This is a genomic window from Nitrospirota bacterium, from assembly GCA_040752355.1.
Lineage (GTDB): Bacteria > Nitrospirota > Thermodesulfovibrionia > Thermodesulfovibrionales > Dissulfurispiraceae > JBFMCP01.
The window spans coordinates 57,099-113,338 of sequence record JBFMHE010000005.1 but is presented as its reverse complement, the minus strand read 5'-3'; the positions used below and the strand labels follow the sequence as shown (position 1 = coordinate 113,338).

Annotated in this window: 55 protein-coding genes and 2 pseudogenes (1 of these 57 only partly in view); 18 read left to right on the top strand and 39 right to left on the bottom strand. The window is 58.5% G+C overall.

The genetic code is table 11. From position 1 onward, the window contains the following. Window positions 1-77 precede the first annotated feature (77 nt). Complete coding sequence (locus tag AB1805_05310; protein ID MEW5744844.1) at window positions 78-254, top strand: DUF1328 domain-containing protein; 177 nt, start codon at window positions 78-80, stop codon at window positions 252-254. A 74-nt stretch (window positions 255-328) separates the two neighbouring features. Here the strand turns inward: AB1805_05310 and AB1805_05305 are convergent, their stop codons facing one another. Further along, on the bottom strand, window positions 329-1,588 hold the full coding sequence (locus tag AB1805_05305; protein ID MEW5744843.1) for an outer membrane protein transport protein: 1,260 nt from the start codon (window positions 1,586-1,588) through the stop codon (window positions 329-331). Between the two features lie 249 nt (window positions 1,589-1,837). Here AB1805_05305 and fabF point away from each other — a divergent pair, with 249 nt between their 5' ends. From fabF to AB1805_05265, 8 genes and pseudogenes are all read left to right on the top strand, one after another. Then, window positions 1,838-3,082 (top strand): beta-ketoacyl-ACP synthase II, encoded by a 1,245-nt coding sequence (fabF, locus tag AB1805_05300; GenBank protein MEW5744842.1) that lies wholly within the window; start codon window positions 1,838-1,840, stop codon window positions 3,080-3,082. Window positions 3,083-3,101: 19 nt separating this feature from the next. Beyond that, window positions 3,102-3,353, top strand: coding sequence for an acyl carrier protein (locus AB1805_05295; protein ID MEW5744841.1), 252 nt, complete (start codon window positions 3,102-3,104; stop codon window positions 3,351-3,353). Between the two features lie 22 nt (window positions 3,354-3,375). Beyond that, window positions 3,376-4,413 carry a hypothetical protein gene (locus AB1805_05290; protein MEW5744840.1) on the top strand — a complete coding sequence of 346 codons (1,038 nt, stop codon included), beginning with the start codon at window positions 3,376-3,378 and terminating at the stop codon, window positions 4,411-4,413. After that, a pseudogene (locus AB1805_05285) lies at window positions 4,406-5,077 on the top strand (histidine kinase N-terminal 7TM domain-containing protein). Before AB1805_05290 ends, AB1805_05285 begins: the two are co-directional and overlap by 8 nt. A 3-nt stretch (window positions 5,078-5,080) precedes the next feature. Further along, the gene (locus AB1805_05280) at window positions 5,081-6,535 is read left to right on the top strand and encodes an ATP-binding protein (GenBank protein MEW5744839.1); all 1,455 of its coding nucleotides are present in this window, start codon (window positions 5,081-5,083) and stop codon (window positions 6,533-6,535) included. Beyond that, window positions 6,526-8,481 carry a GAF domain-containing protein gene (locus AB1805_05275; protein ID MEW5744838.1) on the top strand — a complete coding sequence of 652 codons (1,956 nt, stop codon included), beginning with the start codon at window positions 6,526-6,528 and terminating at the stop codon, window positions 8,479-8,481. Before AB1805_05280 ends, AB1805_05275 begins: the two co-directional genes overlap by 10 nt. 24 nt (window positions 8,482-8,505) lie before the next feature. After that, window positions 8,506-10,065, top strand: a complete 1,560-nt coding sequence (locus tag AB1805_05270; protein MEW5744837.1) for a response regulator — start codon at window positions 8,506-8,508, stop codon at window positions 10,063-10,065. Between the two features lie 16 nt (window positions 10,066-10,081). Beyond that, complete coding sequence (locus AB1805_05265; GenBank protein ID MEW5744836.1) at window positions 10,082-10,690, top strand: tetratricopeptide repeat protein; 609 nt, start codon at window positions 10,082-10,084, stop codon at window positions 10,688-10,690. A gap of 64 nt (window positions 10,691-10,754) precedes the next feature. On the opposite strand, the gene AB1805_05260 is transcribed toward AB1805_05265, so the two are convergent. The 3 genes from AB1805_05260 to AB1805_05250 all read right to left on the bottom strand — a co-directional run bounded on the left by AB1805_05260 (window position 10,755) and on the right by AB1805_05250 (window position 12,791). Then, entirely contained in the window at window positions 10,755-11,684 is a 930-nt protein-coding gene (locus AB1805_05260; protein MEW5744835.1) for a DUF3618 domain-containing protein, read from the bottom strand. Next, complete coding sequence (locus AB1805_05255) at window positions 11,663-12,052, bottom strand: phage holin family protein (GenBank protein MEW5744834.1); 390 nt, start codon at window positions 12,050-12,052, stop codon at window positions 11,663-11,665. The genes AB1805_05260 and AB1805_05255 overlap by 22 nt, the downstream gene beginning before the upstream one ends. Window positions 12,053-12,119: 67 nt before the next feature. Then, complete coding sequence (locus tag AB1805_05250) at window positions 12,120-12,791, bottom strand: YHS domain-containing protein (protein ID MEW5744833.1); 672 nt, start codon at window positions 12,789-12,791, stop codon at window positions 12,120-12,122. A 535-nt stretch (window positions 12,792-13,326) separates the two neighbouring features. Here AB1805_05250 and AB1805_05245 point away from each other — a divergent pair. Beyond that, window positions 13,327-14,763: a hypothetical protein gene (locus tag AB1805_05245; protein ID MEW5744832.1), complete on the top strand. Its 1,437-nt coding sequence runs from the start codon at window positions 13,327-13,329 to the stop codon at window positions 14,761-14,763. A 17-nt stretch (window positions 14,764-14,780) separates the two neighbouring features. Continuing rightward, a complete protein-coding gene (locus AB1805_05240) occupies window positions 14,781-15,020 on the top strand; it encodes a hypothetical protein (protein ID MEW5744831.1) in 240 nt (79 codons plus the stop codon). A gap of 138 nt (window positions 15,021-15,158) precedes the next feature. Here the strand turns inward: AB1805_05240 and AB1805_05235 are convergent, their stop codons facing one another. The 5 genes from AB1805_05235 to AB1805_05215 form a co-directional block, all read right to left on the bottom strand. Continuing rightward, window positions 15,159-15,584, bottom strand: a complete 426-nt coding sequence (locus AB1805_05235) for a hypothetical protein (protein ID MEW5744830.1) — start codon at window positions 15,582-15,584, stop codon at window positions 15,159-15,161. 54 nt (window positions 15,585-15,638) lie between these two features. Beyond that, window positions 15,639-16,346 carry a hypothetical protein gene (locus AB1805_05230; GenBank protein MEW5744829.1) on the bottom strand — a complete coding sequence of 236 codons (708 nt, stop codon included), beginning with the start codon at window positions 16,344-16,346 and terminating at the stop codon, window positions 15,639-15,641. 310 nt (window positions 16,347-16,656) lie between these two features. Beyond that, window positions 16,657-17,319 carry a hypothetical protein gene (locus AB1805_05225; protein ID MEW5744828.1) on the bottom strand — a complete coding sequence of 221 codons (663 nt, stop codon included), beginning with the start codon at window positions 17,317-17,319 and terminating at the stop codon, window positions 16,657-16,659. A gap of 172 nt (window positions 17,320-17,491) precedes the next feature. Then, window positions 17,492-18,208, bottom strand: coding sequence for a hypothetical protein (locus AB1805_05220; GenBank protein MEW5744827.1), 717 nt, complete (start codon window positions 18,206-18,208; stop codon window positions 17,492-17,494). A 301-nt stretch (window positions 18,209-18,509) separates the two neighbouring features. Continuing rightward, window positions 18,510-19,271 carry a glucose 1-dehydrogenase gene (locus AB1805_05215; GenBank protein MEW5744826.1) on the bottom strand — a complete coding sequence of 254 codons (762 nt, stop codon included), beginning with the start codon at window positions 19,269-19,271 and terminating at the stop codon, window positions 18,510-18,512. 70 nt (window positions 19,272-19,341) lie between these two features. Between AB1805_05215 and AB1805_05210 the strand changes: the two genes are divergently transcribed. Continuing rightward, complete coding sequence (locus AB1805_05210) at window positions 19,342-19,878, top strand: Slp family lipoprotein (GenBank protein ID MEW5744825.1); 537 nt, start codon at window positions 19,342-19,344, stop codon at window positions 19,876-19,878. 29 nt (window positions 19,879-19,907) lie between these two features. Here AB1805_05210 and AB1805_05205 read toward each other — a convergent pair whose 3' ends face one another. After that, window positions 19,908-20,906 (bottom strand): glycosyltransferase family 9 protein, encoded by a 999-nt coding sequence (locus tag AB1805_05205; protein MEW5744824.1) that lies wholly within the window; start codon window positions 20,904-20,906, stop codon window positions 19,908-19,910. Between the two features lie 111 nt (window positions 20,907-21,017). Here AB1805_05205 and lexA point away from each other — a divergent pair, with 111 nt between their 5' ends. Next, window positions 21,018-21,617, top strand: a complete 600-nt coding sequence (gene lexA, locus AB1805_05200; protein ID MEW5744823.1) for a transcriptional repressor LexA — start codon at window positions 21,018-21,020, stop codon at window positions 21,615-21,617. Between the two features lie 25 nt (window positions 21,618-21,642). Here lexA and AB1805_05195 read toward each other — a convergent pair whose 3' ends face one another. From AB1805_05195 to AB1805_05155, 9 genes are all read right to left on the bottom strand, one after another. Further along, entirely contained in the window at window positions 21,643-21,849 is a 207-nt protein-coding gene (locus AB1805_05195) for a hypothetical protein (protein ID MEW5744822.1), read from the bottom strand. Beyond that, window positions 21,846-22,094, bottom strand: coding sequence for a DUF2007 domain-containing protein (locus AB1805_05190; GenBank protein MEW5744821.1), 249 nt, complete (start codon window positions 22,092-22,094; stop codon window positions 21,846-21,848). The genes AB1805_05195 and AB1805_05190 overlap by 4 nt, the downstream gene beginning before the upstream one ends. Then, on the bottom strand, window positions 22,091-22,738 hold the full coding sequence (fsa, locus tag AB1805_05185) for a fructose-6-phosphate aldolase (protein ID MEW5744820.1): 648 nt from the start codon (window positions 22,736-22,738) through the stop codon (window positions 22,091-22,093). The genes AB1805_05190 and fsa overlap by 4 nt, the downstream gene beginning before the upstream one ends. Beyond that, window positions 22,735-23,514: a YkgJ family cysteine cluster protein gene (locus AB1805_05180; protein MEW5744819.1), complete on the bottom strand. Its 780-nt coding sequence runs from the start codon at window positions 23,512-23,514 to the stop codon at window positions 22,735-22,737. The genes fsa and AB1805_05180 overlap by 4 nt, the downstream gene beginning before the upstream one ends. Before the next feature lie 29 nt (window positions 23,515-23,543). After that, complete coding sequence (locus AB1805_05175; protein ID MEW5744818.1) at window positions 23,544-24,794, bottom strand: (Fe-S)-binding protein; 1,251 nt, start codon at window positions 24,792-24,794, stop codon at window positions 23,544-23,546. Between the two features lie 132 nt (window positions 24,795-24,926). Continuing rightward, the gene (gene larE, locus AB1805_05170) at window positions 24,927-25,715 is read right to left on the bottom strand and encodes an ATP-dependent sacrificial sulfur transferase LarE (protein MEW5744817.1); all 789 of its coding nucleotides are present in this window, start codon (window positions 25,713-25,715) and stop codon (window positions 24,927-24,929) included. 5 nt (window positions 25,716-25,720) lie between these two features. Continuing rightward, window positions 25,721-27,229 carry an Rne/Rng family ribonuclease gene (locus tag AB1805_05165; protein ID MEW5744816.1) on the bottom strand — a complete coding sequence of 503 codons (1,509 nt, stop codon included), beginning with the start codon at window positions 27,227-27,229 and terminating at the stop codon, window positions 25,721-25,723. 94 nt (window positions 27,230-27,323) lie between these two features. Next, complete coding sequence (locus AB1805_05160; GenBank protein MEW5744815.1) at window positions 27,324-29,831, bottom strand: TIGR03960 family B12-binding radical SAM protein; 2,508 nt, start codon at window positions 29,829-29,831, stop codon at window positions 27,324-27,326. Between the two features lie 111 nt (window positions 29,832-29,942). After that, entirely contained in the window at window positions 29,943-30,149 is a 207-nt protein-coding gene (locus AB1805_05155) for a hypothetical protein (GenBank protein ID MEW5744814.1), read from the bottom strand. A 272-nt stretch (window positions 30,150-30,421) separates the two neighbouring features. On the opposite strand from AB1805_05155, the gene AB1805_05150 reads away from it, so the two are divergent. Next, window positions 30,422-31,342 carry a TonB family protein gene (locus AB1805_05150; GenBank protein MEW5744813.1) on the top strand — a complete coding sequence of 307 codons (921 nt, stop codon included), beginning with the start codon at window positions 30,422-30,424 and terminating at the stop codon, window positions 31,340-31,342. Between the two features lie 165 nt (window positions 31,343-31,507). Beyond that, window positions 31,508-31,750 (top strand): DUF3553 domain-containing protein, encoded by a 243-nt coding sequence (locus AB1805_05145; GenBank protein MEW5744812.1) that lies wholly within the window; start codon window positions 31,508-31,510, stop codon window positions 31,748-31,750. 36 nt (window positions 31,751-31,786) lie between these two features. On the opposite strand, the gene pilQ is transcribed toward AB1805_05145, so the two are convergent. The 12 genes from pilQ to AB1805_05085 form a co-directional block, all read right to left on the bottom strand. Then, the gene (gene pilQ / locus AB1805_05140; GenBank protein MEW5744811.1) at window positions 31,787-33,991 is read right to left on the bottom strand and encodes a type IV pilus secretin PilQ; all 2,205 of its coding nucleotides are present in this window, start codon (window positions 33,989-33,991) and stop codon (window positions 31,787-31,789) included. Then, the gene (locus AB1805_05135; GenBank protein MEW5744810.1) at window positions 33,988-34,566 is read right to left on the bottom strand and encodes a pilus assembly protein PilP; all 579 of its coding nucleotides are present in this window, start codon (window positions 34,564-34,566) and stop codon (window positions 33,988-33,990) included. The genes pilQ and AB1805_05135 overlap by 4 nt, the downstream gene beginning before the upstream one ends. Next, window positions 34,563-35,195: a type 4a pilus biogenesis protein PilO gene (pilO, locus tag AB1805_05130; protein ID MEW5744809.1), complete on the bottom strand. Its 633-nt coding sequence runs from the start codon at window positions 35,193-35,195 to the stop codon at window positions 34,563-34,565. The genes AB1805_05135 and pilO overlap by 4 nt, the downstream gene beginning before the upstream one ends. 3 nt (window positions 35,196-35,198) lie before the next feature. Continuing rightward, window positions 35,199-35,741, bottom strand: a complete 543-nt coding sequence (locus tag AB1805_05125) for a PilN domain-containing protein (GenBank protein ID MEW5744808.1) — start codon at window positions 35,739-35,741, stop codon at window positions 35,199-35,201. Then, entirely contained in the window at window positions 35,738-36,796 is a 1,059-nt protein-coding gene (gene pilM, locus AB1805_05120) for a type IV pilus assembly protein PilM (protein ID MEW5744807.1), read from the bottom strand. Before pilM ends, AB1805_05125 begins: the two co-directional genes overlap by 4 nt. 295 nt (window positions 36,797-37,091) lie before the next feature. Continuing rightward, window positions 37,092-38,891, bottom strand: a complete 1,800-nt coding sequence (aspS, locus tag AB1805_05115) for an aspartate--tRNA ligase (GenBank protein ID MEW5744806.1) — start codon at window positions 38,889-38,891, stop codon at window positions 37,092-37,094. 66 nt (window positions 38,892-38,957) lie between these two features. After that, the gene (locus AB1805_05110; protein ID MEW5744805.1) at window positions 38,958-39,677 is read right to left on the bottom strand and encodes a pseudouridine synthase; all 720 of its coding nucleotides are present in this window, start codon (window positions 39,675-39,677) and stop codon (window positions 38,958-38,960) included. Between the two features lie 115 nt (window positions 39,678-39,792). After that, on the bottom strand, window positions 39,793-40,743 hold the full coding sequence (locus AB1805_05105) for a peptidylprolyl isomerase (GenBank protein MEW5744804.1): 951 nt from the start codon (window positions 40,741-40,743) through the stop codon (window positions 39,793-39,795). Window positions 40,744-40,890: 147 nt separating this feature from the next. Continuing rightward, entirely contained in the window at window positions 40,891-41,862 is a 972-nt protein-coding gene (locus AB1805_05100) for a hypothetical protein (protein ID MEW5744803.1), read from the bottom strand. Between the two features lie 105 nt (window positions 41,863-41,967). Then, entirely contained in the window at window positions 41,968-43,344 is a 1,377-nt protein-coding gene (argH, locus tag AB1805_05095; protein MEW5744802.1) for an argininosuccinate lyase, read from the bottom strand. Window positions 43,345-43,346: 2 nt separating this feature from the next. Next, the gene (fusA, locus tag AB1805_05090; protein MEW5744801.1) at window positions 43,347-45,443 is read right to left on the bottom strand and encodes an elongation factor G; all 2,097 of its coding nucleotides are present in this window, start codon (window positions 45,441-45,443) and stop codon (window positions 43,347-43,349) included. 82 nt (window positions 45,444-45,525) lie between these two features. Further along, the gene (locus tag AB1805_05085) at window positions 45,526-45,966 is read right to left on the bottom strand and encodes a SoxR reducing system RseC family protein (protein ID MEW5744800.1); all 441 of its coding nucleotides are present in this window, start codon (window positions 45,964-45,966) and stop codon (window positions 45,526-45,528) included. A gap of 491 nt (window positions 45,967-46,457) precedes the next feature. Here AB1805_05085 and AB1805_05080 point away from each other — a divergent pair, with 491 nt between their 5' ends. Both AB1805_05080 and AB1805_05075 read left to right on the top strand, forming a co-directional pair. Beyond that, complete coding sequence (locus AB1805_05080; GenBank protein ID MEW5744799.1) at window positions 46,458-47,588, top strand: aminotransferase class I/II-fold pyridoxal phosphate-dependent enzyme; 1,131 nt, start codon at window positions 46,458-46,460, stop codon at window positions 47,586-47,588. A gap of 263 nt (window positions 47,589-47,851) precedes the next feature. Next, a complete protein-coding gene (locus tag AB1805_05075) occupies window positions 47,852-48,745 on the top strand; it encodes a YihY/virulence factor BrkB family protein (GenBank protein MEW5744798.1) in 894 nt (297 codons plus the stop codon). 127 nt (window positions 48,746-48,872) lie between these two features. Here AB1805_05075 and AB1805_05070 read toward each other — a convergent pair. Next, a pseudogene (locus AB1805_05070) lies at window positions 48,873-49,190 on the bottom strand (integrase core domain-containing protein). Window positions 49,191-49,552: 362 nt separating this feature from the next. On the opposite strand from AB1805_05070, the gene AB1805_05065 reads away from it, so the two are divergent. Then, window positions 49,553-49,876, top strand: a complete 324-nt coding sequence (locus tag AB1805_05065; protein MEW5744797.1) for a toxin-antitoxin system HicB family antitoxin — start codon at window positions 49,553-49,555, stop codon at window positions 49,874-49,876. A gap of 93 nt (window positions 49,877-49,969) precedes the next feature. Here AB1805_05065 and cimA read toward each other — a convergent pair whose 3' ends face one another. The 7 genes from cimA to AB1805_05030 form a co-directional block, all read right to left on the bottom strand. Beyond that, window positions 49,970-51,538, bottom strand: a complete 1,569-nt coding sequence (gene cimA, locus AB1805_05060) for a citramalate synthase (protein MEW5744796.1) — start codon at window positions 51,536-51,538, stop codon at window positions 49,970-49,972. Then, a complete protein-coding gene (locus tag AB1805_05055; protein ID MEW5744795.1) occupies window positions 51,531-52,778 on the bottom strand; it encodes an aspartate kinase in 1,248 nt (415 codons plus the stop codon). The genes cimA and AB1805_05055 overlap by 8 nt, the downstream gene beginning before the upstream one ends. Next, on the bottom strand, window positions 52,778-53,998 hold the full coding sequence (locus tag AB1805_05050) for a cofactor-independent phosphoglycerate mutase (protein ID MEW5744794.1): 1,221 nt from the start codon (window positions 53,996-53,998) through the stop codon (window positions 52,778-52,780). The genes AB1805_05055 and AB1805_05050 overlap by 1 nt, the downstream gene beginning before the upstream one ends. A gap of 97 nt (window positions 53,999-54,095) precedes the next feature. Beyond that, window positions 54,096-54,332: an NIL domain-containing protein gene (locus AB1805_05045; GenBank protein MEW5744793.1), complete on the bottom strand. Its 237-nt coding sequence runs from the start codon at window positions 54,330-54,332 to the stop codon at window positions 54,096-54,098. 81 nt (window positions 54,333-54,413) lie between these two features. Beyond that, window positions 54,414-54,695 carry a MoaD/ThiS family protein gene (locus AB1805_05040; protein ID MEW5744792.1) on the bottom strand — a complete coding sequence of 94 codons (282 nt, stop codon included), beginning with the start codon at window positions 54,693-54,695 and terminating at the stop codon, window positions 54,414-54,416. Window positions 54,696-54,795: 100 nt separating this feature from the next. Then, a complete protein-coding gene (gene thrC, locus AB1805_05035; protein MEW5744791.1) occupies window positions 54,796-56,034 on the bottom strand; it encodes a threonine synthase in 1,239 nt (412 codons plus the stop codon). A 182-nt stretch (window positions 56,035-56,216) separates the two neighbouring features. Next, a protein-coding gene (locus AB1805_05030; protein MEW5744790.1) for a M67 family metallopeptidase crosses the window boundary here: on the bottom strand, window positions 56,217-56,240 show its final stretch. It continues 378 nt past the right edge of the window; the window shows 24 of its 402 coding nt (coding positions 379-402); its start codon lies beyond the right edge, outside the window — the gene reads right to left on this strand; the stop codon is at window positions 56,217-56,219.

Here is a 56,240-nt window from a genome sequence, read left to right as displayed (position 1 = left end):
ATGCTTTCGTGTTGCAAACAACTCTCGGGTGTGGGAGACTTTAGGTAAGGGAACGGTTTCCCTGAAAGGAGGCAACCATGCTCAAGTGGGCTATTATTTTCCTCATTATCGCAGTCGTTGCAGGACTGCTCGGCTTCTCGGGGATCGCGGGCGTCGCCTCGTCGATCGCGCAGTTCCTCTTCATACTCTTCCTCGTCCTGTTCGTCATCTTCCTGGTGCTCGGGTATACGGTCTTCAAGAAAGTCTCGCGATAACGCAGACGCCGTCCTCTTCCCGCAGAGCGAATACGTCCCGCCCGTGCTCCAGCCGTCTCAGCGCCTGCCGCTCCTCAGAACGCATAGGTGAGGCTCGCCGCGATCATGTGGATTTGGGTGTTATAGGTGCCGTTCGCCCTCTCCTCACCGACTAGGCCGAGCCCGGCGTCGATCTCGTTCGAGCGCTTGTCCCTGCTCTCGAGTATCATGAAGCTGTACGCCAAGTCCAGCTTCAGCTGCTTCCGGCGCAGCTCCGTGCCGACGCTGAAGAGATGCCAGTCGGCATCCGGCAGCGAGGGCTCGAAGGTCTCGTCGGGCACCGGGTTCTTGCTGTAGAGATAACCGGCGAGGAGCGCTGCCGAATCATCGAGCCGGTACTTTGCTCCCACGATCACGGCAGAGGTATCCTTCCACCTTTTCGGAGTGACATCGACCGGCGATCCATTGACCGGCTGGTCGAGATTGATTCGTAATTCCCTAAAGGACGACCACCCCTCCCAGCGATAGGTTACCTGGAGTGTAAGCGGATCGAAGCCCCGGTAGCTGATGCCCGCATGAAGCCGGTCAGGAAGCTTGAGATGAGCACTGCCGTTGGTATCGGGGAAGAACGGCCTGAAAGCCGGGGCGGGCAGGCTGAACTCAGCTCTTCCGTCGATATCGACCCGCACCTGGCTCCGGTACGAAGCGCCGAACGAGATATCTTTCGCCAGATCGATGAGAAGCCCCAGGTTGTAGCCAAGGCCGGTGCCGTCCCCCTTGAACTTTTTAGTCCCCTCGAGAGGTGCACCAAAGTTGATCTTACTCTCGAGCGTCGTATCGAGAATGACGAAATCAGCGCCTGCCGCGACAGCGATATTCGGGGTTATCCTGCAGGAGAGCACGGGATTGATATCAACGGTCCGGAGCTCTGCGCGCGTCGTAAGAAATCTCCCGGCCCAGTCGTCACCCCAGTCCGTCCCCAATCCGAAGGGAGTAAAGACTCCCAGTCCGGCGCTGAGCTTGTCGTTGAGCTTGTGCGTAATATAAAACGTCGAGGGATAAAAGACATCGTCTTTTGTCTTAAACGTCCGGCCAGAGGAGGCGCTCTCGAATTCCCTTGAAATGAACATCAATGTTGTCCCGGCCTGTATCTGCGTTCCATCGAACTTATTGATCAGTGCCGGATTGTAAAAAATCGTTGAAGGATCATCGCTGTGCGCAATCGTTACTGCTGCCTGACCTAGAGAAGAAGCTCCCTGTGTGTATATGGCAAACCCGGAGCCGTACGCCCGTTGATTTACAGCGAGAATAAAAACAGCCAATCCCCAAACAAAAAGCCGCCCGCACCTCTTCATCGTTATCTCCCCTGAAAGGTATTTCCCCCGCAACATGCCGTTATATAAGCATATATCGTGAGAATGCGTCAAAAATTGAACACCATGTCCTCTTCTTTTTTCCGAAACTCCTCCGCTCACCCCGTTCCTGGACAGCGTGGTATTTTATTCTATCTTTCAGCAGGTTCTATAAAGAATCCTTATCTCCCCTTTCATGCTCCGGTCGAGCAATCGATTGAAGTTTTAGATTAAATACTTTAAATTACATAAGTGAGAAGAAGAGTCGTCGTAACAGGTCTGGGGGTCGTAGCCCCTAACGGGATTGGCAAGGAGGAGTTCTGGCGGGCCAATATCGAGGGGAGGTCCGGGATAAGCCTTATCGAAGGGTTTGATGCGACGAAGCTGAACACACAGATCGCCGGCCAGATAAAGTCTTTTACCCCGTCGGACTACTTACCCTCTGATATTACCAAACGGACCGACCGCTTTGTACAACTAGGGACAGCCGCTGCTAAACTGGCAGTCGCCGACGCCGCCTTAGACCTAGCCGCGTACGACCGGGATAATGTCGGCATTTGCGTCGGTTCAGGATCAGGAGGAGTTTCGTTTCACGAGGAACAAATAATAGTGGGGATACAGAAAGGCCTTAACAAAATTCCCCCTTCGTGCCTTCCAAAGATCACGGCGAATGCCATTGCAAGCTACATTTCCATATTGTTCAATGTCACCGGACCCAATATAACTATTTCCAATGCATGCGCTTCGGGAACCAATGCCGTCGGACAGGCATTCAGAATAATACAAAACGGCGAGGCTGATATTGTCATTGCCGGGGGTGCAGAGGCGCCAATCACCCCTTTCTGCTTCAGTGCTTATAGCTCCCTGCACGTCCTCTCAAAGCGGAATGACGCGCCGACAGAGGCGAGCAGGCCCTTCGACAGAGAACGGGACGGCTTTGTAATCGGAGAGGGCGGCGGAATGCTGGTTTTAGAGGAATTGAATCTCGCAAGAGCACGGGGAGCTCGTATTTACGCGGAAGTGATCGGATACGCGTCCAATTCCGGAGCATACCATATGGTGATGCCTGAGCCCGAAGGAAAAGATGCGGCTAAAGTTATAGCGGCGGCGCTGAAAGACGCCGATATTAAGATCGAAGAAATAGATTACATCAATGCGCATGGCACATCCACCCAAGCAAATGATCGGTTAGAAACAAAAACAATTAAAGAGATTTTTAGAAAGAGGGCGTACAACATTCCAATAAGCTCAACAAAGTCAATGATAGGGCACTGCATCGGAGCAGCAGGGGCAATCGAAGCAGCTGTCTGCTCACTGGCACTAGAGAATAATCTTATCCCGCCGACAATCAATTACAGGCATGCTGACCCTGAATGCGACCTGGACTATGTACCGAATAAGGCCCGGAAAGCCAGGGTGAACGTCGCTCTGTCGAATTCGTTCGGCTTCGGAAATAATAATGCCTGCATCATTATGAAGAAGTACAGAGAGATTTAGAGATCAAGGAGAGATTATCATGGGCGCAGAAGCAGCAACAAACATCATTGCAAGAGAGATCATCAAGGCTCTATCTGAGGAGCTCGGTGTTCCGTTAACCAAAATTACGCAGGAAACCCTATTAATAGAAGACCTTGGAATAGATTCTTTCAGAGCGGTTGAGCTCATGTTTCTCATCAAGGAGGCGTTCGATATCGAGTACTCCCCAGAAGATTTCAGAAAAGCCAGAAAAGTAAAAGATATTGTTGCTTACGTTGCATCAAAGCAATGACACGCAGTTCGTAGGGAACTCAATGATAAGTAGCGAATTCATCACTTTAGCCGGAGATACGGCAAACTTTCTGCAGAATACAAAAAGCAAATGCAATGCTTTCGATATCTGTCATCCATCAGTCACCGAGCGAATACTATTCATCGAAGATGAAAGGCAGGCCATTTTCAATCAGCTGGACACCTATTTTTCCGCTGCCTGGCACGTCCTGCAAAAACTTGATAGGGAAAGCTACAGGGAGTATCAGCTTTTCTATCAAGAGAAACTAGTCGGTTTATTGGGTTCAGATATAGAGATCAATACGCATATTTATAAAAAGCCTTTGGGCTATGCCGGCGATTTCATCACAATGAACTATATCTATGATTATCATCATAACAATTATCTAGGAAGCACCTCCTATGAGATGCTAATTAATAATTATACCTGCACAATTCCCTTTTCTAGATCTAACATCAAAAGAAAAGATTACTTTAAAAACAAGATTCTGAAAACATTACGGGAAGAAGGAAACCCGAAGATACTGAGCGTAGGATGCGGTTCGGTACGCGAACTGCTGGAGCTACTGAAGGAAAATAAAATCACGAAGCCTCTTACCTTCACCTGCATCGATTTTGAGAAAAGGGCGCTCGACTATATCAGAAGTGAAATCGCACAGATAGACATTCCAAACAAACAGCACCTTTCTATCTCTCTTGTGGAGCAGGACATCTTCAGCCTGATTGATAACCAAAAGATGACGAGCAATCTGGGCGAGAATGATTTAATCTACGCTTCAGGGCTCTTCGATTATCTGCGCAGAAACACCGCAAAGAGCCTCCTCTCACTCCTCTATACGCTTCTAAAGAAAGAGGGCTCCCTGATCGTTTGCAATGCGAGTCTGAATAACAACAGCCATCGAGCATATATTGAAACACTAGGCGAATGGCACATGATCTACAGGACCGAAGAGGAAATGCTAGCATGGACGAAAGGATACGAGGGGGAGGCAGCCGTATTTTTTGAGAGACCCCAAGAATGCCCGAGTTATCTTTTCCTCAATCTGAAAAAGAATGGATAACTTTAATCATTTTACCGTCTCGGCTTATCTGACCGCCATTACTACATTTCTGCTTGGCTTTTTTGTAATTTCTCAAAAAAGATGGAAAATAAAGTCATACCGCATATTCACCTTCTACTCTTTGAGCATATCACTATGGAGTTTTTGCGTTGCCCAGTATACCCCAGATTTCGACGGCAATGAGCTGTTCTGGGGGCGCATGCTGCATGTAGGAGCGATACTTTTTGCTATACTCTTTGTGCACTTCATTTTGGTTTTTATCGAGAGAGAGCATGAAAGCAGAAAAGTATTGCTGGCAGGCTACACAGCTGCAAGTTTCTTCCTGCTTATTAGCTTATTTACTGATTTGCTGGTAAACGGAACAACACGTAAGGCCTACTATAGCTTTCCTACTCCTGCTGAACTTTATCCGTTCTTTGTCCTCTATTTTCTTTCCAGTGTCATATACGGCTTGTTCAAATTATACCAAGCATACTGGACCTCCTCGGGCGTCAGGAGAAATCAGTTAAAGTATTTCTTTGCAGCCTCATTATTGGGATATACCGGAGGGTTAAAGCACCTTTTAATACTGGTAAATTCGGAACCTTTCCCCATTTACCCCTATGGCACGTACGCAGTTCCGATATATGCAGGTGTTGTTGCTTACACCATTGTCAGGCATCGTCTGATGGACATAAAAGTCGCCATCAAAAAAACGATGGTCTACTCCCTCTCCGCAGGGCTCCTCACCGGCGTTCTCGTCATTGTTATCCACCTCCTCTCGAAGACCCTCACCGACCTGGCCGGCTCAAATGCTCTCGGCATCTATATCCTTGCAGCCCTCGTCATCGCCCTGCTCTTCAATCCTCTGAGGGAGAGGATACAATCACTTATCGACAAGCTGTTTTACAAGGCATCGTACGACTATTACACCGTGATCCAGCGGGTCGGCAACGAGCTTTCCTCGAAGATATACGAGAAGGATATCCAGAAGATTGTCACGGATACTATTTTCTCGACCCTCAAGCTGCGGGACGCCTATTTCCTCTGCACTGGAAAAAAAAATTATTCTACAGTATATTACAAGAAGTTAGACAGAAGCCTGGCCGGTGATGAAAAGACGCCCCGGATCAAGGGAAACGGTGCATTGGTCGGACTGCTGCAGGAGACCAGGGATGTGGTCGTCATAGAGGAGCTGCCGAATCTTATCGGGCCGGAGAGGGCTGTCCCGGTTGCCCGGGAGACAGCGCCTTTTCGGGGGGAGGTCGCGGTGCCGATCCTTATCGATGGGGAGATGAAGGCAATGATCCTGCTGGGGGGAAAGATATCCGGGGATCCTTTCTCGGACGGCGACGTCAACCTGCTCAGGACCATTGCCGGCGACACCTCGTTGAGCCTCAAGAGCGCCCTCCTCTATGCCGAGAAGTTGCGCTCGGAGAGGCTTGCAACCCTCGGCTCCACAGCAGCAACGCTTGCGCACGAGATCAAGAACCCGCTCTCCTCGATCAAGACGTTTACCCAGCTGCTGCCCGAGAAGTACGGCGACAGGGAGTTCCGCGAGACCTTTTCGATGATCGTTCCGCCTGAAATAGAGCGCATAGACCGGCTGGTAACAGAGCTGCTCATGTTCACCAAAAGGGCCCCGTCGGGCCAGCACCCTGGAGATATAGAGCCTATCGCCGTGATGGAGGAGTGTCTTAAGCTCATGTCCGAACAGATCCACAAGGAAGGGATAGCCGTCATCAAGCATTTCGAGACGCCGTTTTCCATAAAAGGCGACCCTGACCGGCTCAAGCAGGCGCTGTTGAATATTATCGCGAACAGCTGCCAGGCGATGCCGGGCGGAGGAAAGTTAAAGATTTCAGCAGGGTTCACGAACAATAAAGGGATGGTCGCTGTCGAGGACACCGGCGTGGGGATCAGCGAGCATGATCTCGAGAAGATCTTCGACCCGTTCTTCACGACCAAGGACATGGGCAACGGCCTCGGGCTCACCATCAGCAAGAAGATAATCGAAGAGCATGGCGGCAGCATCAGCGTAGCGAGCAAACAGGGAGAGGGGACTGTGCTGACCCTGTTGTTTGACCCTGCCGAGGCTTTGGCGGGCGAGCGGCGGGCGGAGCAGCCGAAGCTATGGAACTAGTAGCGCTTCTTTGCAGAAACCAGAAGACCGCCGAGGCGATCAGGGCCGCGCTGCAGGACTATACCGTCCGCGCGGTAAAAGATCTTGCTGAGCTCGAGGAAACCCTGATCGACTACACGTTCGACCTCTTCGTCGTCGATACCGAGTCGGTCGAGACATCCCTGATCACTACCATCATCAAGCAGTTCGGCAAGGAGTCGGTGATCCTCGTCAGGCATGCGGGGTTCGATATGCGCAAGCTCGAGACCGTACCGCTGTTCGTCGCGTCCGACGCCGTGCATACCGGGCTCGAGACCGTGCTCGAGACCGCGCTCGCCGCGCGCAGGGCGTGCCCGCACAACGGCACGCCGCTCCCCGGCGACTATGCCCGTCATCACGGAGAGGGAGCGCTCTCTTCCGGCGTTCCGAAGGAAGCCGCGCCGGGCCAGGGGCTGCACCGGCACGTGCTGGTGAATCTGGCGAAGATCCTGACCGCGAATTTCGATATCGACAAGATACTCAGCCATTTCATGGAGTCGCTGAGCGAGATCGCCCGGACCAACAGGATATCGATCATGCTCAGGGAGGGGAACAGCTTCGCTGTCAGGGCCCATAAGAACATGGACCCGTATATCGCACAGAACCTCAAGCTCAACTACAAAAGCGCGCTGGTCAGGCACCTCGCCCAGAACGGGGGCATCATCCAGAGGGCGGTCGACCCGGCGAACCAGGAGAAGATGAAGACCTTCCAGGAGATGAGCCGGCTGCAGTGCCTCTTCTCCTTTCCCATGATGTACAAAGGGAAGCTCGAGGGGATCGTCAATATCGGGGAAAAGATCACCGGCGAGCCCTTCTACAGCGACGAGCTCGAGATGATCTACACCCTGTGCAACTACCAGGCCGCCGCGATTAAGGACATCGACCTGTACCACCAGATACACCGCCAGAAAGAGTTCATCAGGAATATCCTCGCCAACATCAACAGCGGCGTCATCACCATCGACAAGAGCGAGCGGATACGCATCTTCAACCCGACCGCAGCCGAGATACTCGGCATCCGCCTCGAGGACATCCTCGGAAAGGACCTCAGGAACCTCCCCTCTCCCCTCGGTGACATCCTGTACGAGACCATGGTCGACGGGATCTTCTACAAGCGGCACGAGGTCCTCCTGAGCCCCCGGGGAATGGAGCTCGGCATCAACAGCTACCGCCTCTGCGACGACGGGGGCGCGGTGGTCGGCGCGGGGATGATCTTCACGGATATCTCGAGCCTGAAAAAGTACGAGGCGGAGAAGAGGGAGGCCGAGAAGCTGAAGATGATGCACGGCATCACCGCGCAGATCGCGCACAACATAAAGAACCCCCTCTCGTCGATAACCACCTTTTCGCAGCTCATCGACACCAAGTTCAACGATGCCGAGTTCCGGAGCTTTTACAAGACGACGGTGCTGCAGTCCGTGCACCGGCTCAATACGCTCATCGACAAGATCCTGTTCCTCTCCGGATCGCTCGAATGCAACCCCGATGTGCACGATGTGAACATCATCATCAGGGACGCGGTCAGCGCCGCGCGCAAGGAGGCGCCCGAAGGGGTCGGCCTGGTGGTGCGCGAAACGGAAAAGCCCGCTCTGGTCAACGCCGACCTTTCCCTGCTCTCGAAGGCGCTGTACTACCTCATCGTGTCCTTCTCGGAGCGGTTGCGTCCGGGCAAGGAGATCATCGTCGAGACGAACATCAACGGGAACAAGGTGCCCCGTATCGAGATAGCGATACGCTCTCCCGACACGCAGCTCATGGATATCCCGGCAGAGGCCGTGTCCCCGTTCACCTCCGATATACTGAGCGAGAACCTGGATGTGGCCATCATGCAGAAAATAGCCGAGGCGCACAAAGGCGGGCTGACGATCAAAGAGGTCGAGTCCGGCAGCGCGCTGTTGATCTCTCTGCCGGCAAAGAATGCCGCGTAAACCGATGCACCCGAGGGGGTTTGAATGAGCACAGCAACGAAAGTATTGATTATCGATGACGACGCGGGTCCGCGGGAATCGCTGAAGATGATCATCAAGGACCGCTACCCGGTCCAGACCGCCAGCAGCGCCCTGGAAGGACTGAAGCTCCTGTCCCAGGACGAGATCAGCGTCATACTCCTCGACCTGAGGATGCCGCAGATGGACGGCATTACCGCGCTCCAGGAGATAAAGAGGATGCGCCCCGACGCCGAGGTGCTGATCGTGACCGCCTATGCGTCGGTTGAGACCGCCCGGAAGGCGATACAGTACGGCGCCTTCGATTACCTGCTGAAGCCCTTCGACAAGAACGATGTGCTCAAGGCGGTCGAAAAGGGCATGCATAAGCGCATCAAGGCTCAGGAGATCGAGAAGGAGCACTCCGAGCTGAAGGACCTCGTAGACGAGCGCACCAGGGATCTGACCATCGCAGAGAAACTGCGCAAGGAATTATTCAACCACGCCACCGACGGCATCGTGATCATGAGCGCCGACGGCATGTTCCTGGACCTCAACCCCCGCGCCTGCGAGATGCTGGGGTACACTATCGGAGAGCTGCTGGGAGAGAGCATCGCTCTCCTCGAAGGCGACGAGGCCGCAGGGCAGTGGCGAAAGCACCTTGCCTGGCTCTCGACCGGGAGACCGCTGCTCTTCGAGGCGGAACATCGTACGAAGACCGGGGACCGGATATCTCTCGAGGTCAGCGCGAAGATGATCGAGATGGACGGGGGCCAGATCATACAGGCCTTCTGCCGGGACATCACCGAAAAGAAGCGGCTGCGGGAGCAGCTGCTCCGTACGCAGAAGATGGAGTCGATCGGAACGCTCGCCGGCGGGATGGCCCACGACTTCAACAATATCCTTACGGCGATCCTCGGCCAGACCGAGATGATCCTCACCTATGACAAGGAGACGCTCACCGAAAGCGTGCTGAACAAGCTCGAGGTGATAGAGACGGCCGCGCAGCATGCGTCCCAGGTGGTCTCGCAGCTGCTGAGCTTTTCACGGAGGGGCAACAGCGAGTTCACCTCCCTGCACATCAACGAGGCGGTGGAAGCCGCGGCAGCCATGGTTTCCAAGCTCCTCAATCCCAAGATCGCCCTCCGGAATAATTTCAGTCCTTCCGTGCACATAATGAAGGGGAACGGCACCCAGATAGGCCAGGTCATCATGAACCTCATTATCAACGCCCGCGACGCCATGCCCGACGGCGGCACGATCACCATAACCACGGATATGGTCGACAGCAGGCAGGACCGTCTCCTTCCCGGCCTGCTGAACGGAAGGTATTCCCCGGACGGGCAGCTCGAAGGGCCGTTTGTCCGCGTTCGCGTTGCGGACACCGGCATAGGCATGGATGAAGCGACGAAGGCGCGCGCCTTCGAGCCGTTCTTCACCACCAAGGAGACCGGGAAGGGCACCGGTCTCGGGCTCGCCGCCGTATACGGCATCGTCAAGAATCACGGCGGCGAGATCGTCCTGGAGAGCGCAAAAGGACGCGGGACGGTATTCACCCTTTACTTCCCCGCCCTGAAGTCTTCATAGCGGCGCCGGAGCGAGCATGAAAAAAGTGAGCATGGCATTCCTGGTAGTCGTAGCGGTTCTCTTTGCACACGGCGCCGCACGGGCGTCGGAGGCAGAGGCGCTGCACTTTTTCAACAGTGGCAATACCCTCTTCAACGACGGGCGCTACGACAAGGCGATCGTCGACTACAGCAAGGCGATCGCGCTTTACGCCGACTTCACCGACGCCTATTATAACCGCGGACTCTCCTACTACAAGTCCGGAGATTACGACAGGGCCATCGAAGATTTCAACAAAGTCCTCTCCGCAGCCCCCCGGGATGCGGAGATATACCACTACCGGGGGCTCTCGCACTTCAAAAAAGGGCGCTTCGACAAGACCATCGAGGATGAGACCAGGGTCATCGAGCTGAACCCGAAGTTTCCCGAGGCCTACCATAATCGCGGCATCGCCTACTCGCGCCTCGAGCGGTACGACGAGGCCATCGAGGACTTCAACAAGGCGATCGGCCTCCGGCCCGAGTACAGCGAAGCGATCTTCTCCCGCGGCTTTGCATACACCATGAAAGCGGCGGCGGACTTCAAGAGGGTCTGCGACAGGGGAAACCAGGTCGCCTGCGAGAACTACAGGCAGCTTACAAAGTAGGGGCCCGGCAGCGCTGCCGGGCAGGTCCTCCTGCACGGCCGCTCGCTATGTCCGGGAACGGACACTAGCTCCTGGCCTCTTCCATAGCCGCCTCTTTCGCTTTCTCGGCAGACCGCTGGGCCTTTTCCATGATGCCCTGGGCAGTCTCTTTCGCCTTGCCCATGAGGCTCTCGCTCGCCCCGCCCATGAGCTCTTCCTCTCGCCGCGACTCGGGGATGATAAGACCGAAGAGCGCTCCAAGTCCCAGCGCCATTGCGCCGACGCCGAGCGGATTGCTCTGCATCATATCCCGCACGTTCTCTTTCGTCTGCCGCGCCCGCTGTCTGGCCATTCCCCCTACCCTGTCGGCCTGCTCCCTGGCTTTGGAGGTGAGCTGGGACGCTTTCTCCCGCGCCTGCCCGGTCATCTGCCCGGCCCTCTCGCGCACCTGGCCGGTCACCTCTTCGGCCTTGGCGCGGGCCTGCCCGGCGAACTGCTCTGCCCTTCCCTTCGCTGTCTCCCGGGCAGAGGGTTGCTGCTCATATCCGCCGCCGGTCCCCTGCCCCTCCTCGGTCCAGATCTGTCCGCCCGGGGCATACGCGAAGGTTTCGCGTTCGCTCAGGGTCGTCTCGCGCCCGTTACCGTCGCCGCGCGCCCCCTTCATGATAAGCCACCCGAGGCCCACTCCCACCATGGCGGCCGGGACCGGGTTGCTGCGAATGGTATCGGCAATGTTCGAACCCATCTCTCGTGCCCTCCCTTGCGCTCTCCTGCTCATTCTCCTCGCCCTCCCCACCGTTGATTCTTTGACCTGAGCCTTCATGTGCTCGGATGAGAACTTCTCCTTGATCGCTTCGACCGTGTCGCCCAGCTCGGCCCTTGTCTGTTCGATATCGGACCTGATCTCATCCGGGTTTCGCTCTTCGCCGCCTCCGGAAGCCGCTCCGCCGCGCGGCGCCGTATAGGCAGCCCCTCTCCGGCTGCGGACCACATTCACATCTTCTCTTTCAGCCATCGTTTGTCCTCCTTAATCGTTTCAAGGGTCTGCTTCGGCACGTATTCCTTTCTCTTGAGATCGTCCATACCCTTCTTCACCAGCACATAGCCGATCCCTGCGACAACCGCACCGACAAGGAGCGCCGAAAGCCACCAGGGGATTCCCGTGCCGAGGCCGAGGATGACGGCGCTTATCAGCGCCAGCAATCCCGCATAGGCGACCGCGCCGCCGATGGCGAGAAAGGCAATATCCTTTAGTACGTGAGACATCTTGAGCGACATCTCCGTCTTTGCGAGCTCGACCTCCTGGCGAAACAGTCTCTGCGTCTCCTGGGAGAGATCCGAGAGAAGCTCGCCGAGCGATTGTTCTTCGCGCGTGTGATTCATAGTCATTCCTCCCTGCTAGGGCCTCCCTGCTAAGGCCTTTGCCGTTTAACACTGCATGAGCCCCCCGTCATGCGCTCATCCCCGCGGAATAGCTCTTTGATCCGCCGTGGCCGCCGGGACTGCCTGCACGCATGCCGGAGCTCTTGAGAAACCGCGAAAGGGCGAATCCGAGCGCGAAGGCTCCACCCAGGAAGACTGCCGGCCGGCGCCGCACCATGCGCTCCGCCTCGCCGATGAGCTGGTCGGCATCCTTGTCGCGGAGGTACCCCGAGAGCTGGTCCACCTTGGCGGCAGCGCTGTCCGCATAGCGGGCGATCGAGCCCTGCTCCTGCGACTGGAGCTGCTGGGCTGTCTGCCGTAACGCGGAAGCCACGCTTCCCAGCATACTGGAGCTGCGGTCGCGCTGCTTGTCGATCATGGTCCTGGCCTGGCCTTTTGCCTTGTCTGTCAATTCATGCCCCTTGCCGAGGGCCTTCTGGTACGTCTGGCTCTCCCTGAATTTCTGGTAGGTCTCCGATGCCTTTCCTTTTGCTGAGGCGCCGGCGCCATACCCTGCCGCTCCCCCTTCCACTCCTATGGTCCTGGCGGCGCTCTCTGCCGTCGCAAACCGCTCCGGGTATGCATCGAACTCGGTTTTACAGCCCGACGAACAGAAATAGTAGGTTTTCCCTCCGTACTGGCTCGTATACTGCGTCTCGTTCTCGCTGACCTCCATCTTGCACACCGGATCGTACGCCATACCAAGCACCTCCTTATGGACGTTTAAAATCATCGCTGCCGTTTTCGGTTCCACTGCCAGAACATACCGTTCAGAGAGCATTCCGCCCGCCCCGCGACGGCCCCACCTAGCTGTTAAGGCTGCTGACAATAGGGCCGGCATCGCTGGAGAGGTCATGCGGCTTCAGCGGCGCTCACTATCGCTCCATGGTTAGTCCCTGCCTCGGTGATGCTGCCTTTGTTAAGGACCGCCGGGTTATCGCTGACTGGAGATTTCAGGGAAAGCTTTATTAGGAGAGAGAGAAAGAGAAGCGTGTATGCACCTCAGTGCGCTGTCGGACGTACGCTCCACACTACGGTAACGCTCTCCCTTGCGGAACACAGGCCACTACTATTTTCTTTACTTAAACCATAGCCCCTTTTACCGCACCTGTCAAGTTCGGGAGGCTTCCGCGATTGAACATATACGGTCAACCTGGTAATATATGCACAACGCCGGAGGGATCAGCATCGTGCACTGCGGCGTGTTCGGGGGACTTCTCAAGGAGCGGCAATCGATGGCTTTCGACGGTTTCGACCCGAGCCGATGGGTCGTTGGGTTGATCGGCGGCGTACTCGGAGCACTGACCGCCAGCATCATACTGGGCATCGTCTATTACCTTTCCGATAACAGAAGGAAAAAACTCTACCGGAGCAAGCTCATGAGCCGGCTCGACACGGCCGATATGCTGCTCAAAGAGAACATGCCCAGGGATGCCCTGGCGATCTACAGCGACCTCCTCCTCAATTTCCGGAAAGAGTGGGATACGGGGGTGTACGCCCGCATCAAAAAGAGCGAAGGGAACTGCTACGCGCACATGGCGCTCTCGCGGTCGCCCCACGAGCATCTGCTGAAGGCGCTCCAGGCATACGAGGAGGCGCTCCGGTATACGCCCTTCCAGCAGGATGCCGACGACTATGCCCTGATCCAGTACAGCCGGGGCGACGTCTGCTTCAGGGTGGCGGAATTCGAAGAGAGAGAGAAGTACCTTGCCAAGTCGGTCAACGCCTTTACCGAATCGCTCAAGGTATACACAGCAGACGCCTTCCCGGTGAATTACGCAATGGCGCTGACGAATCTCGGCCATGCCTACAGGGCGCTCGCAGACTTCCGCAGTAAGGAGGACTGCCTCGGCAAGGCGACCCGCGCTTTCGAGGAGTCGCTCAGGATATACACCCTCGAAACCTATCCTCTCAATTACGGAGCGGCCTGCAGCATGCTCGGCACTCTCTACCGTTCACTCTCCGAGCTCCGCAGCCAGGAGGAGAACCTCCTGAAGGCGGTCGACGCCTATGAGGAGGCGCTGAGGGTCCAGACGGCCGAGACTTTCCCCCAGGAGTACGCGTTTGCACAACGGGCAATCGGCGACTGCTGCAGGACCCTCGCCGAGCTCAGGCACGAGCCGGAGCCGCTCGTCGACGCCATCCGGGCATATGACAGGGCGCTGCGCGTCTCTACCGTCGAGGCCCATCCGCTCGCTTGTGCAGAGACACAGCTCAAGCGGGGCGATGCCTGCCGCGCCCTCGCCGAGCACAGGGATAAGGAGGAAAATCTCTCCAGGGCCGCGGGCGCGTACCGTGAAGCGCTGAACGTGTACCGTCCTGAAAGCGCTCCCCTCGACTATGCATCGGTACAAGAGCGCATCGGCGACGTACTTTCAGCGATCCTCGAAGTGAAGGAGGAGGAAGGGGCGGTACGCGCCGCTCTTCATGCCTACGGCGAGGCGCTCACGATAAAAACCATCCTCGCCCATCCGTACGACTATGCTTCGCTGCAGTACCGCCTCGGCACTCTCTATCGCCGGCTTTCAAAGTTCATCGATAAGGAAGAGTATCTGACCAAGGCAGCTCGCGCATACGACGATGCACTGAAGGTCTTTACGTCCGAGTACTACCCCTTCGAGCACCGCGAGGCGCTCTCCGCGCTCGAAAGGATTCGCAGGACAGCTTCATGAGCAGGAGAGAAGGGGACATGATCAGCGTACGGTATCTTCTCTGGATCGGGGCATCGACCGCAGTGGGGACCGCCCTGGGAGTGCTGGCCGATCCGGAGCGCCCGTCGCGGGGAGGCGTTATCGGTGCTGCAGCGGGGCTCGTAGCCGGCTCGGTGCTCGGCGGCATCCATGAGCGGCGCGCTGCCGAAGCGGAAATCGAGCTCTACAGCTCGTCCTCACCGCTCTACCAGGAAAGCGATGAGCTGGGATACACCTGAGCGCTGCAGGATGGCAGCGCTCAGTACGATCCATACAAGAAGGGAGGCCCATGGCAGGGCCTCCCTTCTTGTATGCCCCGGCACGCAACGGGCAGGACCCGTTACGTACCGGGAAAGAGAAGTCGCCTCTCCCCTCTCCTAGTAACGGCTGGAGCTGCCCGAGCTTCCTCCCGTGCCGCTCTGCGTACCACTGCCGCGTGTCGTACCGCCGGTCGTTCCCGGGGTCGTGCTGTCGGTCGTCCCCGTATCACCGCCTCTCATCGTGCCGGTGCCCGTACCGGTTTCGGTATCCCCTGTACCTCTCGTAGTCCCCGTTCCCGTGTCCGTGCCTGTACCGGTCCCTGTCTGCCCGGTTGTTCCGCCGGTTGTTCCGGAAGTCCCTTCACCCGGAGGAGGCTGCGTGCCCCTGGTGGTCTCCTGCTCCTCACCCCGCTGCCCGCCGCCCATGGCGAGGTCCGTGCTCCTGTCAAGCATGGTCGAGGAATATGCATCAGACGAGAAGCCCGTCGAGAGCGCAAGTACGGCAACTGCAAGCATACCGAGAAGGATCATTGATCTTTTCATAGTCGGTCTCCTTATTGGTTCATCATAGTGACGGAATTACTCATTAGCGAAGCGCTACATACCGCTGCCTGCAGCGTCGCCTCCCGTGGTACCGCCGGCAGTTCCCCTATCGGTACCGCCTCCGGTCGTGCCGGTGTCGCCTGTTGTTTCATTCATCGTACCGTCGCCCCGCGTGGTGCCGTCAAGAGAGTCAAGCTGGGTATTGCCGCCTTCAAGGTCAGCGCCGCCCCGCGTAGTGCCGGTCGTATCATCGGTCGCCCCTGTTCCGCCCGTCCCGGCAGCGCCGTCAGTCGTCCCGATACCCGAATCGGGAGTCCCCATGCTGCCCCGCTCAAACGATTCGGTGCCGATGTCACCACCCCGCGTGGTCCCTGTGTCCGTTCCCGCGTCGGTACCGGTGCCGGTAGCGCCTTCTGTAGTACCGCCGTCTCTCGTAGTGCCGTCCTGTACACCGTCTCCCCTGGTGGTGCCGGTCGTCCCGTTAGTCGTCCCGTACGGGTCGGTTCCTCTCCAGGTAGGGGTATCCTGGAAGTTGGTCCTCCCTCGCGTATCGGATCCCGATGATTCGCTATCGGCGCCGCCGCGCATCGATCCTGATGAGGTCCCCGAGGAGTCCATCGCTGCGCTGCCGGTACCGCTTTCAGTGCCGCGCGGCGTGCCGTAGTCCCCTCCCCATGCCTGTTGCGCGGCCGGAGGGACCAGAAGCATACCGACCACAAAGGCTGCTGCAATCGTAATAATGAATAGGTGCGTTCGTCTCATGAACATTACCTCCTTAGCTCTTTGCTCTGCAGAACAGCCGGGGTCGTAATCTTCCGGGGAGCAGACCCTGCTGTACTGACAAGATACGAAAGGGCAGGATACAGTACTTTTGCTTTACTTCATCTCAGCGGCGCACGCCGCTGAGCTCCCCTCGTGCGGGGGCTTTGATAAGCAAACCCTATCAAATGAAGCTGCTCAATTACTGTATCCTGCCTTCATGGTTTTGATAACCACGTTATATTGTCGCATACCGTGTTATCCGCTATCTTGCGGCGGTCTCTCGCGCCGCCCCGCGGGTGAATATCACGGCTTACTGGAGTCCGGGCGCCCCGGCCTTGAAGCCCTCCCGGTAGCCGTCCCGGTAGCCTTTCAGCCACCCCTTCTGCGCCTCGCTTATCGGGTGGCCTCTCATCATGCCTCCCCGTGTAGCCGCCCCTAAGTCCCCGTGCTGCGCCTCGCTCTTGCCGAAGCCGTCGGTGAAGCCCTCGGAGTATCCCTGCTGGTACGAGCTCCGGAAATCTCCTCTCATGGATGCGTCCGCTGCTGCGCCGCGCTGCATGGACTGGTCCTGCATCATCGACCGGTCTTGCATCATGGACCGATCCTGCTGTGCGCCGGAGCCCCGCATCGAACTGTCAGCCGGTGCATTGAACGGAGGAACATTGCCCGGCTGCGCCGTCGGGGGATACCCGGGAGCGCTGCCATACCCGGCAGCGCCGACATCAGTGCCCCGGGTTGCGCCGTCTTCCACTCTCTGCGTTTCAGCAGGGACATTGTGCTGAATGCCGGGCGACGTTTCACCGGAGGCATTTCCGCCTCTCGTCGATACAGCCGATATATTCGTTCTCGTGCTGCTGTCCGGCCCTCCGATGCAGCCCTTGTCGGTCCACTCGGCATATGCCGTCAGGGATGACAGCACCGCAACGGCAAACACAGTAATGGCAACTATGAGCACTTGCTCAGCTCTCTTCATGATAGGGTCTCCTTCCTCAGGTAGAGTTTGTTGTAAAAGCCGCTGGTTTGGAATCCTTAGGGGAGTAGAGAATCACTCACCGTGAGTGCGGGCTTCTGCTGGTTGTGTTCAGGCCTTGTTGAGGGATCGAGGCGGTTATTCTCGGTAGTGGTTACTGCGCTGAACAGACACGTTACTGCAATCCCATTTTGAAACCTTGCGTATAGCCGTCCTGGTATCCCTGGATCCATCCATGCTGCGATGTGAAGTCCCCGATGCCGGCGCCTCTCATGTCTCCCCTCGGGGCTCCCATCATGGAACCGTGCTGCGCCTCGCTCTTGCCGAAGCCGTCGGTGAAGCCCTCGGAGTATCCCTGCTGGTACGAGCTCCGGAAATCTCCTCTCATGGATGCGTCCGCTGCTGCGCCGCGCTGCATGGACTGGTCCTGCATCATCGACCGGTCTTGCATCATGGACCGATCCTGCTGCATGCCGGATCCTCTCATCGAGTCGGCAGTACCCGCAGTTCCGCCCATGCTTCCAGAGGTGTCGCCGCCCCTCGTCGTTCCGTTCTGTGTGTCCTCTCCCCTCGTCGCGCCGCTCTCCTCCATAAAGGGAGGCACATTTCCGGGTCCCGATGCCGGAGGATACCCGGGAGCGCTGCCGTATCCCATCCCGCCTACCTGTCCCTCATTGGGGGGAGCCGTGGCTCCTCTTTCCATAGTCTCGGCAGGGACATCGTGCAGTACCCCGTCAGACCCGGAAGGGACATCCGTCGCTGCTCCCCTGGTGCTGCTGTCCGACGCGCCCATCGATGAGGCCGTGCCGTTGGCGTAAACTACCAGTGAGGGAACTGCTGTTACCATAAGCGCTATCAGCGCTACCGCAAGCAGACGCTTTACACCTTTCATACATTTCCTCCTTTTTTTCGGTTTTTTGGTTTCCTGAATCGTATAGCTGCAACTTGTATGCCAGAATCGGCATGCCCGCCCGAGCGCTCGCGGAGCAGACCATACTATCCGTTTGGTATTGCACCCGACTTTGGCCGGAATGAGGAGGGAAAGCGCTGCCGGGGTAAAAAAAGTTCCTTACCCGCTTGCATCAACATACAGTGAGACATGACACACACCTGTACCGGCACAAGACTGTGCCATGTAACAGCGCTGCACCGGCTCATCGTGGAGCTCCGGAATGCCCTATGCTTACAGTGACTCACTCGATATACAGCATCTTTCTCGTCATGCCGCCGTCGGCAACGAAGTTGGCTCCGGTGACAAAAGAGGCCTCTTCAGAGACAAGGTAGAGCGTCAATGACGCAATATCCTCGGGTGCTCCTACTCTTCCGGCAGGATGCTGACGGTGGTCCGCCTCCCTGAGCGACGCAGCATGCCTGGCGCTCCGCCTTTTCCACCCGCTCACCTCTATCCACCCCGGGCTGATGCAGTTCGCCCGTATGGCGGGGCCAAGGCTCACGGCGAGCGCATGCGTCAGGGCGACCACGCCTCCTTTGGATGCGGCATACGCCTCGGTATGGGGCTCCGACATCAATGCCCGCGTAGAAGCGATATTCACGATCGCGCCGCCGCGCTCCCTGAGCAGAGGGGCGGCATGCTTGGCGCAAAGGAACGCTCCGGTAAGATTCACGGCGATGATCCGGTTCCATGCATCGAGGGAAAGCCGCTCCAGGGGAGCGCTGGAGAAGATGCCGGCATTATTGATGAGGATGTCGAGCCTCCCGAACCGGGCCGCTGTCTGCGCTACGGCATGTTCCACATCCTTTTCGACCGCCACATCGGCAGGCACGAATGCGAGGGAGCCGATGCCGGAGAGCTCCTGCTCGGTCTCTCTTCCCGCCTCTTCGTCGACGTCCGCGACGACGACGCCCGCCCCTTCCTCGAGGAACCGCTTCACGATGGCCTTGCCGATCCCCTGCCCTCCGCCGGTCACCAGCGCCACTTTCTCCCGGAGCTTCATAGCATGCCCTCCTTTCTCATTCCGGCCCTCCTAAAACTACTATACGTGATTTTCCGCAGCATTGTAAGCGATGAGACCGGCGATATACTTGCACTGTGAATTCGGCTATAATTACCTCATGAAGCGCCACGTGCTCATCATGGTTCTGGGAGTCCTGTTCCTCGCCGGTTGTGCGCATGTCGTTTCCGATAGCCTGCGGGACAAGGCGCGGGATGTCCCCCCGGCAACGCTCCTCGGCAACCCCGATGCGTACAAGGGCGAGGTCGTCATACTCGGGGGCGTCATCGTCGGCTCCAAAAACACGAAAGAGGGGACCTACATCGAAGTGGTGCAGAAGCCCCTCGACAGCCGGGGCAGGCCCGAAGACGTGGATGCCTCGTACGGCAGGTTCCTTGTCCTGTACGGCGGCTACCTCGACACCGCGATCTATTCGCGCGGGAAAGAGATAACCGTTGCAGGAGAAGTTATCGGAAGGCAGACGCGCCGTCTCGATGAGATCGATTATCCCTACCTGATGATGAGAGGCAGAGAGATCCATCTGATCGAGCCCAGAGGGTACCGCTCCCTGCCGATATCGTTCGGCGTCGGCATCGGCGCACGACTTTAAGCTGTCCCCCTGCGGACGCGGCGTCGAGGCTATGCAAAGGCGCCGATCGCGTCCATCACCCGCCCCACGCCGATATCTCTGAGGCACTCCTGCCCGCATTCCTGTACTCGGTGCAGCGGTTGCAGACCGCAGGGAGCGCACGCATGCCCGGAGGCCACGACCCGGACATGATCTCCGGGAGGGCTCCAGAGCCCCGGGTCGGTGGGGCCGAAGAGGGCGAGCACCTTCCCGCCGGCTGCGGCAGCCAGATGGGTTATGCCCGAGTCGTTTCCTATGTAGAGCGAGCACGACTGCAGCAGGGCGGCGACTATGGCCAGCTCTTCACCAGGGACATGGAGGACGCCGGGGTTGCTCTCCGCATAGACCGCGAGCGCCGCCGTCGCCGCGCTCTCCTCGGCGGGTCCCGAGAGAAAGACGAAAAAGAAGTCGCCGGCAGCCCTGATATGCGCAGCAAGGCTGATGAAACTCTCGAAGGGCCAGCACTTTCGTCTCCCCCCGCTCCCGGGATGCATCGCTACCAGCCTGCTCCTGCCGTCATAGCCCTTGCGGGCGAGCAATGCCCGTGCCCTCTCCTTGAACGGTGCGGGAATTTCAAGCGCGCAACTCGGCAGACCCCGGTGCCGGTATCGTCCGGGCGCTGCTATCTGCTGCATGCGGAACGCAGAGACATGCATCCGCTCTCCTTCCGGGGGAATCGTAGTCACGACCGCGGTACGCGGGAGCAGCGACCGCAGCGTCTCGACGAACACCGCATCGCGGCCCCTGGTAAAAACAACAGCCCTATCGAATCCTGCAAAGAAGGCCTTCGCCGCATTATCCGGCCTCCCGGCATACAGCGACGAGAACAGGCTGCTGCCGCTGTCGTGAGCCCCGGCAACGACCCCGGCAGTCTGCAAAAAGCCCGCGACATCCGGTCTCCCCGCCAGATGAAGACGCTCTCCTCCCCCTCCCAGCAGGGAGAAGGCAGGGAGCGAAAGCAGCACGTCCCCGAGCGCGCCGTCGTGGTGAATGAAGAGTCGCTCCGCCATAGCCCTCCTGAACGCAAACACGTACTGCTTTATTCTAATTACCTACCGGCGCGTATGCCAAACCGCGCCTCATCTTGACAGGCGCCCGCCTCTTAGTATACAAATGTATATATGAAAGAGCTCACTGTCCAGCAGAAAAAGGTGCTCGATTTCCTCGTCTCCTCCGTTAAGAAGAACGGTTACCCGCCTACGGTGCGGGAGATCGGGGAGCATTTCGGCTTTCTCTGGGCTGCAGCCCGGGGACACCTGCGGGCCCTCGAGAGAAAGGGCTTTATCCGCCTCAATCCCGCTATCTCGCGGGGGATCGAGATCGTCGGCTTCACCCCTCGGGAAGGCTCCCTGCTTCCCGTTGCAGGAACCATACGGGCCGGGAGGCCTGTCCTGGCAGCAGAGGACGTCGATGCCCATCTGCTCGTCGATGCGTCGCTCTTCCCAGCAGCGGACTCCTTTTGCTTGCGGGTGACCGGAGACAGCATGGTCGAGGCGGGCATCTTCGAAGGCGACTATGTCATCGTCAAACAGCAGCGCACCATCGAGAGCGGCGAGATCGGCGTGGTCCTCGTCGGCGATGAGGCGACGGTGAAGAGGGTCTTCAAGGAGAAGCACACCGTGCTCCTCAAGCCCGAAAACAAGACCATGAAGCCGGTGCGTTACGATGCCGATGAGGTGGTGGTAGCCGGTAAGGTGATCGGCGTGATCCGGAAGCTGTAATGCAGTCCGTCGCTGAATACGACGGCTAGACGAGCCGCCTGCTGATGACCGGCTCGAGGGTCGAGATGACCCGCCCCTCCTCGAAGAGCGTCACCCTCCCGGTGCTCTCGGAGACGACGACGATGTTCCTATCCTCGGAAAAGTATGGATTTGAGAAACCATCGATATGGCTGCCCGTCTCCTGCGCGATAGCTCGCGCGTTGTTGATGAGTATCGTCCCCTGGTCTCTCATGAGCCCTGGGATTCCCCCTGCGTATCACCCGGCGGCATCCCGTTGATCACCTGCTCCGCGACCTCTTTATCGGACTTTCTGACGAGTATCCGTATCTCCCCGATCTTGCCGATATTGACCGGATAGGGGCGTATCTTGGAGGACCGGAGCGCAACCGGGATATCGCCGCTCTCGAGGAGGTCCTTGATCATCTCCGCTTCGAGAGCATCGGCGGTGACGAAGACCTCGACCCACTCGTCACTCATTTCCCCTGCACTTTCTCCCAATCCTTGAGGAACTTCTCTATGCCGATATCCGTGAGCGGGTGCCTGGCGAGCTGGGCGATGACGCTGTAGGGGATGGTGGCGACGTCGGCGCCGATCTTCGCAGCCTCGACCACATGGAGCGGGTTCCTGATGCTCGCGACGATGATCTCGGTGGTGAACATATAGTTCTCGAAGATCACCCTGATATCGTCGATGATGTCCATGCCGACATGGCTTATATCGTCGAGCCTCCCGACGAAGGGGCTCACATAGGTCGCTCCCGCCTTGGCCGCGAGGAGCGCCTGGCTCGGGGAAAAGATGAGCGTGACATTCGTCTTGATTCCCGCTGCCGCAAGGCGCTTCACCGCCCTGAGCCCGTCCTCGGTCATGGGGATCTTGACGACGATATTCTCGTGGATCCTGGCGAGCTCCTCAGCCTCGTTCACCATCCCCTCGGCCGTGAGCCCGATCACCTCGGCGCTGATAGGACCGTCGACGATGCCGCATATCTCCCTGAGGAGCGCAACAGGCTCCCTCTTCTCCTTGGCGATCAGCGAGGGATTGGTCGTCACGCCGTCGATCACACCGACCTCCCAGGCCTTCTTGATCTCTTCGATATTAGCGGTATCGATAAAAAATTTCATTCTGCCTCCTTCTCCTTTCCCGGCTCGTTCTCCGGCGTATCCTCTATGGGCATCACAACGTAGTCGTCTCCTTGCCGAACGACTCTGAAGCCGAACTCAGCGATCCGCTCCGCGAGCGGTCTTCCGAGTATCAGGTCCAGGGCGCTCTCGGGAACACTGAATCTCTCCTGCAGGAACGGCCTGGCATAGGTATCGTACTGCAGCATATCCATGATCTCCTCGACCGCCTGCTCGTCGCCCCCGGCAAGCCGGTCGAAGGCGTCGGCGAGTCTCCGGTAGGAGCACTTTTCATCGTGCTTGTTCATCACCTCCAGGAGCAGGTCGACCGAAGCGAAGAGATCGCGCCGTTTCAGGGATGATGCTTCCAGTCCCTCGTAGAGGTTTTCGGGGGCCCAGCACTTGTAGGCCCTGCATTGCGAGGGCCGATGCTCGTAGATGCTGCAGCCTTCCTTTCCCCGGTAGAACATGCAGCCGCCCGTCCCCTCGCCCTCTTTCAGCTTTATCAGCTCCGTGAACGATTCATACACGGCGCCGTCCTGGCGGGAGCGCACCCGCTCGCCGTCGCGTATCGTATACGTCGTATCGCAGGAGAGGACTCCCGCCACGAACAGCGGCAGATCCTCCTTCATCAGGGAGGGGCTGCTCGCGGTGCAGCATTTGCCGCAGCGTACGCAGCTCGTCCTCCGTTCGAGGCGCATCCGTTGCGGCCGGTCGCCGCTCTCGAGCCTCTGGGGGGTGAGTATATCGAGCTTTTTCGCAATCGTCTTTCTCTTCATCGCCGTACCGTCTCCTTATGCCGGAACCGTTATCCCGTTATCGTTTCATCGATCACTTCGATGAGGTGTTTTATGCTCTTATCCTTCATTCCGCTTCTGAGCTGGAGTATGCAATTAGGGCAGGAAGTGGCGATCACCTCTGCATGCCGGTACGCGGCAGCGCGTTTCTCCAGAAGCGCCTCGGCGAGGTCCGGATATAATACCCTAAAAGGGCCTCCGAATCCACAGCAGCCCTGCTCTGCCTCGACGGGCGGGACTCCCAGTGAGGCCAGAAGGCGCTGGGGCTCCTTTCCGGAGCTCAGGCTATAACGGGAGTGGCAGGGCTCATGGTAGACAATCTGCTGCCCTCCCTCCGTCCTGCCTTTGAGAGCGTGGAGCTGCGGCGCCTTGTCGCTGAAGAACCGCGCCACCTCCACCGCGTTGTCGATCCCGTCTCCCCCCCTCTTCCGGTACTCATCCCGGACAGTATGGACGCAGGTAGGGCAGAGCCCGATCACCGCCTCGACGTTCATCTTTCTGAATACCGCGAGATTCCGCTCCGCCATCTCGATCGCATCGTCCTCGAACCCGAGGCCCCGCAGCGGCGCTCCGCAGCAGACTTCGCCCTTCGGCAGGACGACATCGTAGTGCAATGCGTTAAGACTCCGTATCAATGCATACCCGATATGCGGATAAAGGAAATTCACCGTGCAGCCCGCGAAAACGGCGATCCGCGCCTTCGGCCTGGCTGCCTTGTAGAGCGAAGCCCCGTCCCGCAGCGAGGCATCGGGTGCAATGATGCCGAGCGCTTTCAGCTGCCTGAAGGGCGGGATGCGGTGCAGGGGGAAGACCTCGCCCATATCCTGGAAGAACCTGAGGACCTTAATGCTCGACGGCGCGCGTTTAAGCCCGAGGCGGAGGCCGAGGCCGAGAAAATCCTTCGATTTTCTGAGTCTCCTGAGCCGCGCTCTCCCCTCATACAGCGCCTCGGTGACATCGACCCCGAGGGGACACGACGCAGTGCAGGCGCCGCAGAGAAGGCAGCTGAAGATCCGGTGCTCAAGCGTTTCCGAGGGCTCCAGCGCCCCTTCGGCCAGCTGCATGAGGAGCATAACCCTTCCGCGAGCGCCCATCCCTTCGGCAGCATCCTCCGCATAGGTAGGGCACTGTGCCTTGCAGCTCCCGCAGCGCACACAGCTCTCGAGCGGACCGGCAGCCGGCGCGCCGCATGCTTTATCATCAGAGGCGCTGGCCGCGGGGCCTGCCGGAGCGCCGGCAGCGGTATCGTGGAGTACCTGCATGGCTTACCCCGCGTGAGCGGAGGCTATCGACACAGACTCGCGGCAGAGGGTCGAGAGCGGATGGATATCCGTCCGGCAGGAGGTTATAGAGCGCATCGTTCTCATAGCAAACCGTTCTTCTATTGTAAAACTTTAAAAGTTGAAGTTTCCACTTACGAAGCCCCCGAGGTCTACGGTCACGTAGGTGAAGCCGAGGGCTTTCAGCCTGTCCGTCACGGTCTCCCGCAGGTTCCTCTCGAAAAAGCGCTCGATCTGGTGTTTCGGCACCTCGATGCGGGCGAGGCTTCCGTGGGATCTGACCCGCAGCTCCCCGAATCCCAGCTCCCTCAATATCTCTTCGGCCTGCTCGACCCGCTTGAGCCCTTCGAGGGTTATCTCGGTCCCGTAGGGGAAGCGGGATGAAAGGCACGGGGCTGCAGGCTTGGACCAGGTGGGCAATCCCAGCGCCCGCGACAGCTCCCTGATCTCCTGCTTCGCCAGGCCCGCTTCGATGAGGGGGCTCCTGACGCCATGCTTCTGGCCGGCCCTGCGGCCTGGCCGCCAGTCCGCGAGGTCATCGGCATTGCTGCCGTCGACGATAACGGCATATCCTTCCGAACGGGCGATCCCGGCAAGCCGGGAAAAGAGCTCGTCCTTGCAATAGAAGCAGCGGTCGCGGGGATTGCGGACGAAGTCGGGATTGCTCAGCTCGTCGGTAGTGATAACCCTGCAGTCGGCGCCGAGCAGCCGCGCCGTCTCCTCCGCCTCGCGCCGCTCCCGTTCGGGCATGGTCGCCGAGACGGCTATGACCGCGAGGGAGCGGACCCCGGAGTCCCCGAGCGCCTTTAACAGGAAGGTGCTGTCGACGCCTCCCGAGTAGGCGAGAAGAACGGAAGGCATCTCCCGCAGAAGGGCGAGGAGCTTTTGATAGGTATCTGCCACGGCTGTCAGAGGACCGTTATCTCGTAGTTTTCCTGGTGAAAACGCAGGTCTTCCTTGATGATAAGCTGAATCCCGTAGGCGCCCTCGATCTCCTCGATACCCTGCCGCTCTTCGTAGGAGAGGAGCTCCGCGACAGCGGGATGGGCCTTGATCATCGCCATGGTACCGCTGCCGAGGTTCATCTTCCTGAGCTTCCTGAATATCTCGTAGGCCACGGTCCTCGTCGACTTGATGAACCCCTTCCCTTCGCAATACGGGCACTGCTCGCACAGGACGCGGCCGAGGCTCTCCCGCACGCGCTTCCTCGTCATCTGGATGATCCCCAGCTCCGAGATGGTATAAATCGTATTCTTCGCCCGGTCCCTCTTCATCGCCTCGACAAAGGCCTTGAAGACCTTCTCCCGGTTCTCGGGCTTCTCCATATCGATGAAGTCGGTGATGATAATCCCGCCGAGATTCCTGAACCGTATCTGGTAGGCGATCTCCTTGACCGCCTCGATATTCGTCTTCAGGATCGTGTCTTCGAGGTTCTCCTTGCCGACGAATTTGCCGGTATTCACATCGATGACCGTCATCGCCTCGGTCTGGTCGATGACGATATAGCCTCCGGACTTCAGCCACACCTTGCGCCCCAGGGCGCGGGATATGTCCATCTCGATGCCGAAGGCGTCGAAGAGCGGCTCTCTGCCCTCGTAGAGCTCTATCTTGTCGATGAGCCTCGGGAAATAGGCGCCGGCGAACTCCTTCAACCGCTCGTACTCCTCGGCCGAATCGATCACCAGCCGCTCCACTTCCTGGCTCATGAAGTCCCGTACGCTCCTGAACACGAGGTCGAGGTCGCTGTAGAGGAGTGCGGGTGCGGAGACCCGGTCTTTCTTCTTCTGTATGTTCTCCCAGAGGAGGAGGAGGAACTCGAGGTCGCGCTTGATCTCGTCCACCGTCGCGTCCTCGCAGGCGGTCCTCATGATCACGCCGAACCCTTTGGGCTTGAGCTCGGCGGCAACGGCCTTCAGCCGGGCACGGTTTTCTTCGTTTTCTATCCTCCGGGAGATGCCCACATGCTCGACATTCGGCATGAGCACGACATACCTGCCCGGGAGCGTGATATAGGAGGTGACCCGGGCGCCCTTCGTGCCGATGGGGTCCTTCGAGACCTGCACGATGATCTCCTGCCCCTCCTGTATGAGCTCCTCGATAGGCAGCGCCGCCCTGAAGCGCTCGGCCCCTTCGTAGAGATCCTGCTCTTCCGTCTCCGCATCGAGAAACGCCGCGTAGTACTCATCCATGTCGGTCATGATATCGGCCACATACAGGAAGGCGGCCTTTTCGAGGCCAATATCGACAAAGGAGGACTGCATACCCGGCAGTATCTTCAGGATCCGCCCCTTGTAGATATTGCCAACCAGGCTCGCATCGCGCTTCCGTTCGATATACAGCTCGACGACCTGACCGCCCTCGAGGAGCGCAACCCTGCTCTCTTCTCTCGTCACATTGATCAGCAATTCTCCGGTCATCTATGCTTCTCCATTCATCTCTATAGTAGGCAGCTCGCAGACAGAATGCAGGCAGACCAGCGGGCGGATAGGGGACAGGCTGCCGGGCCGCGTCTCAGAGCGGCGCCACCCACCCGTCTCGCCAGCCGTACAGGGCCGTTCTGGTGATGGCGAGGTCCCGTGCGTTCAACCCGGTCACCGCCTCGACAACTTCCCCGACTCTCGCCTTAACCGTCTCGTAGTCCCTGAGGATCAGGGCCAGTGAGGCTTCGCCCGTCTCTTCGTTTGCCGCATCCATTTCCATAGTCTCGATGCAGGGCGCGATATCAACGGCTTTATCGTCGCGCTGCACGATCAGCGCTTCGCCGTTCTGCAGCCGCTCATGCAGCGCGGCCACCTGTCCGGCGCACGCGGCATACTGCCCGCGATCGATCGACACGGTATACGCGTACCTGGTGACGAACGTGCTCAGCGAGGGCTCATGCACCGGGATGACCGCCATCCGCCTGATCTCGATCCCTTCGGGCATGGATGCCCTCACCTTCGGCATATATGATTCTATATCAAAGGGGGTAAAAACCTCTATATCGAGATACTCCCGCTCTCCCGCAATGCCGGTGGGGAGGGAGGGGCCGAACGAGACCTTAGGCGCAGGGTGGAACCCTTTGGAGAAATCGAAGCGGATCCCCGCCCGCCGAAACCCGCGTATGAGGGCGGTCGTCACCTCGAGATGCGAGAGATACCGCAGCACGCCGGCTTTCGAGAACTCCATCCTGACACGGACCTTCGCTATTTCCGGTCCTGTTTCCGGCGCTTTCTTCTCCATGGAGAGAGCACCCTCCGCGTTCCCGAACGGCGCCGGCGCGTTCTCCCCAGCGCACTTCAGGCCGCAGCCGATGCACGACTGCCGGCAATCGGGAGACCGCTCCCCTGAAAGCGCCCGTTCGTACTCGCTGTAGAGGTACTCTTTTTTTACGCCGATGTCTATCGTATCCCAGGGAAGCCGTTCCTCTTTTGCGTAGCATCGCTCGGCATAGGCCGCTGCATCGATGCCCGTCCTGTCCATCGCCTCCTGCCAGCGGTCGAAGTCGAAGACTTCAGACCATCCGTCGAGCCTGCACCCCAGCTCGGCCGCCTGCTCTATGAGCGGAGCGAGCCCCGCATCTCCCCGGGCGAAGACCGCCTCGAGCAGGCTCATCCGGTCGTCATGGCCCTTGTACTTGAATTTCTTCCGGCCCAGCACCTCTTTCAGATACTGCAGCGTTCGCCGCATTGCGTCGTGGCGTATCTGTCCGCACCACTGGAAAGGGGTATGCGCCTTGGGAACGAAGGGAGAGATCGTGGTATTGATCGTCACGAACCTTCCCGTATGCTTCTTGGCGATGCGCAATGCCTGCATGATCATTTCGGGGATCGCCTCTATATCCTCGTCCCGCTCCGTAGGAAGCCCTATCATGAAATAGAGCTTGAGCGTCTGCCACCCCTCTTCGAAGAGCGCCCTCAGTGCCCGCTCGTAGTCTTCGGCACTAAAATCCTTATTGATGACGCTCCGCAGCCGCTCCGTAGCCGCCTCCGGGGCCATGGTAAAGCCGGTCTTCCGTATCGACCGTATCTCACGCAGGACGTCCTGGCTGACAGCGCCCACCCGCAGCGAGGGGAGCGAGAGCGCTATTTTCGAAGCGCTGTACCGGCGGTTGAACTCTCTGACGACCGGCAGGAGGCAGGAGTAATCTCCTGCGCTCAACGAGGTGAGCGACACCTCGTCATGGCCGGTCGCCCTCAGCGACTCCTCCGCAATGGCGAGGACCCTCTCGGGAGAACGCTCCCGCAGAGGACGATAGACCATGCCCGCCTGGCAGAACCTGCAGCCCCTGGTGCATCCCCGCGACACCTCGATCGTCACCCGGTCATGCACAATGGAGGTGTACGGCACCACCGGCCGCACAGGATACGGGGCATCATCGAGAGAGGCGACGAACTGCCGCCGCACCCGCACATCGGCGCCGTGGACGAGAGGCACGTAGAACCCGTCGAGCTTCGCTATCTCCCTGAGCCCGGCCTCGCGCCCGGCGCCGCTCTCCTTCCATGCGCTCACGGCATCGGCGAGCTGCATCACCGCCCTCTCGCCGTCGCCGATCAGAAAGGCGTCGATAAAAGGGGCCATCGGCGCAGGATTGACCGTGCAGGGACCTCCCGCAACGATGAGGGGAAGGTCCCGGCGGGTCTGGAGCCGCTCTTCCGTGCGGAGCGGGATGCCGCCGAGCCGGAGCATCGCGAGGACCGTGGTGTAGGACAGTTCATACTGGAGGCTGAATCCCACGACATCGAACCGGTGCAGCGGCGTGCTCGTCTCGAGCGAGGAAAGGGCGAGCTTATTGCTCTTCAGGTACGCCTCGAGGTCGATCCACGGCGAGAAGACCCGCTCCGCCGTCACGGCATGATGACTGTTGAGGAGGCCATACAGGATTCTCAGGCCGAGATGCGACATGCCCACATCGTAAATATCGGGGAAGGCGAGGGCAAAGCGGACGGTGCGGGGGGAGGCAGGACCGTTCCGGTGCTTTACTGCATTATACTCACTATCAATGTAGCGGCTTGGTTTCTGAAAACGCGAGAGGTTCACTTTTTAAGATACCATTCGGGGGGAAACGAAGGCAAGGAACAACGCTTCCTGCACATTGAGCTGTATGCCGGACGCATACAACTCAATGCACAGGAAAACTTCAGCAGCGGTCTATTTCTTTGCGGTCTTCTTCGCTGCGGGCTTCTTTGCAGCTTTCTTTGCAGCCTTCTTCGCTGCGGGCTTCTTTGCGGCTTTCTTTGCAGCCTTCTTCGCTGCGGGCTTCTTTGCGGCTTTCTTTGCAGCAGGTTTCTTTGCGGCCTTTTTTGCAGCGGGTTTCTTTGCGGCCTTCTTTGCAGCAGGTTTCTTCGTTGTTGCCATTCTGAAGCCTCCTTAAATTTTTGTAAATAAATATACCTATTCATTTCAAAAAGTTCAAGAGAAAACAGCACATGTCAAACATTTTTTTATCCTCCGCCTGCACCTCTTGCAAAGAACAGCATGTCCCTCATCCCGCGCAAAACGGCTCCAGCTCTTGCTTTGTGCAGAATTCGCGCGAAGAAATCGTATCCGCTCCGACATGTTCGCGGAAAAATATTTTTTTATCACTTCTGCTCATTTCATGCCAAAATGCTGTGGTAAAATACCTTATCGTGAAACGGTATCTGTTGTATTCCCTCATTCTGCACTGCCTCGTCGCTGTTGCGGCATTCGTCTTTGTGCGAGAGCAGGTGAAGCGGACACCGCAGCCGTTCGCTGCCAGGATTGTTACCCCGGAGGAGCTGCAGACGGTCCCGCAGCGACCGGGGACGCCGCCGAAGAGGATGAGGAAAGTCCCTGCGGTCCCGGGAGACGATCTGCGCGAACGACCGGCCGTCATACCGCAGCTGCCCAAGAATTTACCGCCGCCTCGGGAGCTCTCCTCTGTGCCCAAAGGCAGCCGGTCGGAAGGATCGTCGGAAGGCACGCTGCAACAGCGCATGCCCCGGGATGGTCAGGGCGGAAAAGAGCGGGCACGGCCGGACAATCTTGCCGAAGGGCAGGGGCTCGATACAAAACGCCCTGCAGAAACGTACGATACGATACCGGAAAGAGATGCAACAGGTGAATCACCGGGAAAGGCGTCTCCCGGAAAGCCCGGACCCAAGACATTCAGGGAAAAGTTTTTCGATAAGGAGGTGATCGGCGACCTCGCGCAGGCAGACCGCTCAACGAATGAGAGCAGCGGGATGAAGCAAGGGAGCACGATAACCCTCGATACGAAAGATTACCGGTATTTCGGGTATATGCAACGCCTCAAGGAGAAGATCGAGGGTATCTGGAACTATCCCATGGATGCTGCGGCGCGAGGAGTCTACGGCGATCTGTACATACGGTTTACCATAAAGAAAGACGGTCGCCTCGGCGCCGTCGAACTGGTACGCACCTCGGGGCACAAGAGCCTCGACGAAGCGGCGATGCGGGCCCTTCGTGACGCCGAACCGTTCTGGCCCCTTCCCGAGAGCGTTAAGGAGGACGCGCTCACCATCACGGGACATTTCGTCTATACCCTGCACGGGTATTACGTACGCTAGGCCGAGGCGGATAGTCCCGGCGAACAGCAGGCGCGTGCTCCTGTTGCCCTCTTCGCCCGAGCTGTTTTTCTCCCGGGTTCTTCCGGAGAAAAAGGAAGTGTTTCATTTCGCAGCTCATTTTTATTCCCCCTTACAAAAGCAGCGGAGAGAAATTATAATAGGATAATGAAGTGCAGATTGTACTTGCAGGTCGGTGATAGAGTAAGGCACATCAGGTATTTCGCATGGGGAATAGGTGAGGTGGTCGAAGAGCGGCATTCCGACCTGCCGGGCGGGTTCTGTATCGTGCGCATCCTCTTCCAGGACGGGAAGGAGCGCTCCTTCATCAACGACATCAACAACGAGCTCTGCTGCTACTTCACCGGCGTACGTCTCCTCGACGAGCCGAGATCGATATGGGATAGCTGACGCATATCACAATCGGAGCGACCATCTGCTGCATGTTTACTGATTAACAATACTTGGTGTAATAAAGATTAGAAGCTCCTCTACTGTTGCACTTTTTGTATCACGCTTGAACAGCCGACCTAAGATCGGAATCCTCGAGACTCCTGGAACTGCTGATTCACTTTCTGTCTCGTTACTCTTGAGTATTCCACCGATAGCTATAGTCTCCCCGCTCTTGAGCAGAACCTGTGTTGTTGCCGCTCTCGAATTAATGGTAGGATTGCCGAGCTCATCAACACGAGAGAAGTCAGGTTCATCTTTAGTTACTTCGAGCTTCATCAGGACCGTACCATCGGGAGCCACTTGAGGAATAACCGCCAACTTGATATTCGCATCCTTATAGGTCGTCGAAAAGGTGCCGTCAGGCATTCTGGTTGTTACCGGAATTTGCGCCCCGTGCCGTATGATCGCCTGCTCATTCTCGAGTGTCATGATCTTAGGGCTGGAGACAACCTTCCCTTTGCCGCTCGATTCAAGAGCAGACAGCCTGAAATCAAGCATCAAGGTTCCGTTCTTGTTAAGCCAGCCGAACCCGAAGGTTGCACCCGCGCCAGGTCCAACTGCAGCAGGAAGATTGACCACAAGAGGGAGGAGATTCTGCGAGACAGTAGTCCCCGCTGAAGCCTGGCCCGTGCCCACTTGCGTTACCGGAGAGGAAGTATACGTCGAAACGTCAGTTACCGGCGCCCTCGTCCCCCCAAAGGACACTCTCCCATCAGTTTGCGCAACGCCCCACTGAACCCCGAGGTCCCTTGCGAGATTCTTATTGACCTCTACCATTCTTGCCTCGATGAGCACCTGCGGGGTAGGCTTGTCAAGGGCTATCACCAGCGATTGTATATCAGCAAGGGAAGATGCAATATCCTTCACGATCAGGGAGCGGGTCCTTGTATCGAAACTGATATTTCCTCGCGGTGAAAGCACCTTCGCCTTATCAATAGACTCTCTTACTTTCTCGACATTTGCGTAGTTCACCGTAAACACTTTCGTCTCGATATCTTCCGCCTTGCCGAAGACCTCCTTGGTGTCGGCGACCGCCTTTTTCTCATCCTGAAAGGCCTTCAGCGTCGCGACCCGGATGATGTTTCCCTCTATTATTTTCTCAAGGGCGAAGGTCTTCAGGACGATATCCAGCGCCTGCTCCCAGGGCACGTTCATGAGCTTCATCGTGATCTTGCCCTTAACGTCCGGATGGACGACGATGTTGTAGCCGCTCACATCGCCGAGGAGCCGCAGGATGGGAATGATATCGGCGTCCTGGAAGTCGAGCGATATCAACTTAGGAGTCTCTTTCACCATGGCCAGGCCGCGCGCCTGATCGGAGCTCGCCATCGGCTTGCCCTGACCGTCCCTGTTCTTTACGCCCCTGTCCTTGTGCCGCACTTCGACGATCACTTCATCGTCGAGCGCCACGACCTCGACGCCTGCGCCCTTTTCGATATCGAGGACGAACCTGACTTTGTCGTCATCGGCTCTATGCCTGAGCCGCCTCACGGGCGATGGCGTCTCCTGCGGAAGCGGCGCCTTCATCGAGACGCCGGGAACATCCACCATGATCTTCCCTTCGAGCTCGAATACCGCGGGGTCGGGCATAGCGCCGTCGCCTTTGATGATCAGCTCCGCTCCTTCGGCTGTTTTGTTGAACGCGATCTCCGTTATTTGCTCTGCCGGATCGCTGCTGCCTGCCGCCTCGTCGTCGTGTGGAGCAGGCGGCACGACAGCCGCCGCGGCATCTCCCTTGCCGCTCGCTGCCTCGGCCGCTGCGACAGCGGCAGCGCCCTGCTCCTCTTTTACGGTAATCGTGATCGTATCGCCGCTCACCTCGGAGCTGACGGTAGAGGGATTCTGCAGGAGAACCGAGAGCCGCGCAAGAGGCGGATTCTGCACCTGGGTCGGCACGATCTCGGTTATACCTTTCCCCTTCGAAAACATTTTATCTCTGAAACTGCCGAGCGACGCGCCCTCTACATCCACGGTAACCCTGAAGGGGTCATCGGTCTTGTTCACTTTATAATGGAGAGGTCCGGCAACCGTTATCCTGACGACATTATCGAGCACCTCTATACCGGTAATCTCGGCAGCGTTCGGTTGGGCGTAGCCGCCCTCTGCTGCAACCAGGCTGCCGAGCAGCACAAGCGCTGCGGTAATAAGGAAAATGCCTTTATGCATGTTCATGGCGATGACCTCCGACCACCTTTTCATCCCTCTTCCTCCCTGCGGAGTTTTAAAACAGTGTCTTTAGCGCTCACGACGCCGCTGTAATCTCTCACCTGCTCTCTGATGACGACGGTGTCGCGCAGTATTCTGAAGACCTTGCCTTTATGGAGCCCCAGTCTCATGCCTTCTCGAATCGTATAGGACTTTCCGTCGGGCAGCGTGATAACCGCATAGTAGCCGTCCCTGCCCCAGAGCACGGCGATAAGCTTGAACTCCGAGACCTCGTAATTCTCTATGGGCGGAACGCCTTTCTTCTTATCGGTATCCGCCTTCACCACGAGCGGGGTAAAGGGGTCCCTCCTCCCTAATGCGGTGTATTCGTAGGCGGCCGCCGTCTCCTTCTCCGGCTCCTTATCCGGAACTGGCTTCCCGAGAGCAGCAGCGGGCGCGCTGCCCGGCACAGCACCGGGAGCCGGCGCAGGACCGTTCTTCTGCGCCGCTGGGCCCTTTACCGGTGACGGCGCCCCGCTGTCGGTCCGCTTCCCCGCGAAGAGGACGACAAGGGCCGCGACGGCTACGATCCCCAGGAGGGAGGCGAGGATAATCTGTCTCTTGCTCATCTCTTCTTCTCTTTCTCCGCCCTCTCGAGCTCTTTTCGCTCCGCCTCGGAAAGCAGGGAGTAGGTCATGGCCGTGAAGCTCACATTCAATGCGGTAATATTCTTTTGCTGCGCCTTCGCATCACCGACTCTCATGACGACATTCCCGATGTTCACGACCCTGCTCAACCCGGTAATATTGCTGTAGAACTGTCCGAACCGGTGATAAGTCCCGCGCATGATCACTTCGACCGGAATTTCATGCACCTCTTTGCTCGGATGGACGCTTCGCTCCCGGGGTTTCCATAATGCTACCTGCAGCCCCGATTTGACCCCCAGCTCCGAGACCTGCTTCAACAGACCCGATACTTCCTTCTCCTCCGGGAGCTGCTGCTGCAGCTCCAGAAGCTTTGCCGCGAGCCGCTTGTTCTCCTCGATGAGCGAGGGGAGCTTGGCCGAGCTCCGCTTGAGCGTTGTAATCTCGGCCTGCTGTTTTTCGACCTCGGCGCCCAGCTGCTTGATCTGCTCCATGCCCGGCATGATAAAGAGAACCGCAGCCACCACGACGATCATTACCGGCGGCAGCGCCAGCAGGAGATTCTTCTTGAGCGGCGAGAGATTCTGTATGTCGATCTTCAGTTTCACGTCCATCGCTTATACCCGCACCCTGAAGCTCATCTTGAACCGATAGACCTTCACCTTCTCGATCTCTGCCTCCCTCGACTCTTCGAGGTAGACGTCGCTGAAGGCTTTCGACTTCTTGAGGTTGTCCACATACGCAACGATATCGATATTCGTAAATGCATATCCTTCCAGCGTAATGCCGTTGTCCTTGCAGGTGAGCGATTCCAGCCAGAGGCCTTCGGGAACGAGCCCGCTCACCTCGTCGAGCATCGTTACCGGGATGAACTGGTTCTTCCTGAGCGTTTCAATGAGGCCGCTCTTCTGCTCGAGCTCCTTGTTCAGCTTCTCGTAGCGTTTGATTTCATCGATCTTCCTGGAGAGATCGGCGATAACCCCTGTATTCGCTGCCTGCTGCTCGTTGAGACTCGCGACCTTCGATGTGACGATAGCGATCCCGGCGGCTGCCGCCAGGAGGGCGACGAGAACCGCGGCTGCGAGCATCACGAGGAAAGGCGCCGGTCCGCCTTTCGCCTTTTTCTTCCTTTTTTCGGTGAGGAGATTGACTCTGATCATTCGCGGTCTCCGATCCTCCTCAGCGCCAGCCCTGCCGCAATTGCCGTAAGGGGAGCTATTTCTTTTACATACGCCTGGTCGATTTTTTCGGAGAGCTTCATACTCATAAAGGGATCAGCCATGTCCACCGGGATACCGAGCCGCTCCGCCATGGTTTCGGCGAATCCCTTCATCAGCGCGGCTCCGCCGCTGAGGATAATCCGATCAACTTCTTCATCGGCGACGCTGTTCTTGAAATACTCGAAGGTCCGGTATATTTCGGTATAAATTTCGTCAGAGGCGCCGGTGAGGATGTGCTGCGCGCTCTCCGGGGAGGCAGCCTCTACCGCCTGGCCCTTCTTGATGCGCTCCGCATCCTCACGGGATACGCCGAGCTCCCTCATCAGCGCATCGGTATGGTTATTGCTCCCGATGGAAGTGTCCCTGGTGAAGATCGGGGTCCCTTCATGGAGGATGTTGATGTTCGTTTTACTGGCGCCGATATTGACGAGGGCTATCACTTTCCTTTCGGGGATACCATAGTTCAGCTCGTAGATATTGCCGAGGGCGAAGGCGTCGACATCCATGACCACCGGCTCGAGTCCCGCCTTTTCGACGGCTCCGACATAATCGGCGATGATATTCTTCCTGACCGCGACGAGGACGACATCCATCTGCCCCTCTCCCTCGGGACTGGGCCCCACAATCTGGAAATCGATATTCACATCGTTGATATCGAAGGGGATATATTGCTCGGCCTCGTACTTTATCGAGACGCTCAGCTCCTCCTCCGTCATGAGGGGGATGGTGATCTTCTTTATGATGACCGAGGAGTGCCCCGACGCACCGATGACCGCCTCGCCCGACTTGATCCCCGCCCTGCCGAGCAGCTCTTTCAATGCGCCGACGAGCTGCTGCTTATCCGCAATCGCCTCGTCGACGATGACCTCATGGGGGAGAGATACCACATCGGCAAAGACGAGCTCATAGCCGTCCTTCGTCTCGTTCAGGCGGACGGCCTTGATGCAGCTCGACCCGATATCGATTCCTATGGGCGACTTTTTCTTCGAGAACATTGGAACTCCCTTTCGTCATAAAAATGACAGTTTTGTTATCGGGTGCTCTTTCAAAAACTTTAAAAAAAGCTCTTTGAGAATCGCTGCTTCGGCCCGTCGCACCGTCGCAGCACGTCCTCAAACAGCTGATGTAGGATAAGAAAAGCAGGAATGGAAAGATGTGACTGCCGTCACGATACGCGTCTTTTACGCGAGATCGCCGGAGAGAGCTCAGGAGACGGGCGGATGCCCGTTACGATGGCGACGGCTCCCGGATTCGGAACGCCAGACGGACGATAATGAAGACCGCTCGCGGCTACAGCGGAGTATTGACCTTGATGTGCAGCTCCCTGAGCTGTTTCTGCTCAACAGGAGAGGGAGCCCCGGACATAAGGCAGACCGCTTTCTGCGTCTTCGGGAAGGCGATGACATCCCGTATGGACGAGGCGCCGGCTGCGAGCATGACAAGCCGGTCGAGCCCCAGGGCGAGCCCGCCGTGCGGCGGAGCGCCGAACTGGAGCGCATCGAGAAGAAACCCGAACTTCGTCCGTGCCTCCTCTTCACCGATACCCAGGACCCCGAACATCTGCTGCTGCAGCTCCTGGTTGTGAATACGGATGCTGCCGCCGCCGATCTCGTAGCCGTTCAGCACGATATCGTACGCCTTTGCCCTGACCGAGACGAGGCGCTCGTACTGCTGGTCACGAGGCTTTACCGTGGAGAGGTCGGCAGAGAAGAGTTTCTCCGCGTCCTCATCCATGGGCGCGGTAAAGGGATGGTGCATTGCCTGGAATCTCCCCTCCTCGTCATCCCACTCGAGGAGCGGGAAATCGATGATCCAGGCGAACGTGAAGCCGGGCTCGATCAGGTTGAGGCGCCTGCCGAGCTCGAGCCGCATGCGGCTCAGCACATCATAGACCACCTTCGGCTTATCCGCGATGAAGAGCATCAGGTCGCCCTCTCCGGCGCCGAGCCGTGCCGCCATCTCCCTGAGGACCTCCTCGGGAAAGAACTTGGCGATGGGCGATTCGAACCCGTTTTTCACCTTGATCCAGGCAAGCCCCTTCGCCCCGAAGGCCTGCGCCTCGGCGGTGAGCGTATCGATCTCTTTTCGCGACAATCCTGCCATGCCCTTGCCGTTGAGCGCCTTCACCATGCCGCCCGCCTGGAGCGCATCCGTAAAGACCTTGAAGGTCCCTTTCGCGGCGAGGTCCGCCATGTCCTTCAGCTCGAGCCCGAAGCGGAGGTCGGGCTTGTCATTGCCGAAGCGCTCCATCGATTCATGAAAGCTCAGCCGCTGAAAGGGGATCGCTATCTCCACTCCCAGCGCTTCCTTGAAGAGCTGCTGCATCATGCCTTCGATGAGGGAAAGGACGTCCTCCCGGTCTACGAACGACATCTCGAGGTCGACCTGCGTGAACTCGGGCTGGCGGTCGGCTCTCAGGTCCTCGTCGCGGAAGCACTTCACGATCTGGAAATACCTTTCGAACCCCGCCACCATGAGGATCTGCTTGAAGAGCTGCGGCGACTGCGGCAGCGCGTAGAACTGCCCCGGATTGAGACGGCTCGGGACAAGGTAGTCGCGGGCGCCTTCAGGGGTCGATTTGGTGAGCATGGGTGTCTCGATCTCGAGAAAGCCGCGCGCATCGAGATAGTCCCTGATCAGTTTCGTGACGCGGTGGCGCAGCATCAGGTTCCGCTGCATCTCCGGCCTCCTCAGGTCGAGGTAGCGGTGCCTCAGCTTCAGCGCCTCGCCTGCATCGGCTGCCTCCTCCATGCTGAAGGGCAGCGGCGCGGCCTCGTTGAGCACCTCCAGCTGCTGCACGTAAACTTCTACCGCTCCGGTGGGGAGCTGGGGATTCTCGGTTCCCTCGGGCCGCTTCCGTACGGTCCCCGAGACAGCGATGACGTACTCGGCCCTCAGGTCGTGGGCCTTCTCGTGGGCCGCACCCGACACCTCGGGACTGAACACGACCTGGCAGATACCGCTCCGGTCCCTCAGGTCGATGAAGATCAGCCCGCCGTGGTCTCTTCTCCGGTACACCCACCCGGCAAGACCGATCGTGGCGCCGATATCCGACTCCCTGAGCTCACCGCATCCCTTACTGCGAATCATAGATCCTCCACCGTCATAAAGTTATCGCCTCGTCATCATGAGCGGCGAACACGCCCCGGCCGTTCGTCATGCGCTGCTTTCCCTGCTGATGAGCTGCACCTCTTCAGGGGTGAGCGGACGCAGTTCACCGATGCCCAGGCCCTTGAGCGCCAGGCCGTTGATGGCCGTTCTCCTGAGCTTGATGACGGGGTAGCCCACTTTTTCGAGCATCCTCCGTATCTGGCGCTTCTTCCCCTCATGAATGACCATCTCGAGCCAGGAGTTGCTCTCGGTCTCGCGCACCTTTCTGACTTTTGCCGGTGCGGTTACGCCGTCCTCGAGCCGTACGCCGCGCCGCAAACGCTCCATCGTCTCGTCATCGATAATGCCTTTGACCTTCACATAGTAGGTCTTGGGCATCTTTTTCGAGGGATGCAGCACCGACTGGGCGAAGTCGCCGTCGTTCGTGATGAGCAGGAGCCCTTCGGAATCGTAATCGAGCCTGCCGACGGGAAAGACCCTGAACCGCACCTTTCCGAGGAAATCCTTGACTGTCGGTCTGCCCTCCGGGTCCGAGAGCGAGGTGACCACGCCCCTCGGCTTATTGAACGCATAGTAGACCTTCGGCTCCGGCTTGGTGATAAGTTTGCCGTCGACCTTGATATGGTCCCGCGCAGCGTCCGCCTTCATCCCGAGCGTCGCCGGCGCGCCGTTCACGGTGACCCGTCCCTCCTCGATAAGCTCTTCAGCCTTTCTCCGGGAAGCCACCCCCATCTGAGCGAGTATCTTCTGAATCCGCTGTTCCATATCCAATAAAAAAGCAGAAAGTAAGAAGTAAAAAGTGAGAAGCAAGACGGAACATTTTAATTTTACTTTCCGGACTGCTTCAGCAACTTCCTACCTCTCATCTCCCACGCCTCACCTATATTTTTACTTCGACGTACGCCCTTTCGCGGAGGCCCTTTATCCAGTTCTTGTAGTCCCGCTCGAACTTCTCGTTGAGCAGCCTCTCGCGTACGATATCCCGGAGCTCCTGGGGGTTCTTCAAGGTGCGCGCATCATTCACCCTGATGATGTGCATGCCGCTCTCGCTCCAGAAGGGTTCGCTCACCTCGCCGGTCTTCAGGCCCGAGCAGGCCGAGACAAAAGCGCTCGAGAGATCGCATTTGCGGATGAAGCCGAGACTCCCGCCGGATCGGGCACTGGCATCCTCGGAATAACGCCGTGCGAGCTCGGAAAAACTCTCTCCTGCCTTGACGCGTTTATATATCTCCGATGCCTTCTCTTCCACCTGCTTCCGGTCTCCGGTGTCTTTCAGGAATATCTGGCTGATGGTGAACCCCTCGTAATCCCTCGCCAGCTCCTTGTGCTCCGCGAGATACCGGTCGATGTCCGCCTCGGTCACGAATATCTTGCTCCGGACCTCCTGCTCCACGATGCGGCTTATGGTGATCTGCTCGGCGAGCTTCTTCTTGTATTCGGCCAGGGCGAAGCCCTCTTTCTTGATCGTCTCGCTGAAGGCCTCTTCCGACATGCCGTACTTATCCCTTATGGTGGCGATGGCGGCCTCCACCTCGCTGGTGCTCGCTCCGATGCCCTCTCGCCGCGCCTCCTGGAGCTGCAGCTTCATATCGATCATGCTCTCGAGGTAGGTCGCCTCGTTGTCTTTGAAAAATTTCCGCCGCTCTTCGGGCTTCAACGCCTTGACCTCGTCCACTGCATCGAACTCCATTCCCTTGTAAAGGTCGCTCCAGGTAATAACCTCCTTGTTGACGATCGCCATGACCTTGTCGAGAACGATAGCGCCCTGCGCCGCCGCTGCAGCGCCCAGCAGCAGCGCCATCCCCATGAACACGCGTGCTTTTACAGACATACGCAAACCTCCCTCACGCCCGGCGCTCCTTCCGGTGCAGCACTCTACTGCGCCGAGCTAACAGGTATTGTAGCATATTTCGTGCTGGCCGGAGGGGGCGCACCAGGCCTCTGCAGAGTCCGTTTGCGGGGAGGAGCAGCCGCCTGCTCAGCGCTCGATATAGGGAGAGACCGCCACCGGCTCGGAGAGGGGACTCTCCTGTGCGGGACCGAGCGCTGCAACCGCATAGAACGCCTTTCCCGCAGCCGGGTCGGGGTCGGCAAAAGCAGGAGCGACCACATCACCGATGGCGACAAACTCCTTTTCCTGTCCCGCTCTCCTGAACACCCGGTACCCCCTGACCCAGGATTCGGGGTTTTCGTTCCACTGGAGATGCACCGCCTTCGGCATGGCGACGAATCTCAGCCCGGCGGGCCGCGAAGGCACAAAGGAGGCGGGGTCTACCTCCAGGGGCTGCGACGCAGGCCCCTCATTGACGATCCCGCTCTCGACGACCGATCGGACCCTATAGTAAACCGGCCGCGCTGTATCGATCGCATCGACGAAGGAACGTTCCTTCAGGAGGGCTTTATTCAGGGGAGAGGGAAGAGGAGCGGCTTCCTTTGCCGCGCTTTTATAGAGGGTGAAGCCCGAGACCTCGCCGCTGCCTTCCCATCCGATTTCGATGGCATTTTTTTTAACCGTGAAGAAGACCCGCTCGGGAGGCGCCGGCAGGGCGACCGGCGCGGCCTTGAAGACCGGCGAGCTGTCGCTGATGATATCCCGGAGGCTGTAGACCCGTATCCGGTAGCAATAGACCCGTCCGGGGCTGAAGTCCCTGTCCACGAAGCGATCCGCATCGCCCTTCAGGAAAGCGGCATTCGCAAACCCCTCGCAGCGGTCTCCTTCCGCCTTCTCGATATAAAAGCCTTTGATCGACTCCCTGTTCGCCTGCGGATAGGGCCAGCTGACGACGAGCCCTTCTTCGGTATGCGACACGGAGAGCGCGGCAACCGGAAGCGGCTGCTCGAAGGTCTTGAGGGTGGGATCTCCCTTCTTGCCGCAGGCAGACGCCAGCACTGCTGCCGCGAGCAGGCCGAAAAGAATGGTTATCGTACGCAGGTGGTGATAGCAGCTCACAGCACGTCCCCTCGTGTCGTAATGAATGGTGCAGCTATTATAGCATCAGCGCAGCGGCGGAGCATAGACAGAGCAAAAGGGACGCGAGAGGCTGCTCCCGGTCAGTTATTTCTTGAGGTCTCTTCTGAACCGCTGTATCTGCGCCCTGACCGACCGGGGGGAGGTGCCGCCAAAGGACTGCTTGGCGTTGACCGAGGCATGCGTGCTGATGAAGCGGTAGATATCCTTTCCTATCACGGGCGAAAAAGACCGGTACTCTCCTCCGCTCAGCTCGGAGAGCTTCTTTCCGCTATCGATGCAGTAGCGGACGATCTTCCCGGTGATCTCGTGGGCGGTCCTGAAAGGAACGCCCTTGCGCACGAGGTATTCCGCGATGTCCGTAGCGGTGGCATAAGCGGCATCGCCGCCGGCCTCCATCCTGGCCGCAGTAAAGGCTGCTTTGGGGAGCATCTCACCGAGCAGGGAGAGGGTCGCGGTGACGGTATCGACCGAGTCGAAGACCGGCTCCTTGTCCTCCTGCATGTCCCGGTTATAGGTGAGGGGCAGCGCTTTCATCACCGTGAGGAGGTTGACGAGATTGCCGTAGACCCTGCCGGTCTTGCCGCGCATCAGCTCGGCGACATCGGGGTTCTTCTTCTGCGGCATGATGCTCGAGCCCGTCGTATAGGCGTCGGGCAGCGTGATGAACGAGAACTCCTCCGAGGACCAGAGGATGAGCTCCTCGGCAAGCCGGGAGACATGCATCATGATCAGCGCCGAAGCGGAGAGGAACTCGAGGGCGAAATCCCTGTCGGCCACCGAATCCATACTGTTCTCCGAGACCGCATCGAACCCGAGCAGCTCGGCGACGTAGCGGCGGTCGATCGGCAGCGTGGTGCCGGCAAGCGCGCAGGAGCCGAGGGGCAGCACATTGATCCGCTTCAGCGCATCCCCGCACCGCGCGCGGTCCCGGCGGAACATCTGGGCGTACGCCATGAGGTGGTGCGAGAGGAGCACCGGCTGTGCCCTCTGGGTATGCGTATATCCGGGCATGATGACGCCGAGGTGCCGCTCGGCGCTCTCGGCGAGCACTCCTTCGAGCCTCTTGAGAAGGGCGACGATCTCCCTGACCGAGGCCCTGAGATACAGCCGTATATCGAGGGCCACCTGGTCGTTCCGCGACCGGGCGGTATGCAGCTTGCCGCCGGCCTCGCCGATCCGCGCAGCAAGGGCAGCTTCGATATTCATGTGGATGTCTTCGAGCTCCTCCCTGAATACGAATCTGCCCTCCTCGATCTCCTTATATATTTCTTTCAGCCCTTTGACGATCCTGCCGGCATCTTTTTTCGTGATGATGCCCTGCTTTGCGAGCATCCGTGCGTGGGCGACGCTCCCTTCGATGTCGTACCGCCACAGCCGGCAATCGAACGAAATCGATTCGGTGTACTTTTCGACGCTCTTCGATGTCTGCTCGGTAAACCGGCCGCCCCAGGGCTTCTTCATGGCTACTCGTGCTCTTCCGTCTTCTGCTTCTGCCGCTCGGCGATGATCTTCTGGGCGATATGGGCCGGCACTTCCTCGTAGTGGGAAGCCTCCATCGAGTAGAGCCCCCGGCCCGACGTGATGCTCTGGAGCTGATTCGCATAAGTGAGCATCTCCGCCATGGGGACAAGGGCGATGATCTTCTGGTTGCCTCCTGCCTGCGGTTCGACGCCCTGCACTTTACCCCGCCGCGTGTTCAGGTCGCCGATGACCGCGCCGAGGGTATCGTCGGGCACGACGATCTCGGCCCTCATGACCGGTTCGAGCAGGACCGGCTTCGCCTCGGGCACCAGCTTCTTGAGCGCCATCGACCCGGCGATCTTGAATGCCATTTCCGATGAGTCGACGGAGTGGTACGAGCCGTCGTAGAGCGTCACCTTGACATCGACCATCGGGTAGCCCGCGATGACACCCTCGTGCATCGTTTCCGAGACGCCCTTCTCGACGGCAGGCCGGTACTGCTGCGGGATAACGCCGCCCACGATCCTGTCGACGAACTGGTAGCCCGCGCCGCGCGGCATCGCCTCTATCTCGATCCAGCAGTCGCCGTACTGCCCGCGTCCGCCGGACTGCTTCTTGTACCTCCCCTGCCCCTTCGCCGAGGCCTTGATCGTCTCGCGGTAAGCGATCTTCGGCGTCTTCATCACGACCTCGACCCCGAACTTTCTCTTCAGCCGCTCGAGCGCGACTTCGAGATGGACCTGGCCCATCCCCGAGAGGATCATCTCTTTCGACTCCTCGTCCCTGCTGAAGTGGAGCGTCGGGTCCTCCTCGAGGATACGGTGGAGCCCGGTGCTCACCTTCTCCTCATCGCCTTTGGCCTTGGGCGCTATGGCGTAGGAAATTATCGGCTCGGCGAACTTCACCTTCTCGAGCACAAGGGGATGGTGCTCTTCGCAGAGCGTATCGCCGACGTTCGTCTCTTTGAGCTTTACCACCGCCGCGATATCGCCAGGGCCGACGGCGCTCGCAGGGACATGCTTTTTCCCCTGGAGATAGAAGACCTGCCCGATCCGCTCCTTCGAGCCGGTCGTCGCATTCAGGACCGTCGAGTCCGCCTTGAGCACGCCCGCATAGACCCTGAAGACCGACATCTTGCCGGCAAAGGGATCGGCGACGGTCTTGAAGACATAGGCCGTAAGCGGGTCGGTGTCGACGGGCTTCCGCTCCACCTCCTTGCCGTCCTTGGGCTGAACGCCCCTGACCGGCTTGATCCTGCTCATATCGACCGGAGAGGGCAGGCAGAGCAGCATGGCGTCGAGGAGCTGGGGCACGCCGATATTCATCGTAGCCGCGCCGCAGGCGACCGGGATGAACCGCCTCGTGAGCGAGCCCTCGCGGACGCCTTTCCTGATCTCCTCTTCGGTCAGGTCCGTTCCTTCGAGATACTTCTCGAGGAGCGCGTCATCCGACTCGGCCACCTTCTCGACGAGCCTCTTCCTGAACTCATCGGCATCGGGCCGCACGGACGACGGCACCTCCGCCTCGGCAGTCCTGCCGTCCCTGGTGAGATAGGCCTTCATGGTGATCAGGTCGACCACGCCTTCGAGGCCGGCGCCCTCACCGACGGGGATGAAGAGGGGGACCGCTTCCGAATCGAACGACTTCTCGAGGTCGCTCAGGGCCTGGTTGAAGTTCGCCGACTCCTTGTCCATCTTGTTGACGAAGACCATCCGCGGCACCTCGAACTCGCAGGCGTACTTCCATATCTTCTCGGTCTCGGCCTTGACGCCCGAGATGGCGCTGACGATCACCACCGCCCCGTCCGCGACCCTGAGGCTCCCCCTCGTGTCCTCGATGAAGTTGATGAAACCGGGGGTATCGATCAGGTTCATCTTCGTGCCCTTCCAGTCGCAGAAGGCGACGGCGGAGGTGACGCTGATCTTGCGCGCGATCTCCTCGGGCTCGTAATCGGTGGTCGTCGTGCCCGCCTCGACGCTTCCCATGCGGTCGATCACCTTCGCATTGAACAGGAGCGCCTCGGTCAGCGAGGTCTTGCCCGCTCCGCTGTGAGCGACGACTGCCACATTCCTGATATGCCCTGCATCCACTCTCGACATATGACTACCCCCTTCAATTTAATTTCCCAAATCCCAAGCACCAAATCCTAACCTATAGCGGACGACCGGATTCTCTTAGGACTTAGTGCTTCGGACTTAGTATTTCTACGATTACCGGCATGTACTCCTTTTTACCCTCATAGCGCACGGACCAGAGCTTGAGGAGCAGAAAAGTGATTGCAAAGAGGCCGAACCCGCCGATGGCCGACATGAGATCAGGGTCGATGGAGGGAAAGAACCCGCTCAGATACTCTTTGCCGATGACCGCGCCGACGATGAGCATCAGGGAGGGAATCCCGTAGATCAGCGCGGTCCCCTTCAGGTAGGTATACGGTTTGAAGGTGACCCGCACCCTGTCACCGACCCGCGCGCCGGCCTCGTTGACCGCCTCCACCGCCGCCTCGCTCCCGCCGACCGCCTTGCATACCGATCCGCCGGGGCAGGATTCGCAGGAGCTCTGCTTCTGTACGGTAACGAACGCCTTGGGGCCGCTGATCTCTTTTACGATGCCGATTTCTTCCATATCACTCTATCGTACTATATATGCAATAAGGCAGTAAATATTCCCTTTCAGAAGCCGAGTTGCGGCTGTTGCAGGCAGTGCGCACGGCTGCCCGATCTCCTGCCGCGATCTTCCGGCCGCCAGGGAGACCGGCCACTGCCGTGTCCTGCGCATTCTCCTAACAACTTGATTTTGAAAGGCATGTTCCTATATCTTAGCACGGATTCGCCAACAAGCGACATGCACCTCGCAGGAGCCGGAAGCCGGCGGAGCCATCATCATACGGTGATTCGTTATACTCACCAGCCGCTTTACCCCTGGGCGCCGCTTCCCTCTCTTGTTTATTTCCTTTTTTCAGTGTTATCCTTTCCGATGTGCGTAATACCGGCTTTTCAGCGGTTCCGCCGGTTCCGGTCTCTGCCCGTGCGGACAGGGAGTGAAGCTTTTAAGACTGAGAGGAAGATGACATGCTCCATTTGAGACGACAGCTGCCGTATCGGCCGACAGAAAGAATGAACGTGGTGAGTTACCCGATCAGGGATATAGTCATGGAAGCGAAGCGCGAAGAGGCGAAGGGGAAAAAGATGATCTATCTCAACATCGGTGATCCCCCCCAGTACGGCTTCGAGCCCTTCACCGGCATCGCCGCGCGGGTAAAGAGCGCCCTCGACGAAAACTGCAGGGGCTATGCGCCGTCCGCAGGCGACGAGCAGCTCAGGAAGACGGTGGCGAAGATCGAGAAGTGCGATCCCGACGATGTCTTCGTTGTCGCCGGGCTCACCGAAGGCATCGACTTCTTCTTCCATTCCTTCATAGGCTTCGGCGAGAAGGTGCTCCTTCCCAACCCGACCTATCCTCTCTACATCAGCAAGGCCAAGCAGTTCGAAGGCGACAGCGTCTTCTACCGGCATGATCCCGAGGGTCAGATAGACCTGGAGCACCTCTCGAGAAAGATCGAGGGCGCCAAGGCGATGGTGATCATCAACCCGAACAATCCCCTCGGCTGCGTCTACACGAAAAAGAATCTCGAAGAGGTCGTTGCGCTCTGCGCCGAGCACGATGTCCCCATATTCTACGACGGCTCCTACGACCAGCTCATCTACGAGGGCAAGCCACTGGACTTCAGGAAGATAGCGAAGGGAAAGGTGCCGTTTATTTACGGGAGCTCGCTCTCCAAGAACTTCAGCTATCCCGGCGCGCGCATAGGATGGGTCGCGTTTCACGGGGAGCGCTGGGAAGAGGTCAAGAACGCCTTCTTCCTCCTCTGCAACCAGCGACTCTCGGTGAACTGGGAGTACCAGAAGGCTGCTGCCGCGGCCATAACCGACCGCTCCTACCCGGACTACCTCGACGACATGAAGAAAAAGCTTGTCGAGAGACGGGACACCTTCGTAAAGATGACCAAAAAGCTGCCGCTCTCGTTCCCGATCCCGAACGGCGCGTTCTACGCCTTCATAAAGATCGAGTCGCCGAAGTGGAAAAAAGATATCAAGTTCGTGCAGGCGGCGCTCAAAGAGGGAGTCGTCTTTGTCCCCGGCTCGGGCTTCGGCAGACAGGAGGACGGCGTCTACTTCCGCACCACCTTCCTCCCGGAGCCGCATATAATCGAAGAAGCCTTTGCCAAGATCAAAAAGATATTGTAAGCGCGCCGCAAGGAAAAGAGCCCGGAGGCGTATCTGCAGATACGTCGAGGACTGTTTTTCCCGAAAACGCAGCACGGGAAACCTGCAGCCGACCGCAGTAGGGGGACTTTTGTGACACGCTCTCAGGGTTTACACCGGGATAGCGGGTGCTATAATTATATCAATAGAAGTTAGTGGCAGTTACCGGGGATTACACTCTTAACCGATACCAATCGGGGCCTTACCGCTCCACACGCTGTCCGCCCTCATCCGAGGAGTCCGCGATGATTCATGGCGTTTCCCCACAACAGTTTCTGCTCCAGCTCAAACAGGAGATCAGTGACGACAATGTCTTCAACGGCGCTGCGGCGCTAGGCTTCTACCTGACCCTGGCGCTCTTCCCGGCGATGATTCTGCTGCTCACCCTCATTCCTTATCTGCCGATCCGCAATGTGGATAAAGCGATCATGGACCTGCTGGGACAGGCGCTGCCTCAGGAGGCCTTCGGTATGGTCTCGGGGGTGGTGAACGAGGTCACCAGTGAACGGCGCGGCGGGCTGCTGTCGTTCGGCATTCTGGCGACGCTCTGGGCGGCGTCCTCGGGAATGTACGCGATCATGCAGCAGCTCAACATCACCTATGATGTGAAAGAGGGACGCAGCTTCATACGCGCCCGTGCGACAGCGCTCATGCTGAGCCTGCTCTTCGCCCTGCTGGTGATCGGCGCGTTCTCTCTCGTGGTACTCGGAGGAGTCATCCAGGAATGGATCGGCTCCCGGTTCGGGTTTTCCGATGCGCTGCTCACGTTTTTCGCCATGTTCCGCTGGATCGTGATCGTGGTCGCGCTGCTGCTCGGCTTCGCTATAATCTATCGCTACGGTCCGAACGTAGAGCAGAAGTTCGTCTTTATCACCCCGGGCAGCGTGCTCGGCGTGACCCTGTTGATTATCGCATCGCTCGTGTTTGCCGTGTACACCCGCAACTTCGCCGATTACAGCGCTACCTACGGCAGTATCGGCGCGGTGATCATTCTCATGCTGTGGCTCTACATCGCGGGGTTGGTGATCCTCATCGGCTCGGAGATCAATGCCCTGCTCGAGCATTACAGCCCGAAAGGCAAGCGGAAAGGCGAGAAGACGGAAGGGGAACGCAGCGGAGGAAACCTGCCGGGGCGCTGACGCAATGCGCACGCCAGCCTGCCCGGCTCTGCGGTCCGATAGTAGTCGTGCGAGGCGACGTTCACCAGAGGTGGCTCCTATTGGTTGGACAGTTTGGCGGCTGAAGTAAGGTGGAAACCACCAGCCATCATGCCGCCAGTTTCCCCGGACAACCTGCCTTGGGCAGATTCCAGTATGCCTCATGGGGCGTTTTGTCGTCCAGAGAAGAATGGGGACGCTCTTCGTTGTAGCGTCTGAACCACTTGCCTATACCTTTTCTTGCCTCGCTGCCCGTCTCAAACGCCTGCAAATAAACACCGTCATACTTCAGAGATCGCCAGAGCCGTTCAATCATGACATCATCCATCCAACGCCCTCTGCCGTCCATAGATATCTTCACTTCAGCATCCCTCAGCGTCTGAGTAAAAGCAAAGCTGGTAAACTGGCATCCCTCGTTCTCATCGTATTTTACACTTTATACGACTGTCCGAATTCCAGGGTCCACCTCTTTCACCAGGCTAAGAAATAGTGTAACGCCTCAGTTGACAACAGTACCACTATTGATACTATACTTATCCATGGACCGGATTGCAGAGATAGTCCTTCACATGCGAAACAATGCCCGGAACATTCGATTTGCTGATCTGTGCCTCGTTTGCGACCATTACTTCGGAGCAGCCCGCCATAAAGGGAGCAGCCATAGGGTATATAAAACACCGTGGCCGGGAGATCCGAGGATTAATATTCAAAACGACAGAGGGAAGGCAAAGGCATATCAGGTAAGACAGGTTCTCAGAGCCATTGAGCTCTTGGAGGTGAATTGTGACGTTGAAGAATGACCATTACACGTATAGGGTGACGTGGTCTCCGGAAGACAACGAGTATGTCGGACTGTGCTCCGAATTCCCCGGGTTAAGCTGGCTGGCAAAAACACCCGAGGGCGCGCTGAAAGGTATCCGCAAGATTGTTGCAGCGGTGATAAACGACATGAAGAAGACCGGAGAGGCGATACCGGAGCCGATTGCAAACCGCCGCTACAGCGGGAGATTTGTAGTGCGCGTTACCCCTGAAACACATAGGGCCCTCGCTATCCGGTCGGCTGAAACCGGAGTGAGCCTGAACCGCCTTGTCGCCGCCAAGCTAAGCCGTTGATCGGCAGATCGACGGAGAAAGGTTGCCGCTGCATAACTGCATAAATAAGCAGGGAAGTTCTATTTTCTTCGCGATAACGGGAACCGCCCCTCTTTACTCTTTCTCCTTCAGCAGCTTGTAGTCGATGCTGTCTACCAGGGCCTGCCAGGAGGCCTCGATGATGTTTTCGGAGACGCCGACGGTGCCCCACTTGTGCACGTCATCGCCCGATTCGATGAGGACGCGGACGCGGGCTGCGGTTCCCTTGCCGGCGGCGAGGACGCGGACCTTGTAGTCGTAGAGCTTGACCTTCTTCAGCTCGGGATAGAACTTCTCGAGCGCCTTTCTCAGCGCGTGGTCGAGGGCGTTCACCGGGCCGTTGCCGGTGGCGGCGGTGTGCTCGACATGCTTGCCGACCCTGACCATGATCGTCGCTTCGCTTATGGGAGTCTCGCTCTCTCTCCTCTTCTCGTCGATGACCCTGAAGCCGATGAGGTCGAAGAATCTCCTATGGAGGCCGAGCGCCTTTTTGATGAGGAGCTCGAAGGAGGCTTCGGCGCCCTCGAACTGGAAGCCCTGGTGCTCGAGGTCTTTCATGCTGTCGAGGATTACCTGCACCTCGGGTGAATCGGGTTTGAGATGGATGCCGAACTCTTCGGCCTTTCTGAGGACATTGCTCTTTCCCGCCATATCGGAGATCAGCACGCGCTGCGAATTGCCGACAGATTCAGGTCTGACATGCTCGTAGGTCTCGGGTCTTTTCCGGATAGCGCTCACATGCATGCCGCCCTTGTGGGCAAACGCGCTGTCGCCGACAAAGGGCTGGCGTTTGAAGTGGCGGATATTCGAGATCTCGTTGACGAAGCGCGACACATCGCGCAGCTTTTTCAGGTTATCGCCGCTCAGCGCCTTGAGCCCCATCTTCAGCTGGAGGCTCGGGATGATCGAGCAGAGATTGGCGTTGCCGCACCGCTCGCCGATGCCGTTGATCGTGCCCTGCACCTGCACTGCCCCGAGCTCGACAGCGACGAGTGAATTCGCCACCGCGCACTCCGAGTCGTTGTGGGCATGAATGCCGAGGGGGCTCTTCACCTGCTTGTTCACCTGCTGCACGATCTTCCTGAGCTCGTCGGGGAGTGTGCCGCCGTTGGTATCGCAGAGGACGAGGCAGTCGGCTCCGGCGTCCCGGGCGGCGAGGAGGCACTTCACCGCGTACTCGGGGTTGTCCTTGTAGCCGTCGAAGAAGTGCTCCGCATCGAAGAAGACCTTTTCGGCATACTTCTTGAGGAATGCGACGGAATCATGAATGATAGCGAGGTTCTCCGGCAGCGTCGCCTTGAGCGCCTCTTTCACATGGAAGTCCCAGGTCTTGCCGAAGATGGTGATGACCGGCGTCTCCGCATCGACCAGCGCCTTCAGGTTATGGTCATCCTTGGCCTTGTGCTTCGGACGGTGGGTGCTGCCGAAGGCGACGACCCGGGCGGTCCCGAGCTTCAGCCTCTTCGCCTTCTTGAAGTATTCCGCGTCCTTGGGGTTCGAGCCGGGGAATCCTCCCTCCACATAGTGGATGCCGAACTCGTCGAGCCGCTCGGTGATGCGCAGCTTGTCCTCGACCGAGAGCGAGACATCTTCGGCCTGGGCGCCGTCCCTGAGCGTGGTGTCGTAAATCTCTATTCTACGCATTGACAACGCTTTTACCCTCGCCCTGCCCAGCCGCGAGCCCGAAGGCGTCGTGGAGCACCCGTACGGCGAGCTCGGTATATTTCAGGGCGATGATGCAGGAGACCTTGATCTCCGAGGTGCTGATCATCATCACGTTGATACCGTGCTTCGCCAGTGTTTCGAACATCTGGGCCGCAACGCCCGAGTGGGTCCTCATGCCGACGCCGACGATGGATATCTTGGCGATCTCCTCGCCGAGGTTGACCCCCTTGGCGCCGAGCTCCTTCGCCACCGCTTCGGTCAGCTTCAGCGCCTTCTTGCTGTCGGTCTTGGGCACGGTGAACGATATATCGGCAGCCTTTCCATCGCTGCTCACATTCTGGACGATCATATCGACGACGATGCTCGCGTCCGCTATCGTTTTGAAGAGCTGCGCAGCGACACCGGGCTTGTCAGGCACGCCCATAACGGTGATCTTCGTCTGGTTCTTGTCATAAGCGACACCCGATACAACAACCTTCTCCATCTCTTTATCCTCCTTGGTAACCAGCGTCCCCGGGTTATCGTTGAAGCTCGAACGCACCACCACGGGCACCCCGTATTTCATCGCAAACTCGACCGACCGCGTCTGGAGCACCTTGGCGCCGAGGCTCGCGAGCTCGAGCATCTCCTCGAAGGATATCTTCTCGAGTTTTCTCGCTTCAGGGACGATATTGGGGTCGGTCGTATACACCCCGTCCACATCGGTATATATCTCGCACAGATCGGCATTCAGCGCCGCAGCCACGGCAACGGCGGAGAGGTCAGATCCCCCGCGGCCGAGGGTTGTCACGTCTTCGCTTTCGGTGATGCCCTGGAAGCCGGCCACCACCACCACGCACTCGTCGTCGAGCGCCCTCTTCGCGCGGTCGCCGGTTATCTTCTCTATCTTCGCCTTGGTATGCACCGTATCGGTGACGATACCCATCTGGCGGCCGGTAAGGGCCACCGCCTTGCAGCCCAGGGCCTCGACCGCGATCGCGGTGAGGGCGCTGGTGACGCGCTCTCCGGAGGAGAGGAGCAGGTCCATCTCCCGTTCGTTCGGGGCGGGCGATATCTGCTGGGCGAGGTTGATCAGCTTGTCCGTTTCGCCGGACATGGCCGATACGACCACCACGACCCTGTTGCCCTGCTTCACCGTGCGCACCACGCGCTCGGCCACCGCCTTGATCCTCTCTATGTTCGCTACCGATGTGCCGCCGTATTTCTGGACGATAAGCATTACCGCTGCCCCTCCCTGATAAAATGATCCATCAACGTATGTCCTTCCTCTATCACGACGGCATCGCGCCGTTCCGTAATCGTTTCGTCATAGCCGACGCCCTCGTTGTTCCTTATGCTCCTGCTGTCATAGATAACGAAGGGCACCGGATCGGCCGAGTGGGTCCTGATCGCGATCGGCGTCGGGTGATCGGGCATCAGCAGCACCCGGTACTCCCCGAACCGCTCCGCCAGCCCTTGCATCACCGGGCCGACCACCTTTGCATCGAAATCCTCTATGGCGGTCAATTTATTTGTCACGTCGCCGGAGTGGCCCGCCTCGTCGGGGGCTTCCACATGCAGGTAGACGAAATCCACCTCGTTCAGCGCCTCCAGCGTGTAGGCCACCTTGCCCGCGTAGTTGGTGTCGAGCCATCCTGTCGCGCCCGGCACATTCAGCACCCTGAAGCCTGCGTAGATGCCGAGCCCTTTCGTGAGGTCCACCGCCGAGACGAGGGCGCCGGTAACCTTGTATTTCTCTTTGTAGGTGGGCAGCTGCGGCCGCCGTCCCTGCCCCCAGAGCCAGATGCTGTTCGCCGGCCTCTTTCCCCTGGCAACACGCTCCTTGCAGAGCGGATGGCTCTCGAGGATGCACACCGACCGCTGCATGAGATCCCGCAGCACTCCGTCGCCCGCTCCTTTGGGGAGATACGCCGAGATAGTCTTGCCGAGGATATCGTGGGGCGGCGTGCACTCCACATCGGCGCTGCCGTTCTTCCAGACCATGAGATGCCGGTAGCTGACGCCGGGATAGAAGCGGATAGTCTCGCTCTCGAGCTCGGCCTTGAGCGCCTCGATCAGCACCCGCGCCTCTTCGGTCGTTATGTGGCCGCTGCTGTAGTCCTCCATCGCGGTATCGGCGTCATTCCCCGTGAATGCGAGGGTCACGAGGTTGCAGCGATAGGCGACATCGGTATCGTCGAGTGCGACGCCGATGCTCGCTGCCTCGAGCGGCGCTCTCCCGGTGTAATACCGCCGGGGATCGTAGCCGAGGATGCTGAGGTTCGCCACATCCGAGCCGGGCGGCAAGCCGCGCGGCACGGTATGCACACTGCCGAAGACGCCCTCGCGGGCGAGCCGGTCCATGTGGGGCGTCGCCGCCTTCTGGAGGGGGGTCAGACCGCCCAGCTCCTGCAGGGGCCGGTCCGCCATCCCGTCACCGATCAGTACGATGTATTTCATAGGCTATCCTCTCTGCCCGCTGAACCGCTTCCGTTCGGCGTCGGCCCTGGCAGCCGCCGCGATTGCAGTACGCTCCCTTCCGGAGAGCGGCTGCGATCTACTCGACAACATCTCCTTCGATGAGCTCCACTTCGATACCCTGGTCCTTGAGGGACTGCACCCCCTTGTCGAGATTCTCTTCGGAGCCCTCGAGCTCGAGGATCATCTCTCCCATGGTATCCGTTACCCGCGCCCTCCTGATGTTAGGGAGCACGTCGTACTTCTTGGCCATGGTGAAGATCACCGGCTCTCTGATAAGCTGCTGCGGGAATGTCAATTTAACTCGCCTCTTCATGCTGCCCCCTCTCTCATGGTATATCGTCGAGCGTTGGCGCGGACGGCGATGCGCACGCGATACCGCTCCACGTCCGATGCTCTACACACTGCTCCCGCCCGCTATCGCAGGGACTATCGAGACCTCGTCTCCATCCTTCACCGGGGTCTGCTCAGCCTGCAGAAAGCGTATATCCTCTTCGTTCACGTAGATATTCACGAAGCGCCTGACCTTGCCGCCTTCGGATATCCTCTCGGCAATACCGGGATACTTCGTCTCGAGGTCGTTGATCAGCTCGATAACCGAGCCGACCCTGCCCTCGACCTCCTCCTTGCCCTGCGTCAGCTTCTGGAGAGGGGTAGGAATCCTCACCTTTACCGCCATATGCTCACCTCCTCTTATTCAAGTGAGAAGTAAGAAGTGAAAAGTAGGAAGTAAAAACAGGAGCCAGAATAAAAGAACTCCCCTAAGCTCCCCCTTCCTCTTACTTCTTACTTATCTTTTCCAGCACCTCTTCGAAGGCGCCTAAATTCGGTTTTATGTGATGGACCGCCGCCGTATGGCCGGTAAGGGCCTCCTGCGTCTTCAGCCCGTTGCCGGTGACGCAGATGACCGTCGTTCCGTTCCTGTCGATCTTTCCCTGCTCGATCAGCTTCCGCGCCGCGGCGACGGTAACCCCGCCCGCGGTCTCGGCAAAGATACCCTCGGTGCGCGCGAGCAGCTTTATCGCCTCGATGATCTCGCGGTCCGAAACATCCTCGCCGCCCCCGCCCGTCTCCTTCACGATCTGGCTCGCATAAAAACCGTCGGCGGGATTGCCGATGGCGAGGGACTTTGCCACGGTATCGGGCTTTACCGGTTTGACGACATCGGCGCCCTGCTTTATGGCGGTCGTGATCGGCGAGCAGCCTGTCGCCTGGGCGGCAAAGACCTTCGTCCCCACTTCCCCTACGATCCCCACCTCCTTGAGCTCCTTGAAAGATTTCCATATCTTCGTCAGCAGCGAGCCGCTGGCGCACGGCACGACGACCGTATCAGGGACCCTCCAGCCCAGCTGCTCCACGATCTCGAAGCCCTGCGTCTTCGAACCTTCTGCGTAAAAGGGCCGTATGTTGATGTTGACGAAGGCCCAGCGGTACTTGTTCGCGATCTCGCTGCAGAGCCTGTTCACCTCATCGTAGTTGCCGTCGACCGCGACGAGGTTCGGCTCGTAGACGAGCGACGCCACGATCTTGCTCGGCTCGAGCGTGGCGGGGATGAAGACAAAACGCTTGAACCCCGCCTTCGCGCCGTGGGCAGAGACCGAGTGCGCGAGATTGCCCGTCGAGGCGCAGGCGACCGTATCGAACCCGAACTCCTTTGCCTTGGTCAGCGCCACTGCCACGACCCTGTCTTTAAAGGACAACGTCGGATGGACGACGGTATCGTCTTTTATGTAGAGCTCCTTGACGCCGAGCTCGCGTCCGAGATTATCGGCCTTGACCAGGGGAGTGAATCCCGACTTCAGGCCTGCCCGGGGCTCTCCGTCTATGGGAAGCAGCTCTTTATAGCGCCAGAGATTCGTTTCCCGCTCCTCGATAGCCTCTCTCGTCAACACCCTCTTTATCGCCGCATAGTCGTAGCTGACCTCCAAAGGACCGAAGCAGAACTCGCACACATATATGGGATCGACCGGGTACTCCCTGCCGCACTCCCTGCATTTAAGACCGCGTACATACCCCATAAGGCCTCCTCCTCACCCTCGTTTCTGAAAATCTCCCCTGAGCGCCTGCAAGAAAATGAAACTTTATTTTACTTCAAGACCGGAATAAAATCAAAGCATTACACAGGAGGCAAGACGGAGAGGGGAACTGCCGGCGCACCGGGACGGAAAGGCGAGTGAATACAACGGAAACCGTCCTGCTCCTACCTGACGACCAGGGGGGTCTC

What these genes read in the sequence shown, in the direction of transcription:
- AB1805_05310 (MEW5744844.1), top strand. Translation starts at nt 78, where the DNA reads ATGCTCAAGTGGGCTATTATTTTCCTCATTATCGCAGTCGTTGCAGGA.
- AB1805_05305 (MEW5744843.1), bottom strand. Translation starts at nt 1,588, where the DNA reads ATGAAGAGGTGCGGGCGGCTTTTTGTTTGGGGATTGGCTGTTTTTATT.
- AB1805_05295 (MEW5744841.1), top strand. Translation starts at nt 3,102, where the DNA reads ATGGGCGCAGAAGCAGCAACAAACATCATTGCAAGAGAGATCATCAAG.
- AB1805_05290 (MEW5744840.1), top strand. Translation starts at nt 3,376, where the DNA reads ATGATAAGTAGCGAATTCATCACTTTAGCCGGAGATACGGCAAACTTT.
- AB1805_05280 (MEW5744839.1), top strand. Translation starts at nt 5,081, where the DNA reads ATGGACATAAAAGTCGCCATCAAAAAAACGATGGTCTACTCCCTCTCC.
- AB1805_05275 (MEW5744838.1), top strand. Translation starts at nt 6,526, where the DNA reads ATGGAACTAGTAGCGCTTCTTTGCAGAAACCAGAAGACCGCCGAGGCG.
- AB1805_05270 (MEW5744837.1), top strand. Translation starts at nt 8,506, where the DNA reads ATGAGCACAGCAACGAAAGTATTGATTATCGATGACGACGCGGGTCCG.
- AB1805_05265 (MEW5744836.1), top strand. Translation starts at nt 10,082, where the DNA reads ATGAAAAAAGTGAGCATGGCATTCCTGGTAGTCGTAGCGGTTCTCTTT.
- AB1805_05260 (MEW5744835.1), bottom strand. Translation starts at nt 11,684, where the DNA reads ATGGCTGAAAGAGAAGATGTGAATGTGGTCCGCAGCCGGAGAGGGGCT.
- AB1805_05255 (MEW5744834.1), bottom strand. Translation starts at nt 12,052, where the DNA reads ATGAATCACACGCGCGAAGAACAATCGCTCGGCGAGCTTCTCTCGGAT.
- AB1805_05250 (MEW5744833.1), bottom strand. Translation starts at nt 12,791, where the DNA reads ATGGCGTACGATCCGGTGTGCAAGATGGAGGTCAGCGAGAACGAGACG.
- AB1805_05245 (MEW5744832.1), top strand. Translation starts at nt 13,327, where the DNA reads ATGGCTTTCGACGGTTTCGACCCGAGCCGATGGGTCGTTGGGTTGATC.
- AB1805_05240 (MEW5744831.1), top strand. Translation starts at nt 14,781, where the DNA reads ATGATCAGCGTACGGTATCTTCTCTGGATCGGGGCATCGACCGCAGTG.
- AB1805_05235 (MEW5744830.1), bottom strand. Translation starts at nt 15,584, where the DNA reads ATGAAAAGATCAATGATCCTTCTCGGTATGCTTGCAGTTGCCGTACTT.
- AB1805_05230 (MEW5744829.1), bottom strand. Translation starts at nt 16,346, where the DNA reads ATGAGACGAACGCACCTATTCATTATTACGATTGCAGCAGCCTTTGTG.
- AB1805_05225 (MEW5744828.1), bottom strand. Translation starts at nt 17,319, where the DNA reads ATGAAGAGAGCTGAGCAAGTGCTCATAGTTGCCATTACTGTGTTTGCC.
- AB1805_05220 (MEW5744827.1), bottom strand. Translation starts at nt 18,208, where the DNA reads ATGAAAGGTGTAAAGCGTCTGCTTGCGGTAGCGCTGATAGCGCTTATG.
- AB1805_05215 (MEW5744826.1), bottom strand. Translation starts at nt 19,271, where the DNA reads ATGAAGCTCCGGGAGAAAGTGGCGCTGGTGACCGGCGGAGGGCAGGGG.
- AB1805_05210 (MEW5744825.1), top strand. Translation starts at nt 19,342, where the DNA reads ATGAGACCGGCGATATACTTGCACTGTGAATTCGGCTATAATTACCTC.
- AB1805_05205 (MEW5744824.1), bottom strand. Translation starts at nt 20,906, where the DNA reads ATGGCGGAGCGACTCTTCATTCACCACGACGGCGCGCTCGGGGACGTG.
- lexA (MEW5744823.1), top strand. Translation starts at nt 21,018, where the DNA reads ATGAAAGAGCTCACTGTCCAGCAGAAAAAGGTGCTCGATTTCCTCGTC.
- AB1805_05195 (MEW5744822.1), bottom strand. Translation starts at nt 21,849, where the DNA reads ATGAGAGACCAGGGGACGATACTCATCAACAACGCGCGAGCTATCGCG.
- AB1805_05190 (MEW5744821.1), bottom strand. Translation starts at nt 22,094, where the DNA reads ATGAGTGACGAGTGGGTCGAGGTCTTCGTCACCGCCGATGCTCTCGAA.
- fsa (MEW5744820.1), bottom strand. Translation starts at nt 22,738, where the DNA reads ATGAAATTTTTTATCGATACCGCTAATATCGAAGAGATCAAGAAGGCC.
- AB1805_05180 (MEW5744819.1), bottom strand. Translation starts at nt 23,514, where the DNA reads ATGAAGAGAAAGACGATTGCGAAAAAGCTCGATATACTCACCCCCCAG.
- AB1805_05175 (MEW5744818.1), bottom strand. Translation starts at nt 24,794, where the DNA reads ATGCAGGTACTCCACGATACCGCTGCCGGCGCTCCGGCAGGCCCCGCG.
- AB1805_05165 (MEW5744816.1), bottom strand. Translation starts at nt 27,229, where the DNA reads ATGACCGGAGAATTGCTGATCAATGTGACGAGAGAAGAGAGCAGGGTT.
- AB1805_05155 (MEW5744814.1), bottom strand. Translation starts at nt 30,149, where the DNA reads ATGGCAACAACGAAGAAACCTGCTGCAAAGAAGGCCGCAAAGAAACCC.
- AB1805_05145 (MEW5744812.1), top strand. Translation starts at nt 31,508, where the DNA reads ATGAAGTGCAGATTGTACTTGCAGGTCGGTGATAGAGTAAGGCACATC.
- pilQ (MEW5744811.1), bottom strand. Translation starts at nt 33,991, where the DNA reads ATGAAAAGGTGGTCGGAGGTCATCGCCATGAACATGCATAAAGGCATT.
- AB1805_05135 (MEW5744810.1), bottom strand. Translation starts at nt 34,566, where the DNA reads ATGAGCAAGAGACAGATTATCCTCGCCTCCCTCCTGGGGATCGTAGCC.
- pilO (MEW5744809.1), bottom strand. Translation starts at nt 35,195, where the DNA reads ATGGACGTGAAACTGAAGATCGACATACAGAATCTCTCGCCGCTCAAG.
- AB1805_05125 (MEW5744808.1), bottom strand. Translation starts at nt 35,741, where the DNA reads ATGATCAGAGTCAATCTCCTCACCGAAAAAAGGAAGAAAAAGGCGAAA.
- pilM (MEW5744807.1), bottom strand. Translation starts at nt 36,796, where the DNA reads ATGTTCTCGAAGAAAAAGTCGCCCATAGGAATCGATATCGGGTCGAGC.
- aspS (MEW5744806.1), bottom strand. Translation starts at nt 38,891, where the DNA reads ATGATTCGCAGTAAGGGATGCGGTGAGCTCAGGGAGTCGGATATCGGC.
- AB1805_05110 (MEW5744805.1), bottom strand. Translation starts at nt 39,677, where the DNA reads ATGGAACAGCGGATTCAGAAGATACTCGCTCAGATGGGGGTGGCTTCC.
- AB1805_05105 (MEW5744804.1), bottom strand. Translation starts at nt 40,743, where the DNA reads ATGTCTGTAAAAGCACGCGTGTTCATGGGGATGGCGCTGCTGCTGGGC.
- argH (MEW5744802.1), bottom strand. Translation starts at nt 43,344, where the DNA reads ATGAAGAAGCCCTGGGGCGGCCGGTTTACCGAGCAGACATCGAAGAGC.
- fusA (MEW5744801.1), bottom strand. Translation starts at nt 45,443, where the DNA reads ATGTCGAGAGTGGATGCAGGGCATATCAGGAATGTGGCAGTCGTCGCT.
- AB1805_05085 (MEW5744800.1), bottom strand. Translation starts at nt 45,966, where the DNA reads ATGGAAGAAATCGGCATCGTAAAAGAGATCAGCGGCCCCAAGGCGTTC.
- AB1805_05080 (MEW5744799.1), top strand. Translation starts at nt 46,458, where the DNA reads ATGAACGTGGTGAGTTACCCGATCAGGGATATAGTCATGGAAGCGAAG.
- AB1805_05075 (MEW5744798.1), top strand. Translation starts at nt 47,852, where the DNA reads ATGATTCATGGCGTTTCCCCACAACAGTTTCTGCTCCAGCTCAAACAG.
- cimA (MEW5744796.1), bottom strand. Translation starts at nt 51,538, where the DNA reads ATGCGTAGAATAGAGATTTACGACACCACGCTCAGGGACGGCGCCCAG.
- AB1805_05055 (MEW5744795.1), bottom strand. Translation starts at nt 52,778, where the DNA reads ATGCTTATCGTCCAGAAATACGGCGGCACATCGGTAGCGAACATAGAG.
- AB1805_05050 (MEW5744794.1), bottom strand. Translation starts at nt 53,998, where the DNA reads ATGAAATACATCGTACTGATCGGTGACGGGATGGCGGACCGGCCCCTG.
- AB1805_05045 (MEW5744793.1), bottom strand. Translation starts at nt 54,332, where the DNA reads ATGAAGAGGCGAGTTAAATTGACATTCCCGCAGCAGCTTATCAGAGAG.
- AB1805_05040 (MEW5744792.1), bottom strand. Translation starts at nt 54,695, where the DNA reads ATGGCGGTAAAGGTGAGGATTCCTACCCCTCTCCAGAAGCTGACGCAG.
- thrC (MEW5744791.1), bottom strand. Translation starts at nt 56,034, where the DNA reads ATGGGGTATGTACGCGGTCTTAAATGCAGGGAGTGCGGCAGGGAGTAC.